The organism is Streptomyces flavovariabilis (assembly GCF_000725785.1).
GTDB lineage: Bacteria > Actinomycetota > Actinomycetes > Streptomycetales > Streptomycetaceae > Streptomyces > Streptomyces hawaiiensis.
The window spans coordinates 114,477-172,147 of record NZ_JNXD01000015.1 but is presented as its reverse complement, the minus strand read 5'-3'; the positions used below and the strand labels follow the sequence as shown (position 1 = coordinate 172,147).

Genomic DNA, 57,671 nt, shown 5'->3' with positions numbered 1-57,671 from the left:
AACGCCTTTCCTTGGAGGGAATCGGGTCACTTTCACTTACCCCATTCCTGACGTTTTGCTCGCCGCAGCGGTGGTCCGTGGCGGCCGGTCTACCAGCGATACCAGCGGCCCCTGCGGCCGCCACTGTCCGCGCTGCGCAGCACGAAGCCGAGCAGCCACAGGACCAGCACGATCACCGCGATCCACCACAGGGCCTTGAGTGCGAAGCCCGCACCGAAAAGGACCAGAGCCAGCAGCAGGACGAGAAGCAGGGGAACCATAGTTATCAACCTCCGCTCCCTCTGGTGCCCCGCGCCCAGGCGAACACACAGCCGAATCTCCATGTTTTCTTCACCTGCTCAGGGGCACCTGGAGCGCTTTTACCCGACCGCCTCAGTCCTCGCCGACGACGATCACCTCGTCCCCGGCCGTCCAGCGGCGCCGCGCGGCCTTGGGCGGGTTGATCCGCACGCCGTAGCCCGGACTCGTCGACGCGTCGTCGTGGCTCCGGTAGCCGATGGCGCACTCGCCGCGCTGACGTGCCGCGGCCACGACGGTGGCGAAGGTCGTCTCGCACCCCGGCAGCACGTAGTCGCCGGCCGGCCGCAGGCGGATGCCGGTGCCGTCGGCGGAGAACAGCTCCTCGAACACCGCCGCAAGGTGCCGGTTCTGGGAGATCTGCGCCATGAGCAGGCCGATGAGCTTGCCGCTGATGATCACGTCGGCTCCGGGGCCCAGGGGGGCCAGTGCCCGGTTGCGGTCGTCGACCAGTTCGGTGACGACGGGGAGTTCGCGCCCGGAGGCTTCCTCCAGTCGGCGCAGCAGCAGGAGCGTGACGAGCGTGCGGTTGTCGGGCTCGTCCGGCGGCTGCCCGGGAGCGGGGTCCCGGCCGAGCACGATCACGCTGTCGTAGGAGTGCACGTCCAGACCTTGCAGGGTCTCCGGACGGGTGACGTCGCCGGGGTGCAGGGTCAGTGTGAGATCGGTGCCGTGGTGCGCGCCGGCCTCGCTCACCTGCTGGGCCGTCACCTCGTCGGCGTCCGCGACCACGTCGACGGCCGATCCCGGCCGGGCGCGGCGGCGCAACTGGTCGACCATGAGCGGCGCTCGCCGGTTCCAGCCCAGCAGCAGGACCCGCTCCGGCCGTGCGGGCGTCGCCGGGCCGGACGCCATCGCCGTCTTCTCGACCGAGTCCGCGCAGTCGGCCGGCCAGACCGTGTCGTCGTCGCGGGAGATGACGACGAGCAGATCGTCCTCGACGAGGGGCGTGTGCGGCGGCGGGTTCAGCACAGGGGTGTCGCCGCGCACGATCCCGACGACGCTCGACGTCGGGTAGGACAGCAGCAGGTCGCCGAACGGGCGTCCGTCCAGGGCCGGTTCGGCGACCAGGTAGAACTCGTCGCCGGCGAAGTCGAGGAGCTCCTGGTGGACGAGGGAGAGTCCGGGGCGGCGGGCGGCCTGGACGATCAGCCGGGCGGTGACGGTGTCGCTCTCCAGGACGATGCCGCCCGGCCCTGCGGCGAGAGACGCGGCCAGACGGTAGCGGTCGTCCCGGACAGCGGCGACGACGGGCGGGCGGGCCTCCCCGGGCAGGGCCGCCCGCAGCGCCAGCAGCGTCTTGACCACCTCGGCATCGGCGTCGGGCTCGTCGCGCGGCAGGACCAGCACGACACCGGCGGTCGCCGGGCTGGTCAGGGTGAGCACCGCCGGGTCGGTGGTGGGGCCGCTGCGGCAGATCAGCCGCGTACGGCCGACGGGGCCCACCTTGGTGCTCAGGGCCTCCTCCATGGCGGTCTTGTCCCGGTCGGCCAGCACCGCCACCGCCGTGCGCCGCTGGTTGGCGTTGGCGGCCACCAGTTCGCTCACCACCGTGAAGACCTGCTCCGACCACCCCAGGACCACGACGTGTCCCTGTTCGAGCACGGTGGAACGGCCCCGCCGCAACGCGGTGAGCCGCTCCGTGAGCGCCGTCGTGATCAGGCCGACGAGCGTCGAGACGTACAGCAGAGCGACCAGGGCGAGCAGCACCGACATGGTCACGCGCAGCGGCGTACCCGTCGCGCCGCCCAGCCGCAGGGTCTCGCCGGTGAGGTGCCACACCGCCGCGAGCCGGCCCGGCAGCGACTGCGGCGCGTCGGGGTCGGTCCACACCACCACCGCGCTGGCCGGGACGACGACGGCCAGGCACAGCAGCGCCATCCAGCCGACGATCGCCGAGGCGCCGCGGGCCAGCGTGTTGTCGAACCAGTATCGGGCCCGGTCGCCCAATGGAGCGCGCCGCTGCGCCACTCTTCCCCCTCCGTCGCTCCGCCCTCTCCTGCGGCGGTCAGCGCCGCCGCGTACGCGAGGCGCCGGGTCGACGGCCGGTCGGAGAGCACGGAGATGTGCATCCGCATGGCAGTGTGCGGGCTCGATCGCGGTGGCAGGCACGGTTCCCTCCGCATTCATTCCTTCGGGTTGCGCGGAGTCGCCGACGCCGGCGGACCCGCTGTGACGTCAGGGTTTGCGGCCGCTTCGCTCCTTCGGGTCAACGCCCGGGCGAAGGACGGCGCCCGGGCCCGCGCCACCGTTACAAAGGCCGACATGACTGAAGATCATGCGCTGGTGCGCTCGGACGGCGGTTTCTCCCGGCGGAGTTTCGCGGCGGTGGCGGGCACGGCCACGGTGGCGACGGCCCTGACCGGTGGTGCCGCAACGGCTCTGCCCGCACCGGCCGCACCGGCCGCCCCGGCCGGCAGACGTGGCGCCGACCTCGACAGGTGCCTCGCCGTCGCCCGCGCACTGCTCGTCCTGGACTCCGACGACCGTCCCCTCGTACCTCGTTACCAGCGCGTCCTCAAGAAGGGGCTGCCGGCTCAGCGCCGCACACGCCCCAAGAAGGTCCTCGTCATCGGCGCCGGTCCGGCCGGGCTGGTCGCCGCCTGGCTGCTGAAGAGGGCCGGTCACCGGGTGACGGTCCTGGAGGCCAACGGAAACCGGGCGGGTGGACGCATCAAGACCTTCCGCAACGGCGGTCACGAAGACGCCGAGCAGCCCTTCGCCGACCCCCGCCAGTACGCCGAAGCGGGCGCGATGCGCCTCCCCGGCAGTCACCCCCTGGTGATGGAACTGATCGACCGGTTCGACCTCGAGAAGCGGCGCTTCCACTACGTCGACGTGGACGCCGAAGGACGCCCCGCCGGCCGCACCTGGATCCACGTCAACGGCATCCGCGTGCGGCGCACCGACTACGCCCGCGCGCCCCGGCGCGTGAACCGGTCCTTCGGCGTGCCCAAGGCCCACTGGGACACCCCGGCCGCCGCCATCCTGCGCGCCGCGCTGGACCCGGTGCGCGACGAGTTCAGCTACGTCAACGCCGACGGCAAGCGCGTCGACAAGCCGCTTCCGGAACGGCTTCGGGGCTGGGCTCGCGTGGTGCAGCGGTTCGGTGACTGGTCGATGTTCCGCTTCCTCACCGAGCACGCCGGGCTGGACGAGCGGACCATCGACCTGATCGGCACCCTGGAGAACCTCACCTCACGCCTCCCGCTCTCCTTCATCCACAGCTTCATCGGCTCCTCCCTCATCAGCCCCGACACACCGTTCTACGAGTTGGTGGGCGGCACGGCCGTACTGCCCGACGCCCTGCTGGAACGCGTGCGCGAGGACGTGCGGTTCGACCGCCGTGTCACGCGCATCGAGTACCACCACCCCGATCGCCCCGCTCCGGACGCCGGCCATGTCCGGGGCAAGGGCCCGCACGTGTGGGTGGACACCGTGTCCGAGGGCCGCGGCGGCCCGGTCGTACGCGAGCAGTTCACCGCGGACGTCGCCGTGGTCACGGTGCCGTTCTCCGGTCTGCGCCACGTACAGATCGACCCGCCCCTGTCGTACGGCAAGCGCCGCGCGGTCAGCGAACTGCACTACGACAGCGCGACCAAGGTACTGCTGGAGTTCAGCCGCCGCTGGTGGGAGTTCGACGAGGCCGACTGGAAGCGCGAGCTGAACGCCGTCGACCCGGGCCTCTACGACGCCTACCGGACCGGCCGCGCCGCCGGGGACGGCAGCCTCCTCGGCGCCCACCCCTCGGTGCCCGGCGGGCACATCACAGCGGGTCAGCGCACCCACTACGCCGCCAACCGCGCGAGCGCGCGCGACCAGCCCGAGGCGGCCGGTGTCGTGGGCGGCGGCTCGGTGTCGGACAACGCCAACCGGTTCATGTTCCATCCCTCCCATCCGGTTCCGGGCAGCGCGGGGGGTGTCGTGCTGGCCTCCTACAGCTGGGCGGACGACGCGCTGCGCTGGGACTCCCTGGACGACGAGGCGCGCTACCCGCACGCTCTGTGCGGCCTCCAGCAGGTCTACGGCCAGCGCGTCGAGGTCTTCTACACCGGAGCGGGACGCACGCAGAGCTGGCTGCGCGACCCGTACGCCTACGGCGAGGCGTCCGTGCTGCTGCCCGGGCAGCACACGGAGCTGCTCCCGGTCATCCCCGTGCGTGAGGGGCCGCTGCACTTCGCCGGTGACCACACGTCCGTCAAGCCGGCGTGGATCGAGGGAGCCCTGGAGTCCGCCGTGCGGGCCGCCCTGGAGATCCACACCTCGTAGGAGGAGGCACTGACCGCCACGCATGCGATGGCCCTGGCGCGCCGGCGCCGGGGCCATCCGTTTGTCACGGTGCGGTCGCTGCCGCGCGGTCGACCCGGTGACCGCAAAGACCAAAACCTCCGTTGGTTCCGCAAGGGAGACAGCCCGTCGGGGCCCGGGCACCATGTGGCCCACGTCACCCTCCCCCACAGGGCCGTTACCTACCCGCATCGACGTACCGACAGGTGGTGGCACTCGTGCGCCTGCGCACTCCCCTCGCCCTGCTCGGGGCCGCCGTGCTCGTGCTCGTCGGACCGCCGCTGCTGACCGCCGGCAGCGGATCCGAGACCGGCACACAGATCCCGGGCCTGCGTTTCATGGTCCCCAACACGCCCGGCGGAGGCTACGACATCACGGCCCGGACGGCCGCGAAGAACGCCGAGGACGCCGGACTCACCCACAACATAGAGGTGTTCAACCTGCCCGGCGCCGGCGGCACGGTGGGCTTGAGCCGGCTGGTGAGCGAGCACGGCAACGGCAAGCTCGCCATGTCCATGGGCCTCGGGGTCGTGGGCGCCGTCCGCTCCAACGACGCGCCGAAGACGCTCGGCGACACCACACCCATCGCCCGGCTCACCGAGGAGCAGGACGTGGTCGTCGTGGCGAAGGACTCGCCGTACAAGACGATCGACGACCTGATCGGCGCCTGGAAGGACAACCCGGGCAAGCTCCCGGTGGGCGGCGGCTCCTCCCCCGGCGGGCCCGACCACCTCGCCCCGATGCTGATGGCCCAGGCCGCCGGCATCCCGCCGAAGCAGGTCAACTACATCCCCTTCGACGGCGGCGGCGAACTGCTCGCCTCGATCCTCGGCAACAAGGTCGCCTTCGGTGTCTCCGGCGTCGGCGAGTACCTGGACCAGATCAAGGCGGGCGAGCTGCGCCTCCTCGCGGTCACCGGCCCGGAGCGCGTCGAGGGCCTGGACGCGCCCACGCTGAAGGAGGCGGGATACGACGTGGACTTCACCAACTGGCGCGGCATCGTCGCACCGCCCGGCCTGAACGACGCCGAGCGGGACAAGCTCGTGAAGCTGGTCGAGGAACTGCACGACTCGGAAGAGTGGCAGAAGTCCATGGAGCAGAACGGCTGGGACGACGCCTTCCTCACGGGTGAGGAGTTCGGCGCGTTCCTCGACACCGAGGACAAGCGCGTGGTTTCGGTGCTGAAGGAGCTGGGACTGTGACGACACAGACCGACATTCCGCCCGCCGAGACCGGCGGTGAACGGCGCTCGTGGCTGCGCGAGCACTCCGAACTCGGCGTGTGCGTGCTGCTGCTGGCACTGGGCGTGCTCGTCCTGACCGACGCGCTCACCATGGACGTCGACATCGCCCAGCGCGGCCCGGTCGGCCCGAAGACCGTGCCGGTCGTGGTCGGCGCCGGTCTGCTGGTGATCGCCGCCCTGCTCGCCGTGGACGTGCTGCGCGGTGGCCGGGGCCAGGCCGAGGGCGGTGAGGACATCGACCTGTCCGAGCCCGCCGACTGGCGCACGGTGCTGCTGCTGTCCGGGGTGTTCCTCGGGGCGGCGGTCCTGATCGAGCCGCTCGGCTTCCCCATCGCCGGCGCACTGCTGTTCTGGGGCGCGGCCTTCGCACTCGGCAGCCGCAGGATCGACCGCGACCCGCTCATCGCGGCCGGGCTCTCCCTCGTCACCTACACCGTCTTCAACAACCTGCTCGGAGTGCCCCTGCCCGGCGGTCCGCTGATGGGAGTGCTGTGACATGGATGCCTTCAACTCCCTTCTGGACGGCTTCGGTACGGCCCTCACGCCGATCAATCTCCTCTGGGCCGTCATCGGTGTGCTGCTCGGTACGGCGATCGGCGTGCTGCCGGGCATCGGCCCGGCGATGGCGGTCGCCCTGCTGCTGCCGGTGACGTACGGGCTCGACCCGACCGGCGCGTTCATCATGTTCGCGGGTATCTACTACGGCGCGATGTTCGGCGGCTCGACCACCTCCATCCTGCTCAACACACCGGGTGAGAGCGCGGCGGTGGTGGCGGCCATGGAGGGCAACCCCATGGCCAAGTCCGGGCGCGGCGCCCAGGCCCTCGCGGCGGCCGCCGTCGGGCACTTCGCGGGCGGCCTGATCGGCACGCTCCTGCTGGTGGCGCTCGCGCCGACGGTCGCCAAGCTGGCCGTGGACATCGGTGCGCCGGACTACTTCGCCATCATGGTGCTGGCGTTCATCGCGGTGACGTCGGTGCTCGGCTCGTCCCGCATCCGGGGTCTCGCCTCCCTGCTGATCGGCCTCACCCTGGGCCTGGTGGGCCTGGACCAGATGACCGGCCAGCAGCGCCTGACGTTCGGCTCGCTGCAACTGGCCGACGGCATCGACGTGGTGATCGTCGCGGTCGGGCTCTTCGCGATCGGCGAGGCGCTGTGGGTGGCGGCGCACCTGCGGCGCAGACCGCCGGAGCCGATCCCCGTCGGCCGGCCGTGGCTGGGGCGCGCGGATGTGAACCGGACCTGGAAGTCATGGCTGCGCGGCCCGTTCATCGGCTTCCCGTTCGGCGCGATCCCGGCGGGCGGCGCGGAGATCCCCACCTTCCTGTCGTACGTGACGGAGAAGCGCCTGTCCAAGCACAAGGACGAGTGGGGCAAGGGCGCCATCGAGGGTGTCGCCGGCCCGGAGTCGGCGGCGTCGGCCTCGGCGGCGGGCACGCTGGTGTCGATGCTGACCCTGGGCCTGCCGACCACGGCGGTCGCCGCCGTGATGCTGGCCGCCTTCCAGCAGTACGGCATCCAGCCCGGCCCGCTCCTCTTCGAACGTGAACCCGACCTGGTGTGGGGTCTGATCGCCTCCCTGTTCGTCGGCATGGTGCTGCTGCTCGCGCTCAACCTGCCGCTGGCGCCGGTGTGGGCGAAGCTGCTGCGCATCCCGCGGCCGTACCTGTACGCCGGGATCATGTTCTTCGCGGCGGTCGGCGCCTACGCGGTCGGCGGCGAGGTGATCGACCTGGTGATTTTGCTGATCATCGGCCTGATCGGCTTCGGCATGCGCCGCTACGGTCTGCCGGTGCTGCCCGCCGTGATCGGTGTGATCCTCGGCCCGAACGCCGAGCAGCAGTTGCGGCGCGCCCTGCAGATCAGCGACGGCAGCGTCACGGGTCTGGTCAACACGCCGTTCGCGATCACCGTGTACGCGGTGATCGTGCTGCTGCTGGCGTGGCCGCTGCTGCGGAAGGCGGTGACGCGGAGCCGCCCCGCGGCCTGACCCGGTCATCGCGGCACCCGTTCCAGGGTGCCGTCCGGGAAGCGGATCTCCACCTCGCCGGCCGCGGTGACCCGTACGCGCGTTCCTGAACCTCGCGCGTGCGGGTCGCCGTTCACGTCCGGGTCGGCGCTGAGCACGACGAGGGTCACCAGGAGGTGGGTGCCGCCCGGATGGGCGGGCAGGGTGAGGTGCGGGGTCGCCGAGTGGTGGCCGTAGGCGTTGGTGCCGACCGCGTGGGCCACCGCCGCCCCGGCGTCCCGCCACCCGTGCAGTGCCACGATCGTGCTGGTCAGCCCGTCCGCGCGGCGGGCCAGTGCCCGGCCCGGGCCGGTCCGGCCGATCGGCGGCTCGGTGTCGTCGGCGACGGCCCATCCCCCCTCGCGCACGGGCGTGCCGGGCGGCGCCTCGACGCGGTGCACGCGCACCTCCCACGGGCCGTGGACCGTGCTGACCGTCTCGATGCGATGCCCCTCGCCGCCGCCCGGCAGCACGGCCCGGTGCCAGGAGGCGGCATGAGCGCCCTCGACGGCGAGGGGGTGGATCCGGCCCCGCGGGGTGGGTGTGCCGTCGGGGGCGAGCAGGGCGATGTGGTTGTCGGGGCCGGTGTGCGGTGCCGGTGGGGTCTCGGGGGCCGTGGCGCTGGAGTAGGCGAGCCGGGCGTAGTGCGGGCTGTCGTCCGCGGTCGCCGGCGGGGGTGGCAGGCGGTCGCTGCCGTGGTTGACGAGTCGTACGATCCCGTCGGCCGCGGTGGAGTGCAGCAGCCAGCCCGGGGCGGGTAACGCGCGGCGGACGTCGCCCGTCTCGACCGGGCCGGGCTCCTCTGGCACGGTCCACACGGGGTGGCCGGCGGGCAGGAGCAGGCCGAGGAAGGCCTTGCTCGCCCAGTAGGGGGAGGCGGGGCCGGAGTACCGCTGGGTGACGGGGAGAAAGGGCCGGTACCAGCCGAGCGTCAGCAGCCCCCGCTCGTCGGGCACGCCCCGCTCGGCGAAGTGCTGGAGCGCCCCGGAGGCGAGGCGGCGGGTGCGGCCCGGCGGCAGCGGGGTGGCGTCGGCGAGCACGCCCGCCCACAGCGGCGCGGTCGTGGCGAACCGGTAGGTGAGGGAGCGGCCCTGGTGGAGCGGGGCGCCGTCGGCGCCGAAGAAGTGCTGGTGGTCGTGGAGGAGTGCGCGCAGGCGCGCACGGTGCTCCGCCACCAGCCGGGGGTCGGCGCGCGGCCCCGCGATGCGGGCCCAGAGCACCGGGTACAGGTGCAGGGCCCAGGCGTTGTAGTAGTCGAACTTGCGGCCGTCGCCGTCCGTGTACCAGCCGTCGCCCCGGTACCAGTCCTCCAGGCGTGCGAGGCCGGCGTCGATCTCGCTGCGGCTGTGCGGGGCGCCGACGGAGGCGAGGAACTCCTCGGTGATGACCTGGAAGAGCCGCCAGTTGGAATCGTTGACGACCGCTCCGACGAAGCCGCCCAGCCAGTCGGCGATCCGCTGCCGTACGCGGTCGTCGAGCCGGTCCCAGATCCAGGGGCGGGTCTCGTGCAGGGCGATGGCGACGGACGCCGCCTCGACCATGGGCTGGCCGCGGTCGGTGATGGGCGGCCAGCGGTCGGGGCGGTGCGGGTCGGTGCCGGACGCGAGCCCGGCCGCGTACCGCTCGATCAGGCCGGGCCTCTGCCGCCCGCCCGAACCGGCGATGCGGAAGGCGGCCAGCAGGAAGGAGCGGGCGAAGCCCTCGAGACCGTCCGACCAGGGCCCGGAGTGGCTGGGCGGTCCGGGGAGGCGGTACTGGGCCAGGCCCGGGGAGGCGTACGGGGTCAGGGCGTCGAGGAGGCGGTCGGCGATCGCCTCCCAGTGAGCGCGGGTCCAGCCGGTGTACGGCGAGGTCAGGGGGTCGGGCGGGGGCAGGCCGGGCAGGTTGGGGAGGTGCGTCGGGTCGGGGAGCGACACGTGCGGCGCGCTCATACGGGTGCGATTCCTCCGTTGGTCACAGGGCACGCCCGGGCGGGGGCGGGCCGGCGCTGTCGCGGACGACGATGTGGGTGCCGAGCAGGTGGTGGGCCCCGGCGGCGTGCTCGGGGTCGCGCAGGGCGATGCGCACGGCGGCCCGCCCGAGTTCCTCGGCGGGGGTGCGGACGGTGGTGAGCGGCGGGCTGAAGTCCTCGGCGAGCGGGATGTCGTTGTAGCCGACGACGGAGAGGTCACCGGGGACGCTCAACCCGGCCTCGGCGATGGCGCGCAGGACACCGGCGGCGACCATGTCGTCCCCGGCGAAGACGGCGGTGAACTCCCGTGTGTTCTCCAGCAGTTCCGTCATCGCCCGGTGGCCGGCGGCGCGGCCGAGACCGCAGTCGACGACATGTGCGGCCTCCGGAGGCAGCCCGTGCTCGGCGAGGGCGGCCCGGTAACCGGCGACGCGCGCGTCGAGGGCGGTGTTGCCGGGCAGGCCGCCGAGGAACACGATCCGGCGGTGCCCGGCGGACAGCAGATGACCGGTGACGGCGTGGGCTCCGGCCTCGTTGTCGAACTCCACGACCAGTGCGGGGATCCCGGGGCCGGGCGCGGGCCGGCCGCAGAGCACGAGCCGGGCTCCGGAGGAGTCGAGGGCGTGGGCGTAGTGGGCGACGCGCTCGCGGTAGGCGTCGTCCTCGACGACCCCGCCGACCAGGATCACCAGGCGGGCGCCCTCCTCCCGCATGAGTTGCACGAACTCCATCTCGCGCTGCGCGTCGCCGCCGGTGGCGCCGACCACGCAGAGCCAGCCGCGGTCGGCGGCCTCGGCCTCCACGCCCTCGGCGACCTGGGCGTAGAAGGGGCTGGTGACCTGGCGGACCACGACGGCGGCCATCTTGCGGCCGCCGCCGACCAGGGCGCGGGCGTGCGCGTTGGCCACGTAGTCGAGGTCGCGGGCCGCGCGCAGCACCCGGGCCCGGGTCGCGGCGGGCACCGGGTGGTTGCCGCTGAGCGCGCGGGACGCGGTGGCCGTGGACACGCCCGCCCGCTCGGCGACCTCGCGGATCGTGACCCGCCCCTTGGACCCCATGTCGCTCCCCATCCCCCGCGTCTCCTCTTCCGCCCACCACTGTTCAGGTGTTGGCCGCGTAGTCCTTCGCGTACTCGTCGGCCATTCTGTCGCCGCCCCGGCTGCGCCACTTCTTCACCGCCGCGTCCCACTCCGACAACGGCAGACGCCCGGCGATGATCCCGGTGACGGTGTCGTCGAGGAACGTCTTGAGGGTGGCGCCCTGGGAGTTGTTCGTCGCGGACTGCAGCCCGAAGGAGGCGTCGCGGATGGCGTGCGGCACGACCTTCCGCTGCCAGGTGTGCAGAGCGCGCACGGCATCGGGCATGCCGGGCACGAACAGCACCTGGGGGCCTTCGGCGAGGTACTTCAGCGGCAGGTTGGTGTTGTTCTCGACCTCGCCGAGCTTGGTGAGTTCGGGCGAGCCGTCCTTGCCGCGGGTGAAGTGGACGCCCTCGACGCCGTAGTGGACGAGTTCCCATTCCTCACTGCCGAAGGGCGCGGCGAGGTAGTCGAGGATGCGCAGGAGCAGCTGGACGCGTTCCTTCCGGGCCTTCTTCAGGACGGTGTAGCCGAAAGAGCGGCGGGCGGCGACGATGCCGCCGGGCTCGCCGCCGACGCTGTAGGGGAGGGCGGCTGCCGGGTTCATCTTGCCCTGGGATTCCCGGTACTTGGGCAGGTAGGCGCCGAACCCGTCCTGCATGGAGCCGACGGTGCCGTTGTAGTAGAGGGTCGTCAGGTCGATCTGGGAGATGGACGTGGCGTCGGGGTGGTAGGAGCCGTTCTTGCGCAGCTGTGCCTGGAAGGCGATGGACGCCTTGTAGCGTTCGTCGCCCGCCGCGGTCAGGAAGGTGCCGTCCTTCGTGACGGCCCAGCGCTGGGGCGCGTTGTGGGCGGCGGAGTGGAAGCCGTTGCCGAAGAGGGACCCGTTGGCGGCGCCGAGCATGTACGTCCTTCCGCGCGTGCCGCGCCGGGCCACCGCGGTGAAGTCCTCGGCGTTCCAGCCTTCCTTCATGCCCGAGTCGGTGAACATGTCCTGGTTGACCCACAGGGTCGAGCCGGGCAGCGGGCGTTCCAGCGGGACGCCGTAGAGGAGTCCGCCGATGCGGCCCATGTCGCGCCATGCGTGGGTGGGGATGTTGGCGAGGTTGGGGTAGTCGCTGATCGCGGCGCCGGAGAGGTACGGCGTGAGGTCCTGGGCGCGGCGCTGTACGAACTGCGCCTCCCGGGGCAGTGTGAAGCCGGTGAACATGTTGATGATGTCGGGCAGGGCGTCGGCGTCGCCGGCCATGACCGTGGCCATCTTCTTCTGGTAGTCGGCCTGGGAGATGATCGTGTACTCGATCTTCACGCCGAGGGCCTTCTCGACGGCGGCCCAGAACCGGTTGGCGGAAGCGGGCTTGGGCGGCGTGCCGAAGGAGACGGTCATGACGCGGACGGTGGACCCGTCGCCGGGGGTGCGGGGGACGGACTTGACCAGTGTGGACGGGTAGGAGGTGTATCCGGCCTGGACGCCCTCTCCGGTGGGGGCGAGGTCGGGTTTCGGCCCGGCGGCGGGGCGGTAGGCGGGCCAGGGGGCGAGTTTCTTCCCGGCGTTGGAGACGTCGCCGTCGCCGGAGCCCGACGAGCAGGCGGTCAGCAGGCCGGGGGCGGAGACGGCGGCACCGCCCACCGCCATGGAGCGCAGGAGGGTGCGTCGGGACATGCGGGGCATGGGTGAACCACCTCGTGTCAGCTCTTGACGGCGCCGGTGAGCACGCCTTTGGTGAAGTACTTCTGCAGGAACGGGTAGACCAGCAGGATCGGGACGGTGGCGATCACCAGCACCGCCATCTGCACGGTCTGCGGGGCGGTGACGGTGGCCTCACCGGTGGTCGCGTCGGTGAGCCCGGCCCCGGACACCACATAGGTGCGCAGCACCTGCTGGAGCGGCCAGTGGTCGATCTCCAGGTACAGCGAGGCGTAGAACCAGGAGTTCCAGTAGGCGACGGCGTAGAACAGGCCGACGACGGCGAGCGCGGCCTTGGACAGCGGCAGCACCACCGACACCAGCACCCGCCAGTCGCCCGCCCCGTCCAGCCGGGCCGCCTCGTACAGCTCTTCGGGGATCGACTGGAAGAAACCGCGCAGCACGACCAGGTTGAACACGTTGACCAGGACGGGCAGGACGAGCGAGGCGTAGGAGTCGAGCAGACCGAGTTCCTTGACCAGCAGGAAGCTCGGGATCATGCCGGGCGGGAAGAGGAACGTGAACAGCACCAGCAGCAGGACGGGCCTGCCGCCGAAGACGCCGGGGCGGGACAGGGCGTAGGCGAGGGTCACCGTGCAGGCGAGACTGAGCAGGGTGCCGACGATCGTGACGCCCGCGCTGACGCCGAGGGCGTGCGTGACGATGCCGCCGTCGAAGATGTCGCGGTAGGCGTCGAGCGTGGGCTCCGTGGGCCACAGCACCCAGCCGCCGTTGTCGACGACCTCCTGGGTGGAGGCCAGGGACGTCGACACGATCACCAGGAACGGCACGCACACCAACAGCACGACCGCGGTCAGGGCGAGGGCCTTGGCGGCCTGGGTGAGGGGACGGGGCTTCTCCATCCAGCCGGGCCGGGCGGACGAGCTCACCGGTATACCCCCTGTTCGCCGAGGCGGTGGGCGACCTTGTTGGCCGCGTAGACGAGGAGGGCGCCGACGAGCCCCTTGAACAGGCCCGCCGCCGCAGCGAATCCGTAGTCGCCGCCGACGATGCCCTGGTGGTAGACGAAGGTGTCGATGACCTCGGCGGCCTGGGGACCGACCGCGTCGCGTTGCAGCAGCATCTGCTCGAAGCCGACGGAGAGGATGTCGCCGAGCCGCATGATGAGCAGCAGTACGACCACCGGGCGGATGGCGGGCAGGGTGACGTGCCAGAAGCGCCGCCAGGGCCCGGCGCCGTCGATGGCGGCCGCCTCGTACTGCTGCTCGTCGACCTGGGCGAGCGCGGCGAGGAAGATGATCGTGCCCCAGCCGGCGTCCTTCCAGATGACCTGGGCGACGACGAGCGGTTTGAAGGCGTCCGGGTCGCCGATGATGTCGACGGTGTGCAGACCGGCACCGCTCAGGCCGCTGTTGAGCAGGCCGGTGTCCCCGAGCACCTGCTGGAACAGGGCGACGACGATCACCCACGAGATGAAGTGCGGCAGATACGCCACCGACTGCACGAACCGGCGCACCGAGCTCCAGGTGAGGGTGTGCAGCAGCAGGGCGAGGCCGAGCGGCACCGGGAAGTAGAAGACCAGCTGGAGGACGGCGATCCAGAGGGTGTTGAGGACCGCGTCCCAGAAGGCACCGTCCTCGACCATGCGCTGGAAGTTGCCGAACCCCACCCAGGGGCTGCCCCACAGGCCGTCGAACGGCACGTACTCCTTGAAGGCGATGACGTTGCCCGCGAGGGCGCCGTAGTGGAACAGCAGGAAGTAGGCGACGCCGGGGAGCATGAGCAGAAACAGCGTCCGGCTTCCACGGTTCTGAAAACCTTTACGCTCACGCTGTGTGCCTCCGGACGGGCGGCGACTGGAACTCACCCCCTTCGCACCTGCTCGTTCCCGTAAGCCAGTTGCCACGGTCCCCCCTCACTTCGGCGTCTCCGGTGAGGGGAAGTTAAAACGCTTTCAGTGCCCGGTCAACACCTCTGACACGGACAGCACTTCGGGCCGTTACGTTGCGGACACCCCCGCGCGTCAGGCCGAGAGCAGTCCTCTGCCCAGCCAGTCGGAGGAGTCCCGCACACCGGGCAGGGCGAAGAAGTAGCCGCCGCCGGTCGGGGAGATGTAGTCCACCAGGGGCTCGTCGATCAGCCGGGTCTGCGTGGCCTCGAACTGGCGGCGTACGTCCTGCTGGTAGCAGCAGAAGACCAGCCCCATGTCGAGGTTTCCCACGCTGTCGACGCCCCGGTCGTAGTTGTAACCCCGGCGCAGGATGCGGGCGCTGTCGGTCTTCGGGGTGCGCGGGTTGGCGAGCCTGATGTGTGCGTCGAGCGGGATCGCCGTGCCGTGCGGGTCCTTGGCGTAGTTCGGGCTGTCGGTCTCCTTGGCGCCGTCCAGCGGCGCACCGGTGTCCTTGCGGCGGCCGAACATCAGCTCCTGCTCGGTCAGCGAGACCCGGTCCCAGAACTCCACGAGCATCCGGATGATCCGGACGACCTGGTAGCTGCCGCCGGTCGCCCAGCCGGGTTCGCCCTGCCCGTCGCCGACCCACACCAGGTGGTCCATCTCGCGGGCCGACGCGACGTCCGGGTTGGCTATGCCGTCCTTGAAGCCCAGCAGGTTGCGCTGGACGCCGGTGGGCCGGGGCGCGTTCTGGAAGCCGTCGACGCGCCACCGGATCTGCAGCGCCCCCCGCGTGTGCTTGGCGATGTCGCGCAGCGCGTGCAGCACGGTGTCCTGGCGGGCCGCGCAGATCTGCAGGGACAGGTCGCCGTGACACTCGGCGGGGTTCAGGTCGTCGTTGGGGAAGGTCCGCATGGGCGTGAGCCGGCGCGGTTCGGCCCCGGCGAGTCCGTAACGGTCGTCGAAGAGGGAGGCGCCGACCCCCACGGTGACGGTGAGCGCGTCGGCCGGGACGACCGGGCCGAGGATGCCGTTGTCCGAGGGCGGGGCGCCGACGCCGAGGTCCTCGGGCGGGCCGCCGGCGGTGAGGAAGCGGGCCCGCTCGGTGAGGGTCCGCAGCAGGTCGGCCAGTTCGGCACGGCTGTCGGCGATGACGTCGAAGGAGACGAAGGTGGCGGCCGCTTGCTGGGGGGTGAGGATCCCGGCCTGGTGAGGGCCGTGGAAGGGCACGGCGGCGGGGTTCGTCTCTTCGGCCGCTCGGGCCGCGCCACTGCCGGTCTCGGCGAGCGCCACGCCTCCCCCGGCGAGGACCGCGCCCGCAGCCCCGGCGCCCAGGGCCGTCTTGACGAAGGATCGGCGGCCCGCGTGAGCGGGGCAGCCCGGCGGAGTCGGGTCAGCGGACTGCATGGGGGTGTTCCCTTCGGCGTGTTCGTTGTGTTCGTGGCGACCGGTGCTCACGCGGACTTCCTGATCTCGAGCAGGTCCGGCACGGGCGACAGATCTTCCAGGAGCTGCCCGGTGGCCCCGTCGATCCGGGCCTTCGCGGTCCGGCCGAGCCGGTCGACGGGAGTCCAGCGGCCGTCGCGGTGCCCGGCGTCGAGCAGCGCCCGGAGTCGCGCGATGTCCGCGTCGACGGTGGGCAGCAGGCGCGGGGCTCTCGTGGTGAGCAACGGCCGGAGTACGGTGAGCAGTTCGCGTGTACCGGAGAGGTTGGCGTCGGCCGTGGCCAGTCCGGTGCCGCTGCCCTGGTCGGTGTCGCCGGTCAGCTCGAACTGGAGGGTGTTCTCCAGGATCTCGTGGGCGCGCAGGGGCAGGTCGGAGGCGTCGAATTCCTGATGCGGGAAGGTCTTCCGCAACCCTGCTGTGTCGTCGGTGAGTTGATGCGCCAGGCCTTTGAGCTCACCGGCCGACTGACCGTGCCACAGCCCGTACTCGATCCGCTGGAAGCCGGTGAAGTCCTTGTCGTGCACGCCGTCCGGCAGACCGTCGGGCCGGCCGTCGATCCTCTGGTCGAAGTCCTCGAAGGTGCCGTAGGCGGCGCCGAGGGAGGCGTAGGTGCGGTGCGCGGTCAGCCAGTCGGTGCGGGCGGTGTCCAGGTGCCCGGCGCGGATGTCGTCGCCGAGCTTCCGGGTCTCTGTCACGAGGGTGGCCAGACCCCGGTTCACGTACGCCTTGTACGCCCGCAGCGGCCCGGCGAGATCCTGCTCGGAGACGGGGACGACGGCACCGGCACCGGAGGCACCGCCGACCCTGACCGCCTTGGAGGTGACGGCCTTGCCGTCGCTGGGCACACAGCGCCAGGCGTACGTGCCGCCCGCCACGGTCGCGACGAGATCCCGGGTGGTGCCGGGGGCCAGGCCCTCGATCTCGCCGTAGACGGCGTTGGAGGACGGGTCGATCAGGTACACCTCGGACGTCTGGTTCCCCGTGTTGTGCATCCGGAAGTCCTGCCGCCCCGGCTCGGGCGCGGTGAAGCCCCGGCCGCAGTCCGTCCCGGAGACGGCGACCGTCTCACCGGCGGCGGGCTCGGGGTGCGCCAAGGCCACGACGAGGCCCGCCAGGAGGGCGGGAACGGCGACCACGGAGACGGGGAGGAGCCACCGGGGGCGGGCCGGTGCGGGGCCGGCGGGCCGACCGGGTGTCGCACTCCCGGGCCGGGGCGGCGTGGCGGTGTCGCGGCTGCGCGCCCCCGGCACTCCCCGAACTCCCCTTTCCCTTCGCACTCCCCGCACTCCCCGCACTCCCCGCACGAACAGTGTCGTCACCACGGCGAGGTACCCGGCGTACCCGGCCACCTGGAGCCAGGTCATCGTCGGAGTCAGATTGAGAACGCCCTGGAGCAGCGTGCTGTACCAGGAACCGGCGTCGATGCTGCCGCTCAGGTCGAAGGCGTACGCCGCCCCGCCGGGCAGGACCGCGCCCTCCTGGAGGTCGCGCAGCCCGTAGCCGAGCACGCCCGCGGCGATGACGACGAGGACCGCGCCGGTGATGGTGAAGAAGCGGGTGAGGTCGATGTGCAGCACCCGGCGGTAGAGCCCCCAGCACAGGAGGGCCGCCACTACGAGCCCGGCAGCCGCGCCGGCCACGGGCCCGGCCGACTCGTTCGCCGCCCGGGCGGTGGTCCACAGGAACAGGGCGGTCTCCAGGCCCTCACGCCCCACCGCGAGGAAGGAGGTGAGGACCAGGACTCCTGCGCCCATGGCCAGCGCCTCGGTGACCTTCTCCTTGATCTCACTCGCGAGGGTGCGGGCGGATCGCCGCATCCAGAACACCATCGCGGTGACGAAGGCGACGGCGACGATGCTCAGGGCACCGCCGAAGGCCTCCTGCGCGGAGGTGGACAGGGAGGCGGCGGTGAAGGTCAGAACCGCACCGAAGCTCATCGACAGCGCGATCGCGGCCAGCACCCCGGTCCACACCTGCGGCAACCGCGATCTGGCCCCGGCCCGCACCAGGGTGGCGACCAGCACGGAGACGATGAGTCCGGCCTCCAGTCCCTCCCTCAGCCCGATCAGAAAGCTCGGAAACGAGTCGTCCCACATGTACCGCGGCCCTCCCGGCCCGATGCCCGTACCCACAGAAGCGAGTTAGCCAAGGCATGCCTTACCGACGCCGACCATCATGGACCGGGCTCTCTGGGCATCCGGTCATGAATGCCTCATGGCACGGCAAAAGTCCTCACGGGGCGCCGACGGCCCGCGACGGGGCCGGAGTCGGCCCGGCCGGCGGATTCGCCGAGGACTCCGCTGTCCGCTCAACCCTTCCCACCCTCACGCCCTCACACCTCTTGACGCGTCAATGACAACGATGGCTTGATGAGGTGGGAGCGCTCCCACCTCATCCATGGGAAGGGACCACCATGCACAGAACCCCCCACTCGTCCCCATATTTACGGGTCATGCCCGTTCTCGGCCTCATGGCCGCTCTGCTCCTCCTCGGCTTGACGCCGGCGCCCCGTGCGACAGCCGCGCCCGCGGCGGACCCCGTGCGCGTGATGCCGCTCGGCGACTCGATCACCGGCTCGCCGGGCTGCTGGCGGGCCGTGCTGTGGAACCGGCTGGTCGACAGTGGACACAAGGACATCGACTTCGTCGGCACCCTTCCGCCGCAGGGCTGCGGACAGGCGCACGACGGGGACAACGAGGGTCACGGCGGCGAACTGGTCACCAACGTGGCGGACCGCGACCTGCTGCCCGGCAGGCTGGCCGCCACCCGCCCGGACATCGTTGTCATGCACTTCGGCACGAACGACGTCTGGAGCAACATCGCCCCGGACCGCATCCTCGCCGCGTACACCGAGCTCGTGGCGCAGATGAGAGCCTCGAATCCGGACATGCGGATTCTCGTGGCGCAGCTCATCCCCATGAACCCGAGCAGTTGCGCGGCCTGTGCGCAGCGGGTCGCCGACTTCAACGCGACGATTCCCGGCTGGGCCCGGGCGACCGGCACCGACCGCTCCCCCGTCACCGTGGTCGACCAGTGGACCGGCTTCAGCACGGCGACCGACACCTACGACGGCGTGCACCCCAACGCCTCCGGCGACGACAAGATCGCCGCCCGCTGGTTCCCGGCCCTGGCGGCGGCCCTCGACGCCGGTGTCCCGCAGGACCCGGGTGATCCCGGTGACCCGGGCGAGGACCCCGCCGCCTGCACCGCGCGCTTCCGGGCCGTTTCCTCCTGGCAGGGCGGCTACCAGGGCGAGGTGACGGTGACGAACACATCGGCCTCCGCCATCTCGGGCTGGACCGCGACCGTCCTGCCGGCGGACGGGGCGCGTCTCACCCAGCTCTGGAACGGCAGCCTCACCACGGCCGCCGACGGCACGGCCACCGTCAGGAACGCGCCGTGGAACGGCGCCCTCGCCCCCGGCGCGAGCGCCACGTTCGGCTTCGTCGCCTCCGTCCCGGCGACGGCCGGCGCCCCGGCGGCGACCGTCACCTGCACGGGGAAGGCACCGGCCGGATGACCCCGGACACCCGGCACGACGAAGGCACCCGCCACCTGACACCCGGCGGGGGCAAAGCACCGCCCGCCTGACACCCGGCGGGGCCGAAGCAGCAACCACCTGACGCCCGACACGCGGCACCCGGCACCCGGCACCCGGCACCCGGCACCCGGCACAGCCAAAGCACCAACCACCTGACACCCGACGGGGCCAGAGCACCAACCACCACCCGACGCCCGGCCCCCGGCACGCCGCACAGGGGAGCACCCGCTCGGCGACACGCCCACCCCGGTTCCGGGCCGACGTGCACCGGCACCCAGCTCGTCATCCCGCCCGCAACCCGCACCCCGCCCGGCACATGCCCCTTCCCCGCTCCACCCCACCCCACCCCCACCTCTGGAGCCGCCATGAGACCCCACACCGGCAACGCCCCGCGTCTCGCCACCGTGGCCACGGCCCTGCTCGGCCTCCTCCTCTCCTTCCTCTCCCTCAGCACCCCCGCACAGGCCGCCCCCACCGGCTTCCGCATCCAGGACGGCCGGCTCCTCGAAGCGTCCGGGAACGACTTCGTGATGCGGGGCGTCAACCACGCGCACACCTGGTATCCGGACCGGATCAGCTCCCTCGCTCACATCAAGGCCAAGGGCGCCAACACCGTCCGCGTGGTCCTCTCCAGCGGTGACCGCTGGACACGCAACGACGCCGCCGACGTGGCGAACGTGGTCTCCCAGTGCAAGCGGAACCGGCTGATCTGCGTCCTGGAGGTGCACGACACCACGGGCTACGGCGAGCAGAGCGGAGCCGTCACGCTCTCCCGCGCCGCCGACTACTGGATCAGCGTGCAGAGCGTGCTGGCCGGTCAGGAGGACTACGTCATCGTCAACATCGGCAACGAGCCGTACGGCAACACCAACTACACGGCGTGGACGGCCGACACCAAGGCCGCGATCCAGAAGCTCCGCGATGCCGGCTTCGATCACACGATCATGGTCGACGCGCCCAACTGGGGCCAGGACTGGGCGTTCACGATGCGCGACAACGCCGCCTCGGTCTTCGCCGCAGACCCGGACGCCAACACGGTCTTCTCGATCCACATGTACGGCGTCTTCGACACCGCCGCCGAGATCACCGCCTACCTGAACCGCTTCGTCACCGCCCGGCTCCCCATCGTGGTGGGTGAGTTCGGCCACGACCACTCGGACGGCAACCCCGACGAGGACACCATCCTGGCCGTGACCCAGCAGCTCCGCCTCGGGTACCTCGGCTGGTCGTGGAGCGGCAACAGCAGCGACGTCGGATATCTGGACATGGTCGCGAACTTCGACCCCGACCAGCTCACCTCCTGGGGTCAGCGGCTCTTCAACGGAGCGAACGGCATCGCCGCCACCGCCAAGGAGGCCGCGATCTACTCGGGCAGCGGTGGTGACACCACTCCCCCGACCGCTCCCGGCACCCCGACCGCCTCCGGGGTGACCTCCTCGTCGGCCACCCTGACCTGGGCCGCCGCCTCCGACGCCACCGGCGTCACCGGCTACGACATCGTGCGGATCAGCGGTGGCACGGAGACGGCCGTCACCAGCAGCACCCGGACCACCGCCACCCTCACCGGCCTGTCCCCCGCCACCTCCCACACCTTCGCCGTCTACGCCCGCGACGCCGCCGGCAACCGCTCGCCCCGCTCGGGCACGGTGACGGTGACGACCTCTCCCGGCGGCTCGCCGTCGGCCTGCGGTGTCGGCTACCGGGTGACGGGCAGCTGGTCCGGCGGTTTCCAGGGCGAGATCGTCCTGCGCAACACCGGCCCCTCGGCGATCAACGGCTGGACGCTGCGCTGGACCTTCCCGGACAGTCAGCGCATCACCAATCTGTGGGGCGGTACGGCGACCCAGAGCGGCTCCGAGGTGAGCGTCGCGGCGGCCTCGTACACCGCGACGATTCCCGCGTCGGGCTCGGTCACCCTCGGCTTCACGGCCACCCGGTCGACCGCGAACCCCAGCCCGACGGCCTTCACCCTCAACGGCGCCGACTGCTCCGTGAGCTGACCGCGCCCCGTACGGCGGTGGCGCCGGGCTCCGGGCCCGGCGGCACCGCCGTTGCTGTGATCCGCGCTACACCCGCACCGGAAAGCGGTTTACGTCGTTCCGCAGTGGTCAGGCGGCGGGGATGTCGCACCGGCCCCCCACCGCCCTGCCCCCGGCGAGACGCGTATGCACCCGTCCGGGTTCTCCGAACTCCGCGCGGGAGGCGTGATGAGCGAGGACACCCTGCGCATGCGCGCGGTCGCGACCGGCGGGACGGAACGGAAAGCGCCGCCCGCGACGGAACCGGCCGGCCGGCGGGACGCCTTCTTCGACAACGCCAAGTACCTGGCGATCGTGCTGGTGGCGATCGGGCACTCCTGGGAGCCGTTGCGGGACGGAAGCCGGACCGTCAGCGCGCTCTACATGGTCGTGTACGCCTTCCACATGCCGGCGTTCATCGTGATCTCCGGTTACTTCTCGCGTTCCTTCGACGCGAGCCCCGGGCGGATCAGGCGCCTGGTCACCGGTCTCGCCGTGCCGTACGTCGTCTTCGAGACGGCGTACACCCTGTTCACCCGGTGGACCGACCAGGAGCCGGACCGGCCGGTGAGCCTGCTGGACCCTCTCTACCTGACCTGGTTCCTGGCCGCGCTGTTCGTCTGGCGGCTGACCACGCCGGTCTGGCAGCGCGTGCGGTGGCCGCTGCCGATCGCCCTCGTCATCGCGATGCTGGCGACGCTCTCGCCGTCCATCGGCAACGACCTCGACCTGCAGCGCGCCTTGCAGTTCCTGCCGTACTTCGTGCTCGGTCTGCTGGTGCGGCCCGAGCACTTCCACCTGGTGCGGCGCCGCGCGGCCCGGATCCTCGCCGTGCCGGTCTTCGCCGGCGCGCTCGCTGTGGCCTACTGGGCGGTGCCGCGGATGAGCGGCGCCTGGTTCTACCACCGCGACAGCGCCGAGGAGCTCGCGGCGCCCTCCTGGTACGGGCCCGTCATGACGCTGGTGACGTTCGGCTGCTCGCTGGTCCTGGCCGCCTGCTTCCTCGCCTGGGTGCCCGGCCGCCGCGCCTGGTTCACGGTACTGGGCGCGGGCACGCTCTACGGCTACCTGCTGCACGGCTTCGTCGCGCAGGGGTCCAAGTTCTGGGGCTGGTACGAGCCGGCGTGGGTGCACCGGCCTCTGGGCGCAATCCTCGTGACGGTCGTCGCCGCGGTGCTCGTGACCGCGCTGTGCACCCCGCCGGTGCGGCGGGTGTTCCGCTGGGTGATCGAACCCGACATGGCGTGGGCGTTCCGCCGGGACGCGCGCGATCAGGCGCGGGAGCGGAACGCGGTACGCGCGTGAAGGGCCCCTCTCACGACTCCGGCCCGAGCCGGATCAGCACCATCCCGGGCGTGCGCGGCACGGACACGGTCAGCTCCTCCCCTCCCCAGACGGCCCGGCCCGCCTCCGCCGACGACGGGTGCAGGACCTCCGCCCGGACGGCCCGGCCCGCCAGGTGCGGGACGGGGATGCGGAGTTCGTCCGGCCCGCCGCGCCGCCAGAGGGAGAGGTACGTCGTGCCGTCGCCGGGGGTCCGCAGCCCCAGGGCCAGCCACTCGTCCGTCCAGCCGGGCAGGCCGAGCGGCCAGAACGGCAGGGCCCGGGCGAGGTCCCCGCGGATCGACTTGTAGACGTCGACGGCAGCGCGGACGAGTGCGCGCTGGTGGTCCGACATGTGGTTCAGGTGGCCGGAGAGGTGGATGCGGCCGAGGAGTGCCCCGCCGAGGGTCCAGGCGATCAGGTCGTCGTCGTGCTCGGGCTGCGGGTAGGCCCAGACGGCGCCCTGTTCGGGTGGGACGGCGGTGGGCGCGGCGGCGGCGATGGGCGGGTAGCGCAGCGGGTCCTGCTGGTCGCTGGTCGACTGGAGCTGGGCCACGGCGAGGGTGGCGCCGTCCATCCGCATGCCGCCGGAGGCGCAGTTCTCGACGACCAGCCCCGGGTGGCGGTCCAGGACCCCGGAGAGCCAGTCGAGGTAGGCCTGGGCGTGGCCGAGCAGGCCCGCTCCCGGCGCGAGGTCGCCGGGGGCCTGGGTGCCGGGGTCGACGACGATGTTGTAGTCCAGCTTGAGGTAGCCCACTCCCCAGTCGCCGGCGATCCGGTCGACCGTCTTGTCGAGGTGGGCGCGGGCGGCCGGGTGGCGCAGGTCGAGCTGGTGGCGGCCCTGCTCGGTGAGGCGTACGCCGTCGCGCTGGAAGAACGCCTCGAGCGGCAGCTCGGCCGCGACGGGGCTGCGAACCCCGACGACCTCCGGCTCCAGCCACAGCCCGGGCACCATTCCGCGCTCCCGGATCCGGTCCAGGACGGCCTGGATGCCGCCGTCGGGGAAGCGGCGCGGCGAGGGCTGCCACGCGCCGACGCTGTCCCACCAGCCCCGGGTGTCGTCGTCGTACCAGCCGGAGTCGATGCAGAAGTACTCGGCGCCGGCGTCGGCGGCGGCGTCGATCAGCGGCAGCAGCTTGGCCGTGGTCGGGTCGCCCATGAGGGTGTTCATGTAGTCGTTGAAGACGACGGGGAGGGCGGTGTGGTCCGGGTGCGGGCGGCGGATCGCCCGGCGGTAGGAGGTGAGGGCGCCCATCGCGGTGTCGAGGTCCGGGCCGAGGGCCAGTGCGCCGGGAACCGTGGTGAACTCCTCGCCCGGTTCGAGGCGGATCCGCCACTGGTGCTCCGCGTCCGTGGGGCCGTTCAGCGCCAGGTAGCTGCCGTGGGCGCGTTCGCCGAGGTCCCAGCGCCAGCCGGCCGGGGACTCGACCTGCCACACCCAGGCCCGGCCGCCGTCCCGCTCGGTCAGCGCGCCCATGGCGAGATGGCCGTCGGTGGGCCAGCTGCCGCGTCCGGTGAGGACGAGGGCCGCCCGGCTGTCGTGTTCGTGGACGTCCGTGTTGATGTCGGCGACGGAGGCGCGCAGCGGCTCGGTGTACCAGCGGCACTCGGCGAGCCAGTCGTTGCGGGCCCGGTGGACGTCGAGGGCGTCCGGGGCGGGCAGACCGCCGAGCAGCAGGCTGCTGACGGACTGGACGACCAGGGGTTCACGGCCGTCGTTACGGAGCCGGACGCGGGAGCGCAGGACGGGCAGGCCGGTCGGTGAGGTGAGTTCGGCGAACGCCGTCAACCCGGTCGCAGGGTCGTGGAGTTCGACGGTCAGCCACTGCCAGCCGTCGCGGCTGCCGGTGCGCTGGCCGCGGTGGGCGAGCCGGGCGCCGAAGGCCGTGCCGGTGAAGCGGGGGCCGGACCAGCCGCTGCCGTGGCCGAGGGCGGTGAGCTCCACCAGCGGGAGCGCGGCGGGCGGCGGGCCGGTTCGGCGATCGTCGTCCGGGTGCGTCAGCCGGACCAGTCGTGGTGTCCCGTCGGCGTCGACCGCGAACCGGGCGTCGAGCGCCTCGTGCCCCCAAGTGAACTCGTTCTGACGCTGGTTGGAGGCCATGTGCGCCGCATCCGCCGTGCCGGTCAAGGTGCTCCCCCTCCTGGCCCCGCCCCGTTGCCGACGAGCGGAGGTCCGCGTGAATCCCTCGTTACGGTCTCTTGACGACCCAAGTGTGACCGGTCACAATCCTCGCATGAATGTGACCGGTCACACAAGGCGCCCGGCGAGCATCAGGGACGTCGCCACGGCCGCCGGGGTCTCGTACCAGACGGTCTCGCGGGTGATCAACGGCCATCCCAGCGTCCGGCCGTCCACCCGGGAGCGGGTGCTGGGCGCCATCGAGGAGCTGGGCTTCCGGCGCAACGCCACAGCCCTCGCCCTGGCCAGCGGGCGCACCCGTACCGTGACCGTGCTCACCGCGAACACGACCCACTACGGCTACGCCTCGATCCTTCAGGGCATCGAGGAGTCCGCCCGAGCCGCGTCCTACGCCGTGGGGATCGGCGTGCTGGAATCCGCCGAGGACGCGGCCGTCGCCGCCGAGGTGCAGCGCGCGACGGACGCGGGCGGCGGGATCGTCGTGATCGCCTACGATCCGGCCGGTGTCCGGGCCCTGGAGGCCGTGCCCACCGGGCTGCCGGTGGTGGGCGTGGTCGAGACCCCGGCGAGCCCGCCCGGCGGCGAGAGCCCGTGGGTGTGGACCGACGACCGCGAGGCCGCCTACCAGGCGACCCGCCATCTGCTGTCCCTGGGCCACGAGACCGTCCACTATGTCGCCATCCCGTCCAGCACCCGTCGCACCAGCGCCCGCACCAGCGGCTGGCGGCAGGCGCTGAAGGAGGCGGGCGCCCCGGAACCCCGGCCGGCACAGAGCACCTGGGGACCGGCAGGCGGCCACGCGGCCGGGCTGGAGCTGGCGCGCGACCCGTCGGTCACCGCGATCCTGTGCGGCAACGACGACCTCGCGCTCGGCGTGCTCCGCGCCCTGCACGAGTCCGGCCGGTCCGTGCCGGGCGAGGTCAGCGTGGCCGGGTTCGACGACGCCCCGCACTCCGCCTTCCTCACCCCGGCCCTGACGACCGTGCGCCTGGACTTCACCGGCCTCGGCCGGGCCGCGTTCGCCCTGCTCCACGGCGCCCTGGAGGAGTCCGCACCGGTCGCCCCGCATCCCGTGTCCGTGCCGGAACTGGTGGTGCGGGAGAGCTCGGGGCCACCTCCCGACGATGACTGAACATCCCTTGAGCGCACCGCAGTCGAGTCCCGCCTCCTGAACCGAACCGCTGCTCGGAAAGGCACGAGATGAACAGAAGAGTTCTCCCCGCCCTGGCGCTGATATGCGCCACCGGCCTGGCCGCCACCGCGTGCAGTGATCCCACCGCCGGGGACGCCGGTTCGGACGGCGCCAGGCAGACGGCGGTCGATCCGACCGCACGGCTGGACGGCGTGAAGCTGACCATGTGGACCGCGCAGAACACGGTCACCGCGCCCCAGCAGGTCATCGACGCCTTCGAGAAGGCGACCGGCGCCGAGGTGGACACCCAGGCGATCCCGGACCTCTACGAGCAGAACGTGCCGACGAAGCTGGCCTCCGGCGACCGCCCGGACCTGATGTTCTGGCAGCCGTCCATCTCCACCCTGCCGTTCGTCCAGCCGCAGAAGAACCTGCTCACCCTCGACGGCGAGCCCTGGGTCTCCAGGCTCGGTGACACGGAGAAGTCTCTCGGCGTCATCGACGGCAAGCGCTACGCGGCGATCGTCACCAGCCCGGCCATGCTCGGCGTCTACTACAACAAGGACGTCTTCGAGCAGGCCGGGCTGAGCGAGAAGGACTTCCCGAAGTCCTACGACGAGCTGCTCGCCCTCGGCCACAAGGTCGTCGACAAGACCGACTCCGCCGCCTTCTACGAGGCCGGCGGCGACAAGTGGCCGCTCCAGTGGCAGATGCAGATCCAGCTCACCGACCTCGACCGGCAGTGGTGGGCCGATCTGAACACGGGCAAGAAGAAGTGGACCGACCCGGTCGTCGTCGGCGCGATCAAGAAGTACAAGGAGAAGCTGCTCGACGCCGGGCTCGCCCAGAAGAACTACCGGACGGGCACGTTCACCGGGCAGGCCGACGCGCTGTGGAAGGGCGAGGCCGGCATGGTCCTCAACGTCACCTCCTTCCAGAGCCAGTTGCAGGCCAAGCACTCCACCGCCGAGATCGACGACAAGATCGGCTGGTTCCCGGTCGCCAACTCCTCGGCCACCGGCCTGTACTCCCCCGACCAGACCAACGGGGTCGTCGCCTTCAGGACCGGTGACGACAAGCGGCAGAACGCGGCCCGGCAGTTCCTCGCCTTCTGGCTCGGCCCGGACTACCCGGACTACATCAAGGCGATGAAGATCCCGTCGGTGCAGCCCTCCGTGCCCACCCCCGACGGACTGCCCGAGACGTCCAAGGCGCAGGTGGCGGCCTTGCCGAAGGCCATCGGCGTGTTCCAGGCCAAGGCCATCGTCGCACCCGACACGCATCTCTACCTGGCCGACATGATCTTCGGCAAGAAGAGCCCGCAGCAGGTCGCGCAGGCGATCCAGGACCAGTTCGCGCAGGTGGCCAAGGCCCAGGGCGCCCCCGGGTTCTGACGATGGCGGACACGGTCGTACGTACGCGCAAGCAGCCGGCTGCACAAGGCGCACCGAAGAGCGTGGGACGACTCCCGCGCGCCGCCGTGCACCACCCCTGGTGGTTCGCGCTCCCCGCGATCGTCGTCTTCGCGGGCTTCTTCCTGGTGCCCAACCTGCTGAACTTCTATTACCCGTTCACCAACTGGTCCTCGTACCACGCGGACATCGCCTTCACGGGCCTGGACAACTTCCGGACCATCGCCGACGACGGTTCGCTGCTGCGCGCGATCCGCACGACACTGGTGTACGCGCTGCTGGCGGCGGTGTTCCAGAACGGTTTCGGGCTCGTGCTGGCGCTGCTGCTGGAGGACGACAGCCGCTTCAACCGGTTCTTCCGTGCCGTCTTCTTCCTGCCGGTGCTGATCTCGGCACTGGCGACCGGGTACGTCTTCCAGGCGCTCCTCGACCAGGACGGAGCCGTCAACTCCGTCCTGGGAACGGACGTCCCGTGGCTGGGCTCGACGACCTGGACGCTGGTGATCGTCACGCTCATCCACGGGTGGAAGTGGATGGGCCTGTCCATGCTGATCTATCTGGCGGGCCTGAAGGGCATCCCCGGCGACATGCTGGAAGCCGCCCGGATCGACGGCGCCGGGCCCTGGCGGACGTTCTGGTCGGTGCGCTGGCCGATGCTCGCGCCGGCCGTCACCTTCAACGTCACCACGGCGCTGATCGGCTCGATGAACACCTTCGACATCGTGCAGGCCACGACCGGCGGCGGACCCGCGGCCTCCACCGAGGTCTTCAACATCTACATGTTCCGGATCTTCGGACAGGGTCTGTACGCCCAGGCCTCCGCCATGAGCCTCGTCCTCTTCCTGGTCGTGGTCGCCGTGGCGATTCCGCTGGTCGTGGGGCTCCGGCGAAGGGAGCAGATGCTATGACCCCGGTGTGGCGCTACGGCCGGCCCGCCCTGGTCCTGCTGCTGGCGGGGCTGGCCGTGGGCGTGCCGCTGTGGCTGGTCGCCGTCACCTCGGCCAAGCCGCAGGCGGAGGCCATCAATCCGAACCTGGACCTGCCCGGGCGGTGGCAGCCCGCGAGCAACTACGCGGACGCCGTCAGCCAGGGCGAGATGCTGCGCGGCTTCCTCAACTCGCTGCTCGTCGTGGTGCCTTCGGTGGTCCTGGTACTGATCCTGGGTGCGGGCGCCGCCTGGGTCTTCGCGCGCCGCAAGTCGAAGCTGGTGTCGGCGGCGTACGCCCTGTGCATCAGCGGGCTGCTGCTGCCGCCCGCCGTCATCACCATCGTGATGGAGCTGCGGCAACTGGGGCTGTCCAACACCCGCCCCGGCATGATCGCCGTCTACACCGGCATGTACCTCTCGACGTCCGTCTTCTTCATGACCGGCTTCATCCGCGCCATCCCGCTGGAGCTGGAGGAGGCGGCCCGGATGGACGGAGCGAGCCCGTCACGCATCTTCTGGCGGATCGTCCTGCCCCTGCTCCGGCCGGTCATCGCCACCGCGACGATCATGGTGATGCTCTACGCCTGGAGCGACGTCTTCTACGCGTTCTTCGTCCTCGGCGGCGGAGACCGGGCGACCCTGCCGCTCAACCTCTACCAGGTCGCCAGTGCCCAGCTCTACCTCAACAACTGGCATCTCGTCTTCGCGTACGTCGTGGTGATGAGCCTGCCCATGGTCGCCGTGTTCCTCGTCGGCCAGCGAAAGATCGTCTCCGGAATCACCAGTGGAGCCGTCAAGTGACTGGAGGTCCAGCAGCGTGATCACCCCCACCCGCATGAGATCCCGTACCAGAACCGCTCTGTTCGCAGCACTACTTGGAGCAGCCGCCATGGCAGCCACCCTCCCCGCCGCAGGATCCGCGGCCGCGGCCGCGGATCCGCAGCGCCTGACCGTCGACCTCAACTCCTCCGAGGGCCCGGTGATGCTCGGCGCCAACGGCTCCCTCTACGGGCTCAGCGACGACGGTGTGCCCAGCGACGCCGTGATGGAACCCCTGAAGATCACCAGCATCTCGCAGAAGCCGGAGGGCGGCGCCCAGCACCCCAACGGCGACGCGCTCACGGTCTCCAAGTCGTTCTTCCGCACCGGCGGCGGCGAGATCAACGTGATGATGCAGGACATCTACGCCAAGTGGCCCTACGAGGACCTGGGCATCGACGACTACCTCCCCAAGGTCGACAAGATCGTCAAGGAGGTGTCGGCCGACCCGAACAGCGACCGCTTCGTCTACATCCCGTTCAACGAGCCCGACCAGATCTGGTACAAGCTCGACGTCGCCGACCAGGCCCAGTACGAGAAGAACCGCGACCGGTTCTTCGAGGACTGGAAGACGGTGTACCAGCGGATCCGCGCGATCGACCCGGACGCGAGGATCGCCGGACCCAACGAAGCCGCCTACCACACCCGTCTGCTGAAGGACTTCCTCGCCTTCGCCAAGCGGGAGAACGTACTTCCCCAGGTGATGACCTGGCACGAGCTCGGCTCCGGCTCCCTGCGCGACTTCCAGGCGCACTACGACGACTACCGCCGGCTGGAGCGCACGGCGGGCGTCGCCCCGCTGAAGATCAACATCGACGAGTACGCCAACCGCCGCGACCTGTCCGTGCCCGGGCAGCTCGTGCAGTGGGTGTCGATGTTCGAGCGCAACAAGGTGTACGCCAACATGGCCTACTGGGACGCCGCCGGCAATCTCAGCGGCCATGTGGTGCGCTCCAACATCCCCAACGGCGGCTGGTGGCTGTTCCGCTGGTACGCGGGCCTGACCGGGAACACCGTGAAGGTGACGCCGCCGCAGCCGAACACTGTCGACACCCTCCAGGGGCTCGCCTCCCTGGACCCCTCCCGCCGCCAGGCGCAGGTGGTGCTCGGAGGCTCGGACGGCGACTCGGACGTGGTCGTGAAGAACGTCCCCCGCTCCGTGTTCGGCCGCACGGTCACCGCGACGGTCGCCGAGGCCGCCTGGTCCGGATACGAGGGGCAGCACGCGGCTCCGCGGGTCCTCGCGCGCACCAAGGTGAAGGTCGCGGAGGACGGTTCGGTGACCGTCCCGCTGCGCGGCCTGCACAGGATGTCGGCGTACCGGATCGTCCTCACCCCCGGCGGCTCCGGCACCCCGTCCGCCGCCGCCGTCCCGTGGTCGGCGTCGTACGAGGCCGAGGACGCGGCCCTCACCGACGGCAAGGTCTACACGCAGGGCACGGTCCAGAACGCGAACGGCTACGCGGCTTCCGGCACCAAGGACGTCGGTTCCCTCAACCAGCCCGGCAGCAAGGTCGCGTTCACGGTGAACGTGCCGAAGGACGGCACGTACGACCTGTCGATCCTCTACGGCAACCAGTCCGGCGGCCCTGCCACGCAGAAGCTGATCGTCGACGGCGCCGACCCGGTGACGGTCACCTACCCCTCCACCGAGAACTGGACCTACCGCGCCAAGAAGGACGTCGGTGTCCGGCTGAAGGCAGGGACACACCAGTTGGTCCTGTCCAAGGGTGACGCCGAGGTCACGCTCGACCGGATCGACCTGACGCCCCGCACCGGCGCGGCCTCCGCGTCGTACGAGGCCACCCTGGCGGACATCAGCGGCAAGCCGTCGTACGACTACTCGTCCTCGGCCGGCGTGGGCACGGGCGCCCTGGTGCTGCGCTCGGGCGACAAGGCCGTCTTCGACGTCTACGCCCCGCGTGACGGCTACTACACGGTGACCCCGCGGACTTCGGCGGCGGTGAAGCTCGCGCTGCACGGCGAGACGGTCACGGCGGCGCCCGGCCGCCCGCTGCGGCTGTACCTCGTCGCGGGCAACAACCGGGTCGCGATGACGTCGGGCCACGCCGCCGTCCGCTCCCTCGACGTCTCCGGCGACGGCTCGGCTTCGGGCGCCCTCTCCTACGAGGGGGCCTCGGCCACGCTCGCGGGTGGCGCGAAGCTCGTCGACTCCCCGCACGCGTCCGCCGGCTCGTACATCGGTCAGTTGGGCAACAGCCCCTCCAGCACCGCCGAGTTCACGGTGACCGCACCGAGGTCCGGCCGCTACGTCCTGGTCGTCCACTACGCCCACAACGACCGCCGGGACAACGGCCACGCCTACAACACGGACATCATGTCCCGTACGGCGGACATCAAGGTCGGAGGCGCCGCAGCGCAGAAGGTCACCTTCAAGAACACCTGGAGCTGGGACGACTACTGGACGGTCGGCGTCCCGGTCGAGCTGGCGAAGGGCACGAACCAGGTGACGTTCGGCAATGCCGGCGCCTGGGCCCCGAACATCGACCGGATCGAGCTGGGCCGGGTCGTGGGCTGAGCCGTGCGGTGACGGGTGCGGTCGCGCATGAGTGAGGCGTCTCCCTCCGCGCGCAGCCCGGTGACATGAGGTCAGCGCGCCCTGGTGCCGCAGCCCGCCGTCCAGGCGGGCTGCGGCACTGTCGCGTCGGGGTCGCCGACGGCATGGTCGTGAACGACATCGCCGAGACGGCCGCCCCACGGCGGCGCCCCACGCCGCCGGTCCGGCCGCGGTGAACGCCGGCGGCCGGGGGCGCACGGCGGGGGGCCGGGGGCGCGCGGCGGGAGCCGGGCCGAGCAGCGCCGCGGCGCTGAGGCTTCAGTCCTCCCCTTCGCTCCGGGCCTGATCCAGCAGGTCGCGCAGCAGCCGCTCCTCGTCCGGACCGAGGCCGGTGACGAAGCTGGCCAGCACGGCCCCGCGGTCGCTCTCGGCGTCCAGTACCTTGCGCATCTTGCGCGCGGCCAGGCCCGCCTGGTCCGAGGCCGGTGTCCAGGCGAAGGACCGGCCGGCCCGCTCCCGGGTGACCGCGCCCTTGTCCAGCAGCCGGGTCAGGATCGTGATCACCGTCGTGTACGCCAGGTCAGCGCCGAGGCGCTCCTGCACCCAGCCGGCCGTGACCGGGCCGTCCGCCTCCCGCAGCACCGACAGCACCAGCGCCTCCAGCTCACCCTGTCCCCGCCGGGGACGCTGCCCGGGATCCGTCACCGCCCTGCCTCACTCTCGCCGTGCGCTGCCTCGCGGACATCGTATAGATCCACAGGCCCGACCCTGTCGGCTTCTACATTGCTGTAGATTTCAGGGTGGCATCCGCACCGCACCCGTCAAGCGCTCAAGAAGGAGCACCCCGTGGGAGTTTCCCTGTCCAAGGGCGGCAACGTCTCGCTCAGCAAGGAGGCGCCCGGTCTCACCGCCGTCCTCGTCGGCCTGGGCTGGGACGTGCGCACGACCACCGGCACCGACTACGACCTCGACGCCTCCGCCCTGCTCCTCGAGGCCTCCGGCAAGGTCCCCTCGGACCAGCACTTCGTCTTCTACAACAACCTCACGAGTCCCGACGGTTCGGTCGAGCACACCGGCGACAACCTTACCGGTGAGGGAGAGGGCGACGACGAGTCCGTCAAGGTGAACCTCGCTGCCGTGCCCGCCGGCATCGACAAGATCGTGTTCCCGGTGTCCATCCACGACGCGGAGAACCGTGGCCAGAGCTTCGGGCAGGTCCGCAACGCCTTCATCCGGGTCGTGAACCAAGCGGGCGGCCAGGAGATCGCCCGCTACGACCTGTCCGAGGACGCCTCGAGCGAGACCGCGACGGTCTTCGGTGAGCTCTACCGGCACGGCGCCGAATGGAAGTTCCGTGCCGTCGGCCAGGGCTACGCCTCGGGTCTGGCCGGTATCGCCTCCGACTTCGGCGTCAACGTCTGACACGTACCGACCTCGCCGCCGGCCCGCACGCGTGCGGGCCGGCGGCCGTACCAGCAACCGACCGGGAGACCCTGTGGCCGACCTGTCCCGACTCCGCCCGGACGACCGCGCGGACTTCGAAGCCGTACTGCACCACGCGCTGGGCACCGCGGACATCCGGGGCGCCCTGGGCGCCGACCCGACCGGCCGGGCGGCAGCGCACCTGCGCGCTCACGCGCTCGCCCGCGCCGACGACATCGCGGCGGCGGCCGACGAGCCGTACCGCTCCTACCTCGCCGTGCGCAGGGCCGCCCGGCACGAGGCGCGGGGTCCGCTCGGCGCGGGCAGTCTGCTGCCGGCCCTCGCGGTGCTCACACCGCTCGTGGCGGGCACCTCCGCCGCGGCGCTGCTCCTGACCGGCGGTCTGCTGCACGTCGCCGGCACTCTCGGCCCGCTGCCCGGATCGCTCGTCGCGGCCGGCTGGACCCTGGCGCTCGTGGCGGCCGTGACCGGCCTCGTCACCCTGGCCGCCCTGCTGCACACGGCCCTGCGCCGGCGCGGCGCGCCCCCGGCCGCCGACCAGGTGGAGCACGCCCGGCTGGTCTGGCGGCAGGAGCTGCTCGACCGCGGGATGCTGCCGCACCTGCGCCGGCACCTGATGCCGCATCCCGAGACGGCGATCACGCCGTGCTCCCCGCCCGATACGCTCGCGCCGTGCCCGGCCCGGGCGAGAGAGGACAGGACACCATGTTCGGACTGAGCGAGCTCGCGATCATTCTCATCGTCGTCATAGCCGTCATCGGGGTGAAGAAACTCCCCGAGCTGACCCGCTCGGCCGGCAAGGCGGCCCGCATCCTCAAGGCCGAGGCCCGCGCGGCGCAGGACGAGGAGGCCGGGACGGCCCCCGCGCCGCGGGTGGTCCAGGGCGAGATCGTCCCGCCGGGCACCGGCACGATCCCGCCCGGCGCCCGCGCGGCGGGCGCCCCGGACCACCGCTGATCCGTCCCCGTGACTACAGCGTGCGCTCCAGACGGTCGGCCACGAGCCTGACGAAGCGCGCCGGGTCCTTGGGCTGGCCGCCCTCGGCGAGCACCGCCAGGGTGTGGAGCAGGTCGGCGGACTCGGCGAGCTCGGTACGGTCCTCGCTCGCCTGGTACGCCTGGTGCAGGCCCTTCACCAGCGGGTGGCCGGGGTTGAGCTCCAGGATCCGCTTGGTGCGGGGCACCTCCTGGCCCATGGCCCGGTACATGTTCTCCAGGGCCGGGGTCAGGTCGTGCGCGTCCGAGACGATGCAGGCCGGGGAGACCGTGAGCCGCGTGGAGAGACGGACCTCCTTGATGTCCTCGTCGAGCTGCTCCCGCATCCAGCCGAGCAGCCCGGCGTACTCCTCGGCCTGCTTCTCCCGCTCCTCGCCGGCCTTCTCCTCGCCCTCGCCGTCGAGGTCGATCTCGCCCTTGGCGACGGACCGCAGCTTCTTGCCCTCGTACTCGCCGACGGCGTCGACCCAGACCTCGTCGACGGCGTCGGTGAGCAGCAGGACCTCGATGCCCTTGTCCCGGAACGCCTCCATGTGCGGGGAGTTCTCGATGCTCTGCCGGGACTCGCCGGTGATGAACCAGATGTCGTCCTGGCCGTCCTTCATCCGCTCCACGTACTGGGCGAGGGTGGTCGGCTCGTCGTCGGAGTGCGTGGTCGCGAACGAGGAGACGGCGAGGATGGCGTCGCGGTTCTCTGAGTCGGTGACCAGGCCCTCCTTGAGGGCGGTGCCGAACTCACGCCAGAACGTGGCGTAGCGGTCGGCGTCCTTGGTCATGAACTCCTTGACGGTGGACAGCACCTTCTTGGTCAGCCGGCGCTGCATCATCCGGATGTGGCGGTCCTGCTGCAGGATCTCGCGGGAGACGTTGAGCGAGAGGTCCTGCGCGTCGACGACGCCCTTGACGAAGCGGAGGTAGGGCGGCAGCAGCGCCTCGCAGTCGTCCATGATGAAGACGCGCTTCACATACAGCTGGACGCCGCGCTTGAAGTCCCGCGTGAACAGGTCGTGCGGGGCGTGCGAGGGGACGAAGAGCAGGGCCTGGTACTCGAAGGTGCCCTCGGCCTGGAGCCGGATCGTCTCCAGGGGCTCGCGCCAGTCGTGGCTGATGTGCTTGTACAGCTCGTGGTACTCGTCGTCGGACACCTCGTCGCGCGAGCGTGCCCACAGGGCCTTCATGGAGTTCAGTGTCTCGGGCTCGGGCGTGCCCTCCCCGTCACCCGCCTCCGGGACCAGCCGGATCGGCCAGGTGATGAAGTCCGAGTAGCGCTTGACGATCTCCCGGATCGTCCACTCGGAGGTGTAGTCGTGCAGCTGGTTCTCGGGGTCGGCGGGCTTGAGGTGGAGCGTGACGGACGTGCCCTGCGGCGCGTCGTCGACCCTCTCCAGGGTGTATGTGGCCTCACCGCGCGACGTCCAGCGCGTCCCCTGGCTCTCCCCGGCGCGCCGGGTCACCAGCGTCACCTCGTCCGCCGCCATGAAGCCGGAGTAGAAGCCGACACCGAACTGCCCGATGAGTCCGTCCGCCCCGGCCGCGTCCTTGGCCTCCCGCAGTTCCTCCAGGAACGCGGCCGTACCCGAGTTGGCGATGGTGCCGATGAGCTGCCCGACCTCGTCGTACGACATCCCGATGCCGTTGTCCCGCACCGTGAGGGTGCGGGCCTCCTTGTCGATGTCGAGCTCGATGTGCAGGTCCGACACGTCGGCGTCGAGCGAGTCGTCCCGCAGCTTCTCCAGACGCAGCTTGTCGAGCGCGTCGGAAGCGTTGGAGACGAGTTCCCGCAGGAAGACATCCTTGTTCGAGTAGACCGAGTGGATCATCAGCTGGAGCAGCTGACGTGCCTCTACCTGGAACTCAAACGTTTCGGTCGTCATGGTTCGCGAATCCCTCACAGGTCCCACAGTCGCCTGAACTGGTGGCTGTCACTGTAAAACACCAAGTCAGGCCGGGGCACCGGAAGTCAGACGAGGTGGGCGAAGACGACCAGGTTCTCGGTGTAGTCGCGGGCCTGCCGGTCGTAGGAACCCGCGCAGGTGATGAGCCGGACCTGGGCGTCCGGTGTGTCGCCGTACACGCGGTCGCTGGGGAAGGCGTCCTTCGCGAAGGACTCCGTGGCGTCGACGACGAAGGTCGCCTTGCTGCCGTCGGCCCGCGCCACCTGGAACCGGTCACCCTTCGTCAGCTCGCCGAGCCCGGCGAAGACGGCCGGGGAGGTCACGGTGTCCACGTGCCCGGCGATGATCGCGGTACCTGCCTCTCCCGGTGTGTGGCCCTTGGCGTACCAGCCGACGAGGTTGGTGTCGTTCGGCGGCGGGGGCTCCAGTTGCCCCGAACGGCCGATGGCGAGGTCGGTGAAGGGCGCGTCGACCGAGATCTTGGGGATGAGCAGGCGGACCGGCCGGGACCGCGGCAGGTGCGGGCCCACCCCGGACGCAGCGGACCGGTGCGGCGCGGCGGAGGTGGGCGGCGTGTCGGGCAGGCCGGGGGCGGCCGAGGAGGCGGCCACGGCCGGCGGCGCGTGCGGTGGGCCGGCGGCGTCGGACGACCCGTCGCGGCCTCCGGCCAGGTTCACGGTCAGGACGAGGACGGCCACCGCCCAGAGCACCGTCACGACGGTGCGCAGCCGCCGCTTCGACGGTTCGGGGCGGGGATCGGGAAGAGCGGGGGGAACGGCTGCCATCAAGGACCACCTCATTCGGGCACGGCAGCGGGGCACGGCAGTGGGACGACGAGCCGGGCCGCCGCGACGCGAGGGGCACGTGCGGCGGCCACGGCGGCTGTGCGGTCAGGAATCGGTCACGCGGCGCCCCGCGAGGCCTTCTGGCGTCGCAGCGCGTACAGGCCGGTGCCGGCCACGGCCAGCGCCGCCAGCCCGCCGGCGGTCACGCCCGGCGCGGAGGCGAGCCCGCCGCCACCGGTGTGCATGCCGCCGCGCGGCTTGTCGTGCTTGTCGTGCCTGCCCTCCCAGGAGCCCTTCTCGTGCCCGTCGTGCTCATCGTGCTTGCCGTGCTCCTCGTACTTGCCGTGCTCCTCGTACTTGCCCTCTTCGTCGCGCTTGTCGCCGTAGCCGTCCTCTTCCTGCTTGCCGCCCCAGTCGTCCTCGCCGCGCTCGCCGTCCTTGTACGTGTCCGGGTCGTGCTTGGGGTTGTCCCAGTCGTCGTCCGCGGTCACCGCGGCCAGCGCTCCGCCACCCGTGTGTACGCCGCCGCGCGGCTTGTCGTGCTTGCCGTCCTTGTGGTGCTTGTCGTGCTTGCCCTCCCAGGAATCCTTCTCGTGCCCGTCGTCCTTGCCGTGCTCCTCGTGCTTGCCCTCTTCGTGGCGCTTGTCGCCGTGCGCGTCCTTGTCGTGCTCGGAGCTGTCCCAGTCGTCCGCGGTCACCGCGGCCAGCGCTCCGCCACCCGTGTGTACGCCGCCGCGCGGCTTGTCGTGCTTGCCGTCCTTGTGGTGCTCCTTGCTGTAGGAAGTGGTGTCGTGGTCCTGGTCGCCCATCGCCTCGGCGTATGCGGGCGCGGCGATCGCGAGGGCCGCCGTGGCAGTGGCCGTCGCGAGCAGCATGCGGGCAGAGCGCATCGGTGAGTCCTTCCGTCGCGAGCCGGGCAGCTGACGCCTTGCCAGCTCACGAGACCCGGCCTCGACGTCAACCACCGTCGGTCACGCCGGGCCGTCCCACCATCCAGGGCGTTCACACGGGTTACGACGGCACTCTGACGGCGGCACACCCCGGAGGCCCGGCCGTCGCCGCGGGAATCGCGAGGTCCGTCCCCCTCAGCGCCGCCCGAACCCCCGGTGCGTCATGCGGGCCGGGTCCGGATCGGCCAGCTGGGCGGCCATGCCGCCGAGGACCAGCCCGCCCGCGATGAGCAGCCCCTGGGACAGGGCGATGCCGCAGCCCAGCACGGCGACGCCGAGTGCCAGCCCCCACCAGGCACCGGTACGCCGGTACTCCCGGGGCCGGACGGGGCGGCCGGACCTCATGGCCCGGGTGAAGCGGGGGTCCTCCCGCTCGAGTCGTGCTTCGAGATCGACCAGACGGTGGTCTTCGGACTGGGGCACGGCTTCTCCTTCCCGGAACCCGAGCGCTTCGCGGCAGGGCACGGCCGAGGCCATGACAAGTCCTGGGGTGTCGGGTCCTGTGACGCTGCGGAGGGAGACGGGCCGCCGATGCGGCGGTGCGGCCGGACGCGGCTGTCTCACCAGGGCTTCAGCTTCTCCCTCCTCCAGCGGCTTCCGCCATCAGGTCCCACCCCCATCCTTCCCGGTGGCCGCCCCCCATGAACGCCCAGCCGACAGACCGGTGTTCGGTCCGGGGATGGGTGCTGTCACGGATGGCGGCGCGGCCGGGCAGCGCACACGCCGGGTGAGGAAGGTACCGGTCGGCCCCTCTCGAAAAGGGCGGGACACGAGCAGCAAGCCCGTGTGCTGGCCGACTCCGCCACCCGCATCCTGCTCGCCGACGACCACGCCCCGGTGCGGCGCGGCGTCCGGCCCCGACCTGGCCGTAGCGGCACCGCGCCGACCTGATCCGGAAGCTCGGCCTGAAGGACCGTCTCGGGCTGAAGGACCGTCTCGGGCTGATCGAGCCCCGAGCGCGTCCGCCATGGGCCTCGGGACTGCGGCCCCCTAGCGCTCGGCCTCGGCTAGCGCTCGGCCTCGGCGTGCTGAGAGGCGGAGGGCGTGCCGGCGCTCCCGGGCTCGTCGTCGTACGCCGGGGCCGGGGGGCGGGGCAGGAGGCCCTGTCCCGTCCGGAGCGCGCGGGCGAGCAGGGGGGCGTGTCCGGCGGCGATGGGGCCGGCGACCGCGAGGACGAGGACGTACCCGGCGATGAACGGGGCGAGCCGGGCGTCGAGTCCGGCGCTGGCGGCCATGGCGGCCAGGATCAGCGCGAACTCCCCGCGGGCCACGAGGGTCGCGGCGATCTCGGCGGCTGGCTCGATGCCGTAGCGGTACACACGGGCGACGAGGAGACCCGCGAGGACGTTCATGACGAGGGTCAGTGCGGCCGCCGCGGCGACCGGTCCGACGACGGAGACGATGTCGCCGGGGTCGATGGACAGTCCGAAGGCGAAGAAGAAGATGGCCGCGAAGGCGTCGCGCAGCGGGTGCACCAGGTCCCGTATGCGCGGGCCGGAGGGGGTGCCGGCCAGGATCAGGCCGACCATGAACGCGCCGATGGCGTCGGCGACTCCGAGGACCTCGGCGACTCCCGCCACCAGGACGGCCGCGCCGAGGAAGCTGATGACGAGCAGTTCGTTGTCGCGGGTCGCGATGAGCCGCCCGACGAGTTTCGTGCCGTAGCGGGCCGCGGCGGCCAGCAGCAGCAGGAAGCCGAAGGCCTTGGCGCCCTGCAGGACCATGTCGCCGGAGCCCTGGGCGCCGCTGATGACCGGCTGGAGGGCGGCCAGGTACAGGGCGAGGAAGATGTCCTCGACCACGATGACGCCCAGGATGAGGCGCGTCTCCGGGCGGCCGATGCGACCCAGGTCGATGAGGATCTTGGTGACGATCGCGGACGAGGAAATCCCGAGGACACCGGCGAGGACCAGCGCCTCCCGGACGCCCCAGCCCAGGGCGAAGCCGAATCCCAGCCCCGCGCCGACGTTGAGCAGCAGATAGATCCCGCCCGCCGTCAGCAGGCGCCGGCCACCGCTCTTGAGATCGTCGAGATGGAACTCCAGGCCCAGGTAGAACAGCAGCAGCACCAGTCCGAGCGCGGAGAGCATCTCGAAGTCGTGCGCGTCCTCGACGATGACGAGGCCGGGGGTGTGGGGGCCGAGCAGGATGCCCGCGAGCATGAACAGCGGGATCATCGGGAGTCCGATTCTGCCGCCGAGGCGGGCGAGGAAGGCGGCGGCCAGGAAGGCTCCGCCCATGGCGAGAAGGCTGTCAGCGTGTCCCACGGATCACCACCTTCGTGGACGCGCAGGCGGATCGCTTCACCGATCGTGGATGGATAGGGGCTCCTCCTTCAAGGGGCTTTTGACGGCAGCGTCGTGCGCCTCTCGGCGGCACGGCCGGGGCCGTGCGGTCGGTGCGCATCCCGAGGCCGCGGCCGTGACGGACAGCGCGGCGGCCTGGGCGGTGCTGCCAGCGTCACACGGTCCCCGGGCCCGTGGCCATCGGTGCCGGGACCCACATCCGGGCGGTGGCGACACCCATCCTCGACGAGACGCCGCCCGTCAGACCTGCCGGTGGTCGATGCCCAGGAGGCTCGCGGCCGCCCGGAAACCGGCTCCGTGGTGGCCGACCGCGAGGGACCAGTGGTGGCCGACGCCCGTGGCGCTCCAGGCGTCGACCCACTCGCCGGGGTCGCGGCCGAAGTCGACGCGGCTGGTGGTGTTGCCGATCTCCAGCAGCGGTCCGGGTACGACGGTGCCCTCGGAAGTGACGAAGGACAGGCTGCCATCGGCGTCCTGGCCGAGGCCGAGCAGGGTGACGGGCCCGTGCCGGACGTCGAACTCCACGCTCACGCCCCAGCCGCGTTTGCCGTGGTAGACGCCGAGGCCGCGCAGCAGCGGATCGCGGGCGCCGACGGCGAGGTGGGCGGGTCCGTCGTGGCCCATCTCCACCACGCCGTCCTCGAAGTTGAGCGCCTGGATCTCGGTGAAGGAGCCTCCGGCGCCGACGCTCTGGGTGGCAAGCTGGGCGACGGACGTGCGCAGTTCGTACTCGCCGGCCGCGGGCACGCCCCGGGCGGTCAGCAGGGAGGCGCCGAGGATCATGCCGGCACCCAGCCGCTCGTGCAGTTCCCCGTCGAGGCCGCGGTGGTAGTAGGCGAGGCTGTCGAGTTCGAAGTCGGCGACCAGCCGGTCCAGGGCGACGGACACGGTCGCGCCCCAGGCGAAGTCCTCCTCCACCACGCTCTCGTCGAGGGTGAAGATCTGCCGGGCGAGGGCCATCCGCTCCCGGGTCTCCGCCTCGGTCACCCGCTCCACGCGGTGTCGCAGGTCGTCGAACTCCAGGACCTCCACATGCGAGCCGAACGTCGTGGCCAGCAGCGTCGGATCGGTCTGCACGTCGAGCATGCCGGGATACACGTGCCCCATGAGTCCGTGCCGGGCGTGCCGGAGCGCGGCACGGACGTGTGCGGCCCTGATCCACTGCTCGATGCGCCGCCAGGCGGACTCCTGGCGCAGCCAGCCCGACACCGACCGGAAGGGGATGCCGGCGCGCCGGAAGACGTTGCCCACCTCGGGGACGGGGCACTGTCCGCAGTAGGCCAGCCAGGCCCCGGTGTCGAAGGAGGCGTGGTCCATCTTCTCGGACGGCTGGAGGTCGATCACCAGGACCGGCGTGTGCGAGCGCTGCGCGATCGGCAGCACCATCGACGAGGTGAGGTACGTCGTCAGGAACAGCACGATCAGATCGCAGTCGGCCCGTCGCAGCTCCTCCGCGGCGCGGGCGCCTTCCCGGGCGTCGGACACGAACCCGGCGTCGGTCACCTCGGCGTCCATCTCCCGCAGACGAGCGGCGACATGGGCGGCCGACTCCTTCAGCTGCGGGAGGAGGCCGGGGAACTGCGGCCAGTAGGTGCCGAGTCCGCCGGCGACCAGTCCGATCCGGGTGCGGCGCCGGGTCACCGGCGGGAGCAGGTCGTGCAGGGCGGCGGCCCGAACGGCCGTGTGGTTCGCGGTCGTTGCCATGGTCAGTGCTCCTTGTCGGAGAGGCCGGCGGGCCAGGTGCTGGGGACGCGCGGGTCCGCTCCGTCCCGTACGGCGCTCGCGGAACGCGGGACCAGGACGCGGATGATGAACACGCCCGCGAACGCCGCCGCCGTCATGCAGGCGGTGATCGTCCAGAGCAGTACGGACGGGCTGTGGTCGGCGAGGGCCGGGGTGAAGAACGCGGCGACCGCGAAGACGCCCCGGGAGAGGGCGTAGGTGAGTCCCTGGGTGGTGCCGCGGGTGTCCGCGGGCAGCGTGAGCTGCGACCACACCTTGTAGTTGGCCTCTCCGGCGAAGGGGTTGGAGAGCTGGTAGAGCACGAAGAAGACGAGCATGCCGGCGAGTGCGCCTGCGGTCAGGGACGCGATGACGAAGGCGAGGATCTGCACCACCGCGGCCACGTGGAACAGCCGGTCCCGCCAGGGGCTGTCGGCGACCCGTACGAAGGCGAACGTGAGCAGTACCCCGATGGGGATGAAAGCCAGGTTGATGCCGGTGGCCAGACTCTGCGAGGCGTCGCTGACGGTGACGAGCAGATAGGTGCCGAACTGGCCGAAGGTGTTGGCCCCGAGGCCCCAGGTCACGTAGAAGACGAACGTCGCGGCCATCGGCAGCAGGGCCGCTCGCGTCCATACACCCTTCAGGGAGATCGCTTCCGGGGCGGCCTCGGTATCCGCCTCCGGCGGCTCGTCGGACAGTTTCAGCCGGGACCGGAGAGCCCAGGTGACGAGTGCCGCGACGGCCAGTTGCCCGGTGATCAGCCGGGCCCCGGTCATGCCCGTGGTGGACAGGACGAAGCCGAGGAAGATGGCGACGGCGATGCCCAGCATCCACATGACCTGTGTGAACGCCACCAGTCTGCCCCGGGCCCAGGGAGGCGCCGCGTCCGAGACCACGGCCAGGGACGTCGGCAGGTCGGCGCCGGCCGCGAGCCCGGCGATCAGGACGCCGATCAGCAGGGTGACGTCGTCCGGCGCGAGCGTGATGACGAGTGCGCCGATCGCGAAGCAGAAGATGTCCCAGTTGTAGACGCGGCGGCGGCCGAAGAGGTCGGCGAGCCGTCCGCCGACGAGGGATCCCACGGCGATGCAGCCGGTGACGATCGCGCTGATCGCCCCGGCCATCCACACGCCCATGTCGTAACTGTCGCGGTAGATGGCCAGGTTGACGGAGATGCTCACGATCAGCCCGGCGTCGAGATAGGAGGCCATGCCCGACAGGGCGGCGGCCTTCCAGAGCGGTGGGGGGATGGGGCGGGTACCGGCCATGATGCGACTCCGTCGTCCGGTGACAGCGCGGTTCCGGGGGCCTGGTCGCAGTGAATATAGGGCGAGAAAAACGTTGCAACAAGGCATCGTGCACGTATGGGTGACATGACGTCGGCCTCTTCGGCTCCGGGTGGAGGCATGGCGTGGCCGCTCCAGCTCGCCTACGGTGAGGAAGGCCTAAAAACGTTTTAGGGGAAGGACCGTGCCCGTGATCTCCCCCGAGCTCCGGCGACTGTTCGACGACCCGCCCCGCGACTTCGGCCCCACCCCCCTGTGGTGGTGGTCGGGTGCGAAGGTCACGCGTGAGCGACTCGCCTGGCAGCTGCGGGCGTTCGCGGAGGGCGGGGTCCACAATCTCGTCGTCATCAATCTGGCCCCGGCCGGCCCGACGTTCGGGGCCCGGGCCGACGATCCGGCGTGGTTCGGCGAGGAGTGGTGGGCACGCTTCACCGACGCCTGCGAGATCGCAGCGGAGCTGGGCACACGACTGTGGTTCTACGACCAGATCGGGTTCTCCGGGGCCAATGTGCAGGGCGGTGTGACACGGCGTCACCCGGAGGCGGCCGGACTCGCGCTGCGCTGCCGTGACGTGTGCGTCCGGCGGGGCGCCGTCGCCCTGACGGAGGCCGGGACGCCGCTGGCCGCGTACTCCCGGCGGGGCCGGCGGCTCGAGCTCGCCCCGAGCGGGGACATCGCCGCCCCTGACGGAACCGAGGTGCGGCTCGTCACCACCGTCCCCACCGCGTTCGACTACCTGGACCCGCATGCCGTGGGCCTGCTGATGGACGCGGTCCACCACGAGTACGACCGCCGCGTACCGGAGTACCTGGGTACCGTCATCGCGGGCAGCTTCCAGGACGAACTGCCCGGCACCAACGCCTGGAGCCGCCGGTTCGCCGACGAGTTCCGCACCCGGCGCGGCTATGACCTGCTCGACCACCTGCCGGCCCTGTTCGGCACGGACGCGGGCGTGCCGGAGGGGAAGATCCGCGCCGACTACTACGGGGTCCGCGCGGAGCTGACCGAGGAGGCCCTGTTCCGGCCGCTCGCCGCCTGGCACCGTGAGCGCGGTCTGCTGCTGGGCAGCGACCAGAGCCACCCCGCCCGCGCCGGCTACCCGGCCCAGTCCACGCAGATCTACACCGACTACTTCCGCACCCACCGGTGGTACGGCGCGGCCGGCAGCGACCATCACGGCGACGCCAAGGTGCACTCCTCCATGGCCCACCTCTACGGCCACGAGCGCGTCTGGATCGAGGCGTTCCACTCCTCCGGCTGGGGTGGCACGCTGGAGGACACCTACGACTGGCTGCTGCCGTTCCTGCGCAGCGGCGCCAACCTCTACAATCCGCACGCCAGTTACTTCGGCACGGCGGGCGGCTGGTTCGAGTGGGCGCCACCGTCCACCGACTGGCGCCAGCCCTACTGGAAGCAGTACCCGGCGTTCTCCCGGGCCGTGGCCCGGATCTGCTCGATCATGTCGTGGGGCGGTTACGCGGCCGAGGTGGCGGTGCTGCACCCCACCGCGACCATGCAGGCGCTCGTCCCGCTGGACGCGCCGGTCCGGCACTTCGGCGACGGCCGGCTGGGCGACGGCCACGCCCGCGCCGACGAGACACAGCGGCACTACCTGGACCTGTGCGGCACGAACAACTGGCTCGGGCCGCACGCCGGTGCCCTGGACCGGCGCGGGATCTCCTTCGACGTCGTCGACGACGACTCGGTACAGCGCGCCGAGGCCACCGACGGCACCCTGCGGATCAGGGACCTGGCGTACAGCACGGTCCTGCTGCCTTCGACGAGCGTGCTGGAGGAGGAGACGGCACGCCGGCTGTCCGAACTGCTCGACACGGGCGGGCGGGTGGTGGTCGTGGGCCGCCCGCCCGGGTCGGCCGCTGGCCGGTCCGGTGACGACGCCGTCGTGGCGGCCCTGCTCGCCCACCCCCGGCTGGAGCGCGTGCGCGACCCCGAGGCCGCCGCCGAGGCGGCGGTCGATGCGGCCGGGCACGCGACGGGCGAAGTGCCGCTGCTCGTCCGGCGGAGGGGGAACGAGGCGGTGGCACTGGTCACGGCCGCCTTCCCGGAGATCGGCGCGCATCCGCTGCGACCGCCCGGCTCCGCACCCGGGCCCGCCCGCGCCTCGTCCGTCACCGTCCGGGCGGGCGTCGCGGAGGCCGAGGTCTGGAACCCGGCGACCGGCTCCCGCAGCCCGGCCCGCGTCACGGTCTGCGACGACGGTGCCTCCTCGACCATCCAGGTGCCGCTGGACGGTGCCCCGGCGGCCCTGGTGGTCTGGCGTGAGGGCCGTCCCGCGCCGACGCCCTCCGCGGGCTGCACGGCTGTCCGGATGCTCGACGTCTCGGCCGGCTGGCACGGCCGGCTGGTCCCCACGATGGACAACACCTGGGGTGATCTGGCGCTGCCCCCGGGAGCGTCCGTGACGGAGCCGCAGATCTGGACCATGGAGTGGACCGAGGGGGCGGTCTGGGAGCGGACCCGGGTCACCTACGGCAACCGGGTCCGGATCCTGCCCCCGGTGCCGCTCGATCGGGCTCCCGAGCCGCTGGACACGGCGTGCGCGGAGCGAGTCCTGGCCGGTGAACTGCCCCTCGTGCCGCAGGACTCGGACTGGGAGAGCGGGGTCTACTCGGCGAGCCGTGGCATCCCCGGCCAGGGCGGGTTGCTGGGCACCAAGGGGCTGGTGAACGAGGAGTTCGTACGCGTCCCCGTGCCGGTCGGGGGAACGGCCGCCCGGGTCCGGGCGATCGTGGAGACCGGCCGTCGGGGGCCCGCCGAGCTGCACGTCGGCGCGGAGTCGGTCAAGCGGGTGTGGTGGAACGGGGAACCGCTGGGCTTGTGCCGCGGCTACCTGGCCTCCGCCCCGGTCACCGTGGCAGACCGCAACGTGCTCGAGTACGAGCTGTCGGACGCCCAGGACCGGTCCTCGACGATCTCGGCCGCCGCCGGCTCGCCCCTCGGGAGCTTCTTCTGTCTCTCCGAGCCGGGCGGACTCGGGCCGCGCCCGCGGTTCATGCGCCCGCCCGACGGGGTCCGTCCCGACGGCCGGGTCGCCTACCGAGCACGGCTCCGGGCGCCGGTCGGCGGTGCGCGGGCGGTGCTCGTCGTGGGAGCCGTCTCGGCGGTGACGGTGCTGCTCGACGGGGAGGTGGTGGCGCGGCAGGAGAAGGTGGAGTACTACGAGGCCGACTGGGGCGCGGTGCCGATGTTCTTCCGTCACGAGCCGGAGCTCGGGGCGGGTGAGCACACACTGGAGGTCGTGGCCGACACCGCCGATGTCCGGGACGCGGTGTTCGTCGACCTGGTGGCGGGTGCGGGGTCCGAGGTGACGGCCCTGGTCAGCGGCGCCGGCTGGGAAGCCGAGACGGGCGCGTGGCGGGGCCTGACCGTGGAGGACGCGCGCAGGCGGGGCGAGTTGCAGCACTGCCACGCCGCCGTACGGCCGCACCCGCTGCCGGACACCGCGTGGCTGGGCGGCCCTCCGGTGCTCGGCGGTGGCGTATGGCCGTCGCGCTCCACCGATGACGTCCGGGCGTCGCCGCAGCGCTTCCGGTTCGTCGTTCCGCCGGGAACGGCGTCGCTGGAGCTGCCGTTGGCGCTGCGGGCACGGGTGCGGGTCGGGGACGGGGAAGAACGGGACGTGGCGGGTGACCGGCTGACGCTCCGTGAGCCGCTCTCGGCGCCTGCCCCGGTCGAGGTGGTCACCGAGCCCACGGCCGTCCTGCGGGGCGGCTCGGCCTGGCACGGGCCGGTTCGGGTACGGACCGTGCCGGCACCGCTGGCCCTGGGCGACTGGCGCGAGCAGGGGCTGGGCGGTTGGAGCGGGGGCGTGGCGTATGCGCGGACGGTGGAGGTGCCGCCCGGGCGCGATCCCGAGCTGGATCTGGGGCGGGTCCGGGGCAGTGTGGAGGTGTCGGTCGACGGTGAGTTCGCCGGTGAGGCGTTCTGTGCGCCGTACCGCTTCCCGCTGCGCGGTACCGCGGGGCGGACCGTCCGGCTGGAGGTGACGGTGCGGGGGACTCTGGCGCCGTACCTCGCGGAGGCCACACCCACCGCCTGGGCGTTCCCCTCCCAGCTGCCGTCGGGGCTGTGGGGGCCGGTGACGCTGCGGATCCCGAAGGTGGGCCAGCCCTAGGAGGGCGGTCGGGTGGAGTCGCGCAGGACCAGGCCGGGGGCGAAGACGCGGGTCTCGTGGAGGTGGTCCGCCCGGGCCTCGATCTCGTCGAGCAGCATCTCCACGGCGGCCCGGCCGAGGTCCTCCACGGGCTGCCGCACCGTCGTCAGGGTCGTCGCCCCGAAGGTCGCGACGTCGAGGTCGCCGTAGCCGACGACCTGCACGTCCTCGGGGATGCGCACGCCGCGTTCGGTCAGGCCCCGGCAGAGGCCGGCGGCGAGGAAGTCGTTGGTGCAGAACACCCCGTCGGGCAGGTCCTTCAGCCCGCGGGCGGTCTCCGTGCCGTACGCGACGGTCATCCGCTCGGTGACGACCTGGTCGAGCCGGGCCTCCCGGCGGCTGCGCACGGCCTGCCGGGCGCCCTGGTAGCGGTCGGCGCACTGGCGTATGCCGCGCTCGCCGTTGACGACGAGGATGTCGCGGGCCCCGCGGTCGAGGAGGTGCTGTACGGCGATGCGGCCGCCGGCGATGTCGTCGACGGAGGCCGAGCAGCCCTCCCGGCCGGGCATCGCGCGGTCGGCCAGGACGAGGGGGATGCCCCGCTCGCGCAGCCGGGCCAGCCGGCCCGGGTCGGCACCGAGCGGCACGACGACGACTCCGACGGCCCGCTGCTCGACGAGCATGCTGAAGTAGCCCTGCTCCCGTTCGGGGGCGTCCCCGCTGTGGCAGAGGACGAGGGAGTAGCCGTGGTCGTAGGCCGCGTCGGCGGCGCCTCGCGCGATGCGGGCGTAGAAGGAGTTGGTGACGTCGGGCAGGACCAGCCCGATCGCGGAGGAGTGACCGGTGCGCAGACCCGCGGCTCCCGGGTGGGGAACATAGTCGAGCGCGGCGACGGCGATGCGGACGCGCTCGGCGGTCTGGGCGGTGACCCGTTCGGGCCGGTTGAGCACGTTCGAGACCGTGGACACCGAGACACCGGCGGCTGCGGCGACGTCCTGGATGCGGGCCGGGCGTGAGGGAACGGCGTCCACCCCCTCGCAGTTGCAGCCGCGCGACCAGGCACGACGATGGCCTTCATGGGCGCCCCAAAGTATAACGTGACCGGGTGTGGAACGTTTTTCCCCACCCGGTCGCCGTCGGCCGCCGGTCAGGCGGAGGGCGCGCCGCTGAGGACCTCCACACGGCCGGTGTCGAGCGAGTAGTAGGCACTGATGACGGCCAGGTCGCCCTTCTTCACCAGTGGCGCGAGGTCCTTGTTGGTCCGCAGGTCGGCGGCGGTCCGCTTGGTATGGATCCGGACCATCGCGTCGACGGGGTCGGTGTGCCGCCGCTCGACGGTCTCCCGGTAGGCCGGCCGCAGGGCTTCGGCGATCGACTGGAGGTTGCCGGGCAGTGGTTCGTCGTCCTTCAGCGCCGTGTACGCCGCCTTGACGGCGCCGCATCGCTGGTGGCCGAGGACCACGATGAGCGGGGTGCCGGACGTCATCGGCCCGTACTCCACGGAGCCGACCACGACCGGTCCGACGACCTGCCCGCCGGTGCGCATCACGAACAGGTCGCCGAGGCCCGTGTCGAAGACGAGCTCCGGAGGCACGCGCGAGTCGATGCAGGAGAGGATCACGCCGTAAGGGTCCTGCGCCTCGGCGACGAACTCGCGCCGCTTCGGATCGCGGTCGGGGTGCTGCAACGTGCCGTCCACCCAGCGCTTGTTGCCGTCCATCAGCCGCGCGAACGCCGACCGGGGCGAGTCCGGTCGCGCGGCCGCCGCGGGAGAGGGCGAGGGCGAGGGCGGGCCCGCTGTTGCCGCGGCCTTGCCCGTGCCGGCGGTGTCCTTCGACGAGCAGGCGGTGAGCAGCGCTGCGCCGGCAGCCAGCCCACCGGTCAGTATGGCCCTGCGCTGCGGTCGTTCGGCGGTACCCATGTGGCCGTCCCCTTTCGGTCGCCGCCGTCCCTGGCGGGAGGCGGTGATGCCACTCTTGCGGGAGGCCGGCCAGCGCCCGTACAGCGCTCGTGCAGCGCAGGAGAAGCACTGATCCAAAACGCGGCCGCGTCCGGACTCTTGGTGACCGGGCCCAGGTGGGACGTCTTCGTCGGCAGGTCGCCGTCCGGGCGGCGGTTTCCGGCGGGCGCGAGGGCGGGGTGACGGGGGCGCGGGCGGGGACGCGGTCGACGCGAGCGTGCCGGGAAGGCGAGGGCGCGGGGTGACGACCGCGGTGACGACACCGCGACCGGCGACGCCGTGCCGCAGTGGCCGCACGGCTTCCCGTCTTCAGCCGGCGTGCCACCTGCCTTGCGGCCGGTGACGGCGGCCGGTATCCGCCGTTAGGTCAGGACGGCACCGTGCCGGTCGCGGCACCGCTCGGTGCCGCCGCTCCGTCGCCGCCGAAGCGGACCCCCTTGGCCTCCTTGCCGACTGCGCTGAGCACGATGACCACGGCCAGGGTGGGCACGATGGTCCATGCCATCGCCGACGGGTAGCCGTGGCGCTCCGCCAGGGCCTCCTGGATCGGCAGGTTGAGCGCGGCGATCAGGTTGCCGAGCTGGTAGGTGACCCCGGGGTAGAAGCCCCGGACGGCGTCCGGGCTCATCTCGGTCAGATGTGCCGGGATGACGCCCCACGCGCCCTGCACGCACACCTGCATCAGGAAGGACGACAGCATCAGCCAGCCGACGGTGGTGGACAGCACGAAGAACGGCACCACGACCAGCCCCGCGGCCGCCGCGATCATGATGGTCCGGCGGCGTCCCAGCCGCTCGGAGTACGCTCCGAGCAGCACCCCGCCGATCATGGCGCCGATGTTGTAGACCACGGCGATCGCGATCGCCGTGTTCGCCGACAGGTCGAGGCCCTTCTTCACGAAGGTCGGGTAGATGTCCTGGGTGCCGTGCGACATCCAGTTGAAGGCGGTCATCAGCGCGACCAGGTAGACAAAGCGCCGCAGCACCGCCGGGTTCCTGAACACCTGGTGTGCGGGGGTGCGGTTGAGCCGGACGCTCTTCTCCCACACCTCGCTCTCCTCCACCTTGCTGCGCACCCACAGCGCGACCAGGGCGGGCAGCAGGCTGAAGGCGAACAGGCCGCGCCAGCCGAAGACGGGCTCGATGAGGAAGAACGCCACGGCGGCCAGGAGATACCCCAGCGAGTAGCCGCTCTGCAGCAGGCCCGACCAGAATCCGCGCCGTTCGGCGGGGATCTTCTCCATGGCCAGGGCCGCGCCCAGACCCCATTCGCCGCCCATGCCGATGCCGTAGAGCAGGCGCAGCACCAGCAGCACGGTGTAGTCGGGTGCGAAGGCGCAGGCGAAGCCGACGATCGAGTAGAAGACGACGTCGACCATGAGGGGGAGGCGGCGGCCCCGGCGGTCCGCCCACATGCCGAAGAGCAGCGCGCCGACCGGCCGCATCACCAGGGTCGCGGTGGTGAGGAAGGCCATGTCGGTGAGGGAGACATGGAAGTCGTCGGCTATCTCGCTGTAGACGAGCACGACCAGGAAGTAGTCGAACGCGTCCATCGCCCAGCCGAGATAGGCGGCCACGAAGGCGTTGCGCTGGTCTTTGGTCAGACCCGCTGCCTGCCCTGTCACGGTTTTCAGCACTGCGGCCTCCCGGAGTTCGCAGCCGAGGCTAGGCACGCGGCGGCGGGAATCGGGCAAAGCGGGGGCAAGTTCTGGACCAAGAGCGCCGATGGTCCGTCAACGGCGTTCGGGGAGCCGCCGTCCCGGTACCGCGACACCGCCGGATGCCGCCGCCTCGATCAGGCGGCGGAAGGTGGGGCACTGAAGATGGCTGGGTGCTGGGCAGGCGGCGGCATGCCGCAGGGAGTCCCGCAGGGCGCCCAGTTCGCGGATCCTGTGGTCCAGTTCGTCCGCCTTGTCCGACAGCATTCGCCGGTCGATCCGCGGCTGCCCGTCGGGCGCGAACATGTGCGCGATCTGGTCGAGCGAGAACCCGGCCGTCCGCCCGAGCGCGATCAGCGCCAGCCGCTCCAGCACGCCGGGGTCGTACTGCCGCCGCAGCCCGCGCCGGCCGGTCGAGGCGATCAGCCCCTTCTCCTCGTAGAACCGCAGCGTCGAGGCGGGCACGCCGGCGCGGTGCGCCACTTCGGCGATGTCCAGGTCTGTCATTGTCTTGACCTCAAGTCGACTTGAAGTAGAACGCTGTCATCCCGTCCCGACGAAGGCAAGCAGAGGGAGAGACCACGATGGACGCCTCACGCAGGTCAGAAGACGAGCAGGCCGCCCGCTGGAACGGGCCCTCCGGCCATGCCTGGGTGGATCTCCAGGATGTGCTGAACGGGATGTTCAGGCCTTTCGAGGAGCTGCTCGTCGACGCGGTGGCCGCCGAGCACGCGGGGAGTGTGCTCGATGTCGGCTGCGGTACGGGCGGCGTCACTCGGGCCGTCGCCCGCAGGGTCGGTCACTGCGTCGGTGTCGACATCTCCGGGCCGATGATCGAGACCGCCCGGGCGCGCGCCGAGCGGGAGGGCGTGCCGGCGTCCTTCATCCAGGCCGACGCGCAGGAGTACGCGTTCGGACCGGCCGCGTTCGACGCCGTCGTCTCGCGCTTCGGCGTCATGTTCTTCAACGACCCCGTGCGGGCCTTCGCCAATCTCCGCGGCACGGTGAGGGACGGGGCGGGGCTGCGGTGCGTCGTGTGGCGGGGTCCCGAGGAGAACCCGTTCATGACGACGGCCGAGCGCGCCGCGGCCCCGTTCGTGCCGGAGCTGCCGGCCCGCCGGGCGGACCAGCCCGGTCAGTTCGCCTTCGCGGATCCGGAGCGGGTCCACCGCATCCTGGCGGAGAGCGGCTGGGCCGGGATCGACATCCAGCCGGTCGACGCGGTCTGCGCACTGCCCGAGAAGGAACTCGTCACTTATTTCACCCGGCTCGGCCCGCTCGGCACGGTCCTGCCGGGGGCGGACGAGCGGACCCGGGCGGAGATCGTCGAGGCGGTCCGGCCCGCTTTCGACCCGTTCGTGCAGGGCACGGAGGTCCGCTACACCGCGGCCTGCTGGACGGTCTCGGCGCGGGCCGCCGGTGCGAAACTTTCGTGAGGTCCGGCCCTCTTCTCCGGGCGCGGGCGACCGGCGCATAGTGAGATCACGATGACGCAGAAAAGAGCCCTGGTGGTCCGAGGCGGCTGGGAGGGGCATCAGCCGGTCGAGGCCACGGAACTGTTCCTGCCCTTCCTCCGGAGCAACGGATACGCCGTCCGGGTCGAGGAGTCGACGGAGATCTACGCGGATGCCGCCGAGATGGCCGGCACGGACCTGGTCGTGCAGTGCGTGACGATGTCGGAGATCACGCGCGAGCAGCTGGCCGGGCTGATCTCCGCGGTCGCGGCCGGCACCGGCTTCACCGGCTGGCACGGCGGCATCGCCGACTCGTTCCGCGCCTCCTCGGACTATCTCCACCTGGTGGGCGGCCAGTTCGCCACGCACCCCGGCAAGAAACCGTGCGAGCGCCGGGGTGCGGCGGACGACAACTTCCTGCCGCACACCATCACGCTCACCGAAGCCGGCCGCGCGCACCCGATCACCGCGGGCATCGAGGACTTCGCGCTGGACACCGAGCAGTACTGGGTGCTCCACGACGACCTCATCGACGTCCTGGCCACCACCACGCATCCCGTCCGGCCGTGGGAGCCCTGGCACCGGCCGGTCACCTCACCGGCGGTCTGGACCCGCCGGTGGGGTGCCGGGCGGATCGTGGTGACGACGCCGGGGCACAGCGTCGACGTGCTGGAGAACCCCCACGTCCGCACCATCATCGAGAGGGGCATGCTGTGGGCGACGCGCACCGCGTCGGGGTCGTAGGGCTCGGCGTCATCTCCCGCGCGTACCTGGACACGCTCGTCGGCCATCCCGGTGTGCGCGTCACCGCGGTCGCCGACCTCGACGCCTCCCGGTCGGCCGCGGCCGCCGCCGAACTGCCCGGTGCCCGGGCGCTGACGGTCCAGGAGCTGCTGAGCAGCCCGGACGTGGACACGGTGCTGAACCTGACGACGCCGGCAGCCCACGCCGAGATAGCGCTCGGGGCGATCGGCCACGGCAAGAACGTCTACGGGGAGAAGCCTCTGGCGGCGACCCTGGAGGACGCCCGGGCCGTCCTGGAGGCCGCCGGGAGGGCGGGCACCGGTGTGGGCTGCGCCCCGGACACCGTCCTGGGCACGGGAGTTCAGACCGCGCGGGCCGCCGTGGCGGCGGGGAGCATCGGACGTCCCCAGTTCGCCTCGGCCGTGATGGTCACCCCGGGTCACGAACGCTGGCACCCTCACCCGGACTTCTACTACACGGCCGGCGGCGGCCCGCTGCTGGACATGGGGCCGTACTACCTTTCGTCCCTGGTCCATCTGCTGGGGCCGGTGCGTGCCGTGACCGGAGCGGCCGGGCGGCTGCGCGCCGAGCGCGTCATCGGATCCGGTCCGCGCGTGGGCGAGCGCATACCGGTCGAGGTGGACAGCCATGTCTCCGGAGTGCTGGAGCACGTGAACGGGACGCTGACGACGCTCACGACGAGCTTCGACGGCGTGGCCACCACGGCCGCGCCGATCGAGGTGCACGGCGACAGCGGCAGCCTCGCGGTCCCCGACCCGAACCGCTTCGACGGCGAGGTGCGCCTCCACGCCCTCGGCGACACCCGGTGGCGCGCCCTTCCGGTGTCGGCGGGTTACGCGGACGGCGCACGCGGCGTCGGACTGCTCGACTTCGTCACCGCCGACGGTGAGCGGGTGCCGCGGGCGAGCGGTGAACTCGCCCTGCACGTGCTGGAGACGATGACCGCTCTGCTGCGTTCGGCTGCCGAGGGGCGGCGGATCGAGCTGACGACGTCGGCACCGGTGCCCGCGCCCGTGCCCCTGACGGCCGCCGCGCAGTGGCACGGCCGGCCCGCCTGAGGTCAGTCCACGGGCCAGGTGTGCACGGGTGCGTTCATGTGCATGTAGTCCATGTACGTCCGGGTCATCTGCCGCAGTGCCTCCCGCCGGTCGGAGATGCCCGCCTTCTCCAGGTGGTGCACCATCTCGGCCTGCCACAGGGCCCCGTTGCGGGCGGTGACGCAGCGCTGCTCGATGATGCCCAGCAGGGGTTCGCGCCACGCGGCGTCCATGCCGGTCAGCTCCAGGCCCTTGTGGGCCAGGGGCAGCAGACGCCGCAACACCAGTTCCGTGACGGGCACTTCGCCCACGCCGGGCCAGTACAGGCGGGCGTCGATGCCGTCGCGGGCCGCGGTGTGCAGGTTCTCCTCGGCGACCGAGAAGGACATCCGCGACCACACCGGCCGGTCCTCGTCGACCAGGGCGCGGGTCAGGCCGTAGTAGAAGGCGCCGTTGGCGATGATGTCGGCCACGGTGGGCCCGGCGGGCAGCACCCGGTTCTCGATGCGCAGATGCGGGCCGCTGTCGGTGACCGCGTAGATGGGGCGGTTCCAGCGGTAGATCGTGCCGTTGTGCAGGGTCAGTTCGCCCAGCTGGGGGACGCCGCCGCTGTCGAGTTCCCGCTGGGGGTCCTCGTCCTCGCACAGCGGCAGCAGGGCCGGGAAGTAGCGCACGTTCTCCTCGAAGAGGTCGAAGACGCTGGTGATCCAGCGCTCCCCGAACCACACCCGGGGCCGTACGCCCTGGGCCTTGATCTCCTCGGGGCGGGTGTCGGTGGCCTGCTCGAACAGGGGGATGCGGGTCTCGCGCCAGAGCTCCTTGCCGAACAGGAACGGCGAGTTGGCCGCGAGGGCGATCTGCACGCCCGCGATGGCCTGGGCCGCGTTCCAGTAGTGCGGGAACTCCTTCGGGTCGACCTGGAGATGGAACTGTGTGCTGGTGCAGGCGGCCTCGGGAGTGATCGTGTCGGCGTACGTCGACAGGCGCTCCACTCCGTCCACCTTGATCCGCAGGTCCTCGCCGCGGGCCGCGAAGATCTGCTCGTTGAGCAGCCGGTACCGCGGGTCGCCGGACAGCGCGGACTCGCTGACGTCCGACTCGCCCAGGGTGGGCAGGATGCCGACCATGATCAGGTGCGCGCCCACCGCCGCGGCGCCGTCCTCGGCGTGGTTGAGGGCGTCCCGGATCGCCTGCTCCCAGGAGCCCGGCCCGCCGGCCGTGAGCTGCCGGGGCGGAATGTTGATCTCCAGGTTGAAACGGCCGAGCTCGCTCGACCAGGCGGGGTCGGCGATCGCCTGGAGCACGTCGGTGTTGCGCATCGCGGGCAGTCCGGCGTCGTCCACCAGGTTGAGCTCGATCTCCAGTCCGACCTGAGGGCGCTCGCTCTCGAACCCCGACTCGTGGAGCATCCGGGCCAGCACCTCGAGGTCAGTGTGCATCTTCTCCCGGTACCGACGGCGGTCCTCCCGTGTGAACACCAGGGCCGGCACGTCACGTCCCATGTGCCCTCCTGCGCTCCTTCGGCGGATACGTCCGCTCCCAGCGGATGGGTCTCGTCCCAGAGTCGCACCTTGTCCTCGCCCCCGCACCCACCTAGCCTGAGTTTGTGCCGCAAATAAACAAATGCCGTACGCACAGTGACGTGCCCGGCAACAGCAGCTCCCTGACCCGGCTACGGATCGCCCTCACCGTCTTCTTCGCCCTCGACGGCTTCATTTTCGCCGGCTGGGTCGTGCGCATCCCCGCCATCAAGGCGCAGACCGGCGCCTCCGCCAGTGCCCTCGGCCTCGCCCTCCTGGGCGTCTCCGCCGGGGCCGTCATCACCATGACCCTCACGGGACGCCTGTGCCGCCGCTACGGGAACCACCAGGTCACCGTCGTCTGCGCCGTCCTGCTCTCCCTCAGCGTCGCCCTGCCCCCACTGACCCACTCGGCGCTCACGCTGGGCCTTGTCCTGCTGCTCTTCGGAGCCGCGTACGGCGGGATCAACGTCGCCTTCAACAGCGCGGCCGTCGAACTGGTGGCCGCGCTGCGGCGGCCGGTCATGCCGAGCTTCCACGCCGCGTTCAGCCTGGGCGGCATGGTCGGAGCAGGGCTGGGCGGGCTGGTCGCCGGGGTCCTCTCCCCCACGCGGCACCTGCTCCTGCTCACGCTCGTCGGCCTGCTCGTCACCGCCGCGGCGGGCCCCGCCCTCCTGCGGCACGAGCCGCCGGCGCCCCCGGAGCGGGAGGTCCCCGCCGAGGGCGCCCCGCGCCGCCTGGACGGCCGCACCCGGGCGCTGGTGATCGTCTTCGGGCTCATCGCGGGGTGCACCGCGTACGGCGAGGGGGCGCTGGCCGACTGGGGCGCCCTGCACCTCGAACAGGATCTGCACGCCTCCGCGGGCGCCGCGGCAGCGGGCTACTCCTGCTTCGCGCTGGCCATGACGGTGGGGCGGCTGTCCGGCACGGCGCTCCTGGAACGCCTGGGGCGGACCCGGACCGTCGTCGCCGGCGGCACCACCGCGGCGGCCGGGATGCTGCTCGGCTCCCTCGCCCCCTCCTTCTGGGCGGCCCTCCTCGGATACGCGATCACGGGTATCGGCCTCGCGAACCTCTTCCCCGTGGCGGTGGAACGCGCGGGCGCCCTCGCCGGCCCGAGCGGCGTCGCCACGGCCTCCACGCTGGGCTACGGGGGGATGCTCCTCGGCCCACCCGCGATCGGCTTCATGGCGGACTGGTTCACCCTGCCCGCCGCACTGACCAGCGTGGCGGTGCTGGCGGCGGTGGCGGCGGTCGTGGGGGCGCTGGTGGGGACGGCTGCGCGACGGGCGGCCGGGGGCTGAACGGAGCACGCTGCCAGGAGGGATGCCGGTGATCCTGGGTACTCGTGGCCGGGCCCGTGGTGATCACCGGGCCTTACGCCGTGCACAAGGAGGCAGACCCGTGACCGAACAGCAGCACCCAGGAGAGCAGCACCCGACCCCGGAGTTTCCCTCCCAGGACCAGCCGCACCCGGGCTGGACGGGGCCGATGGACCCGCCGCCGGACCACGGCGAGGAGTCCTACCGGGGCAGTGGCCGTCTGGCCGACCGCAAGGCCGTGATCACCGGCGGCGACTCCGGGATCGGCCGCGCGGTCGCCCTGGCGTTCGCCCGTGAGGGTGCCGACGTGCTCTTCACCCATCTGGAGGACGAGAAGGACGACGCCGCCGAGACGGCCCGGCTGATCGAGGAGGCCGGCCGGCGTGCCGTGCCCGTCTCGTGCGACGTGCGCGAGGAGGAGAACTGCCGGGCGCTGATCGACCGTGCCGTCGACGAGTTCGGCCGGATCGACGTCCTCGTGAACAACGCGGCGTACCAGATGTCCCAGCCCGACGGCATCGAGGCGATCACCACCGAGCAGTTCGACCGGGTGCTGCGCACCAACCTGTACGGCATGTTCTGGCTGTGCAAGCTGGCCCTGCCGCACATCCCGGAGGGCGGCAGCATCATCAACTCCACGTCGGTGCAGGCGTACAAGCCCAGTCCGCATCTGCTGGACTACGCCACCACGAAGGGCGCGATCGTCACGTTCACGCAGGGGCTGGCGCAGATGCTGATCGAGAAGGGCATCCGCGTCAACGCGGTGGCACCGGGCC

44 protein-coding genes (1 of these 44 only partly in view) are annotated in these 57,671 nt (G+C 71.7%); 21 read left to right on the top strand and 23 right to left on the bottom strand.

The window, feature by feature from the left end; genetic code table 11:
• Positions 1–89: 89 nt before the first annotated feature.
• On the bottom strand, positions 90–260 hold the full coding sequence (locus tag IO24_RS0125830) for a DUF5670 family protein (RefSeq protein WP_031139394.1): 171 nt from the start codon (positions 258–260) through the stop codon (positions 90–92).
• 112 nt (positions 261–372) lie between these two features.
• A complete protein-coding gene (locus tag IO24_RS0125825; RefSeq protein ID WP_031139392.1) occupies positions 373–2,268 on the bottom strand; it encodes a CASTOR/POLLUX-related putative ion channel in 1,896 nt (631 codons plus the stop codon).
• Positions 2,269–2,562: 294 nt separating this feature from the next.
• Here IO24_RS0125825 and IO24_RS0125820 point away from each other — a divergent pair, with 294 nt between their 5' ends.
• The 4 genes from IO24_RS0125820 (at position 2,563) to IO24_RS0125805 (ending at position 7,817) form a co-directional block, all read left to right on the top strand.
• Positions 2,563–4,566: a flavin monoamine oxidase family protein gene (locus tag IO24_RS0125820; protein WP_031139390.1), complete on the top strand. Its 2,004-nt coding sequence runs from the start codon at positions 2,563–2,565 to the stop codon at positions 4,564–4,566.
• Positions 4,567–4,802: 236 nt separating this feature from the next.
• A complete protein-coding gene (locus tag IO24_RS0125815) occupies positions 4,803–5,786 on the top strand; it encodes a Bug family tripartite tricarboxylate transporter substrate binding protein (protein WP_031139388.1) in 984 nt (327 codons plus the stop codon).
• Positions 5,783–6,322, top strand: coding sequence for a tripartite tricarboxylate transporter TctB family protein (locus tag IO24_RS0125810; RefSeq protein WP_031139386.1), 540 nt, complete (start codon positions 5,783–5,785; stop codon positions 6,320–6,322). Before IO24_RS0125815 ends, IO24_RS0125810 begins: the two co-directional genes overlap by 4 nt.
• A gap of 1 nt (position 6,323) precedes the next feature.
• Positions 6,324–7,817 (top strand): tripartite tricarboxylate transporter permease, encoded by a 1,494-nt coding sequence (locus tag IO24_RS0125805; RefSeq protein ID WP_031139384.1) that lies wholly within the window; start codon positions 6,324–6,326, stop codon positions 7,815–7,817.
• A 5-nt stretch (positions 7,818–7,822) separates the two neighbouring features.
• Here IO24_RS0125805 and IO24_RS0125800 read toward each other — a convergent pair whose 3' ends face one another.
• The 7 genes from IO24_RS0125800 to efeU all read right to left on the bottom strand — a co-directional run bounded on the left by IO24_RS0125800 (position 7,823) and on the right by efeU (position 17,946).
• Positions 7,823–9,766 carry a DUF2264 domain-containing protein gene (locus IO24_RS0125800; RefSeq protein WP_031139382.1) on the bottom strand — a complete coding sequence of 648 codons (1,944 nt, stop codon included), beginning with the start codon at positions 9,764–9,766 and terminating at the stop codon, positions 7,823–7,825.
• A 22-nt stretch (positions 9,767–9,788) separates the two neighbouring features.
• Positions 9,789–10,844 (bottom strand): LacI family DNA-binding transcriptional regulator, encoded by a 1,056-nt coding sequence (locus IO24_RS0125795; protein WP_037668439.1) that lies wholly within the window; start codon positions 10,842–10,844, stop codon positions 9,789–9,791.
• A 43-nt stretch (positions 10,845–10,887) separates the two neighbouring features.
• Positions 10,888–12,537 (bottom strand): extracellular solute-binding protein, encoded by a 1,650-nt coding sequence (locus tag IO24_RS0125790; RefSeq protein WP_031139378.1) that lies wholly within the window; start codon positions 12,535–12,537, stop codon positions 10,888–10,890.
• Between the two features lie 17 nt (positions 12,538–12,554).
• Positions 12,555–13,442 (bottom strand): carbohydrate ABC transporter permease, encoded by an 888-nt coding sequence (locus IO24_RS0125785; RefSeq protein WP_031139376.1) that lies wholly within the window; start codon positions 13,440–13,442, stop codon positions 12,555–12,557.
• Positions 13,439–14,293: an ABC transporter permease gene (locus tag IO24_RS0125780; protein ID WP_031139374.1), complete on the bottom strand. Its 855-nt coding sequence runs from the start codon at positions 14,291–14,293 to the stop codon at positions 13,439–13,441. Before IO24_RS0125780 ends, IO24_RS0125785 begins: the two co-directional genes overlap by 4 nt.
• 243 nt (positions 14,294–14,536) lie before the next feature.
• Positions 14,537–15,811, bottom strand: a complete 1,275-nt coding sequence (efeB, locus tag IO24_RS0125775) for an iron uptake transporter deferrochelatase/peroxidase subunit (protein WP_031139372.1) — start codon at positions 15,809–15,811, stop codon at positions 14,537–14,539.
• Positions 15,812–15,858: 47 nt separating this feature from the next.
• Positions 15,859–17,946, bottom strand: a complete 2,088-nt coding sequence (efeU, locus tag IO24_RS0125770) for an iron uptake transporter permease EfeU (protein WP_031139370.1) — start codon at positions 17,944–17,946, stop codon at positions 15,859–15,861.
• Positions 17,947–18,263: 317 nt separating this feature from the next.
• Between efeU and IO24_RS0125765 the strand changes: the two genes are divergently transcribed.
• The 3 genes from IO24_RS0125765 to IO24_RS0125755 all read left to right on the top strand — a co-directional run bounded on the left by IO24_RS0125765 (position 18,264) and on the right by IO24_RS0125755 (position 22,714).
• Positions 18,264–19,370: a GDSL-type esterase/lipase family protein gene (locus IO24_RS0125765; protein WP_031139368.1), complete on the top strand. Its 1,107-nt coding sequence runs from the start codon at positions 18,264–18,266 to the stop codon at positions 19,368–19,370.
• A 386-nt stretch (positions 19,371–19,756) separates the two neighbouring features.
• Positions 19,757–21,391 (top strand): cellulase family glycosylhydrolase, encoded by a 1,635-nt coding sequence (locus tag IO24_RS0125760; protein WP_031139366.1) that lies wholly within the window; start codon positions 19,757–19,759, stop codon positions 21,389–21,391.
• Between the two features lie 207 nt (positions 21,392–21,598).
• The gene (locus IO24_RS0125755; protein ID WP_031139364.1) at positions 21,599–22,714 is read left to right on the top strand and encodes an acyltransferase family protein; all 1,116 of its coding nucleotides are present in this window, start codon (positions 21,599–21,601) and stop codon (positions 22,712–22,714) included.
• Positions 22,715–22,724: 10 nt separating this feature from the next.
• Here IO24_RS0125755 and IO24_RS0125750 read toward each other — a convergent pair whose 3' ends face one another.
• Positions 22,725–24,860 carry an alpha-galactosidase gene (locus IO24_RS0125750; protein WP_420823222.1) on the bottom strand — a complete coding sequence of 712 codons (2,136 nt, stop codon included), beginning with the start codon at positions 24,858–24,860 and terminating at the stop codon, positions 22,725–22,727.
• A gap of 106 nt (positions 24,861–24,966) precedes the next feature.
• On the opposite strand from IO24_RS0125750, the gene IO24_RS0125740 reads away from it, so the two are divergent.
• The 5 genes from IO24_RS0125740 (at position 24,967) to IO24_RS0125720 (ending at position 31,702) form a co-directional block, all read left to right on the top strand.
• Complete coding sequence (locus tag IO24_RS0125740) at positions 24,967–26,004, top strand: LacI family DNA-binding transcriptional regulator (protein ID WP_045296525.1); 1,038 nt, start codon at positions 24,967–24,969, stop codon at positions 26,002–26,004.
• 68 nt (positions 26,005–26,072) lie between these two features.
• The gene (locus IO24_RS0125735) at positions 26,073–27,398 is read left to right on the top strand and encodes an ABC transporter substrate-binding protein (RefSeq protein ID WP_031139357.1); all 1,326 of its coding nucleotides are present in this window, start codon (positions 26,073–26,075) and stop codon (positions 27,396–27,398) included.
• Positions 27,399–27,400: 2 nt separating this feature from the next.
• Positions 27,401–28,324: a carbohydrate ABC transporter permease gene (locus IO24_RS0125730; protein WP_031139355.1), complete on the top strand. Its 924-nt coding sequence runs from the start codon at positions 27,401–27,403 to the stop codon at positions 28,322–28,324.
• Positions 28,321–29,145 (top strand): carbohydrate ABC transporter permease, encoded by an 825-nt coding sequence (locus IO24_RS0125725; protein ID WP_031139353.1) that lies wholly within the window; start codon positions 28,321–28,323, stop codon positions 29,143–29,145. Before IO24_RS0125730 ends, IO24_RS0125725 begins: the two co-directional genes overlap by 4 nt.
• Before the next feature lie 88 nt (positions 29,146–29,233).
• Positions 29,234–31,702 (top strand): CBM35 domain-containing protein, encoded by a 2,469-nt coding sequence (locus IO24_RS0125720; RefSeq protein WP_031139351.1) that lies wholly within the window; start codon positions 29,234–29,236, stop codon positions 31,700–31,702.
• A 297-nt stretch (positions 31,703–31,999) separates the two neighbouring features.
• On the opposite strand, the gene IO24_RS0125715 is transcribed toward IO24_RS0125720, so the two are convergent.
• On the bottom strand, positions 32,000–32,386 hold the full coding sequence (locus tag IO24_RS0125715; protein ID WP_031139349.1) for a BlaI/MecI/CopY family transcriptional regulator: 387 nt from the start codon (positions 32,384–32,386) through the stop codon (positions 32,000–32,002).
• Between the two features lie 141 nt (positions 32,387–32,527).
• Between IO24_RS0125715 and IO24_RS0125710 the strand changes: the two genes are divergently transcribed.
• From IO24_RS0125710 to IO24_RS0125700, 3 genes are all read left to right on the top strand, one after another.
• Positions 32,528–33,103: a TerD family protein gene (locus IO24_RS0125710; protein ID WP_031139345.1), complete on the top strand. Its 576-nt coding sequence runs from the start codon at positions 32,528–32,530 to the stop codon at positions 33,101–33,103.
• Positions 33,104–33,176: 73 nt separating this feature from the next.
• Positions 33,177–33,842, top strand: coding sequence for a hypothetical protein (locus IO24_RS0125705; protein ID WP_031139343.1), 666 nt, complete (start codon positions 33,177–33,179; stop codon positions 33,840–33,842).
• A complete protein-coding gene (locus IO24_RS0125700) occupies positions 33,830–34,081 on the top strand; it encodes a twin-arginine translocase TatA/TatE family subunit (protein WP_031139340.1) in 252 nt (83 codons plus the stop codon). The genes IO24_RS0125705 and IO24_RS0125700 overlap by 13 nt, the downstream gene beginning before the upstream one ends.
• Before the next feature lie 13 nt (positions 34,082–34,094).
• Here IO24_RS0125700 and htpG read toward each other — a convergent pair whose 3' ends face one another.
• The 7 genes from htpG to IO24_RS0125660 all read right to left on the bottom strand — a co-directional run bounded on the left by htpG (position 34,095) and on the right by IO24_RS0125660 (position 43,048).
• Positions 34,095–35,993, bottom strand: a complete 1,899-nt coding sequence (gene htpG / locus IO24_RS0125695; protein WP_031139338.1) for a molecular chaperone HtpG — start codon at positions 35,991–35,993, stop codon at positions 34,095–34,097.
• Positions 35,994–36,079: 86 nt separating this feature from the next.
• Positions 36,080–36,799 carry a class F sortase gene (locus IO24_RS0125690; RefSeq protein ID WP_078899381.1) on the bottom strand — a complete coding sequence of 240 codons (720 nt, stop codon included), beginning with the start codon at positions 36,797–36,799 and terminating at the stop codon, positions 36,080–36,082.
• 116 nt (positions 36,800–36,915) lie between these two features.
• Positions 36,916–37,689, bottom strand: a complete 774-nt coding sequence (locus IO24_RS0125685; protein WP_031139332.1) for a hypothetical protein — start codon at positions 37,687–37,689, stop codon at positions 36,916–36,918.
• A 195-nt stretch (positions 37,690–37,884) separates the two neighbouring features.
• Positions 37,885–38,172, bottom strand: coding sequence for a DUF3040 domain-containing protein (locus IO24_RS0125680; RefSeq protein ID WP_031139330.1), 288 nt, complete (start codon positions 38,170–38,172; stop codon positions 37,885–37,887).
• Between the two features lie 584 nt (positions 38,173–38,756).
• Complete coding sequence (locus IO24_RS0125670; protein ID WP_031139328.1) at positions 38,757–40,016, bottom strand: cation:proton antiporter; 1,260 nt, start codon at positions 40,014–40,016, stop codon at positions 38,757–38,759.
• 279 nt (positions 40,017–40,295) lie between these two features.
• Positions 40,296–41,759: an L-fucose/L-arabinose isomerase family protein gene (locus IO24_RS0125665; RefSeq protein WP_031139326.1), complete on the bottom strand. Its 1,464-nt coding sequence runs from the start codon at positions 41,757–41,759 to the stop codon at positions 40,296–40,298.
• Between the two features lie 2 nt (positions 41,760–41,761).
• Complete coding sequence (locus IO24_RS0125660) at positions 41,762–43,048, bottom strand: MFS transporter (RefSeq protein WP_031139324.1); 1,287 nt, start codon at positions 43,046–43,048, stop codon at positions 41,762–41,764.
• Between the two features lie 208 nt (positions 43,049–43,256).
• On the opposite strand from IO24_RS0125660, the gene IO24_RS0125655 reads away from it, so the two are divergent.
• The gene (locus IO24_RS0125655; RefSeq protein WP_031139322.1) at positions 43,257–47,201 is read left to right on the top strand and encodes a glycosyl hydrolase; all 3,945 of its coding nucleotides are present in this window, start codon (positions 43,257–43,259) and stop codon (positions 47,199–47,201) included.
• Here the strand turns inward: IO24_RS0125655 and IO24_RS0125650 are convergent.
• From IO24_RS0125650 to IO24_RS0125635, 4 genes are all read right to left on the bottom strand, one after another.
• The gene (locus IO24_RS0125650; RefSeq protein ID WP_031139321.1) at positions 47,198–48,211 is read right to left on the bottom strand and encodes a LacI family DNA-binding transcriptional regulator; all 1,014 of its coding nucleotides are present in this window, start codon (positions 48,209–48,211) and stop codon (positions 47,198–47,200) included. The genes IO24_RS0125655 and IO24_RS0125650 overlap by 4 nt on opposite strands.
• A 116-nt stretch (positions 48,212–48,327) precedes the next feature.
• Positions 48,328–49,101 carry a carbonic anhydrase gene (locus IO24_RS40995; protein ID WP_031139319.1) on the bottom strand — a complete coding sequence of 258 codons (774 nt, stop codon included), beginning with the start codon at positions 49,099–49,101 and terminating at the stop codon, positions 48,328–48,330.
• Between the two features lie 406 nt (positions 49,102–49,507).
• A complete protein-coding gene (locus IO24_RS0125640; protein WP_031139317.1) occupies positions 49,508–50,776 on the bottom strand; it encodes an MFS transporter in 1,269 nt (422 codons plus the stop codon).
• A 96-nt stretch (positions 50,777–50,872) separates the two neighbouring features.
• Complete coding sequence (locus tag IO24_RS0125635) at positions 50,873–51,304, bottom strand: helix-turn-helix domain-containing protein (RefSeq protein WP_031139315.1); 432 nt, start codon at positions 51,302–51,304, stop codon at positions 50,873–50,875.
• 77 nt (positions 51,305–51,381) lie between these two features.
• On the opposite strand from IO24_RS0125635, the gene IO24_RS0125630 reads away from it, so the two are divergent.
• From IO24_RS0125630 to IO24_RS0125620, 3 genes are read left to right on the top strand one after another with little or no spacing between them, the layout of a single operon-like run.
• A complete protein-coding gene (locus IO24_RS0125630; RefSeq protein ID WP_031139313.1) occupies positions 51,382–52,233 on the top strand; it encodes a class I SAM-dependent methyltransferase in 852 nt (283 codons plus the stop codon).
• Between the two features lie 51 nt (positions 52,234–52,284).
• Positions 52,285–52,995 (top strand): ThuA domain-containing protein, encoded by a 711-nt coding sequence (locus IO24_RS0125625; protein WP_031139311.1) that lies wholly within the window; start codon positions 52,285–52,287, stop codon positions 52,993–52,995.
• The gene (locus IO24_RS0125620) at positions 52,965–54,074 is read left to right on the top strand and encodes a Gfo/Idh/MocA family protein (protein ID WP_031139310.1); all 1,110 of its coding nucleotides are present in this window, start codon (positions 52,965–52,967) and stop codon (positions 54,072–54,074) included. Before IO24_RS0125625 ends, IO24_RS0125620 begins: the two co-directional genes overlap by 31 nt.
• A gap of 2 nt (positions 54,075–54,076) precedes the next feature.
• Here IO24_RS0125620 and IO24_RS0125615 read toward each other — a convergent pair whose 3' ends face one another.
• Complete coding sequence (locus IO24_RS0125615) at positions 54,077–55,555, bottom strand: glutamate-cysteine ligase family protein (protein WP_031139308.1); 1,479 nt, start codon at positions 55,553–55,555, stop codon at positions 54,077–54,079.
• A 140-nt stretch (positions 55,556–55,695) separates the two neighbouring features.
• Here IO24_RS0125615 and IO24_RS0125610 point away from each other — a divergent pair, with 140 nt between their 5' ends.
• Positions 55,696–56,877 (top strand): MFS transporter, encoded by a 1,182-nt coding sequence (locus IO24_RS0125610; protein ID WP_031139306.1) that lies wholly within the window; start codon positions 55,696–55,698, stop codon positions 56,875–56,877.
• A 100-nt stretch (positions 56,878–56,977) separates the two neighbouring features.
• Positions 56,978–57,671: the 5' portion of an SDR family oxidoreductase gene (locus IO24_RS0125605; RefSeq protein ID WP_031139304.1), read on the top strand. It continues 185 nt past the right edge of the window; the window shows 694 of its 879 coding nt (coding positions 1–694); its start codon is at positions 56,978–56,980; the stop codon falls past the right edge of the window.

Coding starts and splice junctions, on each gene's coding strand:
- IO24_RS0125830 (WP_031139394.1), bottom strand. CDS start 260: ATGGTTCCCCTGCTTCTCGTCCTGCTGCTGGCTCTGGTCCTTTTCGGT.
- IO24_RS0125820 (WP_031139390.1), top strand. CDS start 2,563: ATGACTGAAGATCATGCGCTGGTGCGCTCGGACGGCGGTTTCTCCCGG.
- IO24_RS0125805 (WP_031139384.1), top strand. CDS start 6,324: ATGGATGCCTTCAACTCCCTTCTGGACGGCTTCGGTACGGCCCTCACG.
- IO24_RS0125800 (WP_031139382.1), bottom strand. CDS start 9,766: ATGAGCGCGCCGCACGTGTCGCTCCCCGACCCGACGCACCTCCCCAAC.
- IO24_RS0125795 (WP_037668439.1), bottom strand. CDS start 10,844: ATGGGGTCCAAGGGGCGGGTCACGATCCGCGAGGTCGCCGAGCGGGCG.
- IO24_RS0125790 (WP_031139378.1), bottom strand. CDS start 12,537: ATGCCCCGCATGTCCCGACGCACCCTCCTGCGCTCCATGGCGGTGGGC.
- IO24_RS0125780 (WP_031139374.1), bottom strand. CDS start 14,293: ATGCTCCCCGGCGTCGCCTACTTCCTGCTGTTCCACTACGGCGCCCTC.
- efeB (WP_031139372.1), bottom strand. CDS start 15,811: ATGCAGTCCGCTGACCCGACTCCGCCGGGCTGCCCCGCTCACGCGGGC.
- efeU (WP_031139370.1), bottom strand. CDS start 17,946: ATGTGGGACGACTCGTTTCCGAGCTTTCTGATCGGGCTGAGGGAGGGA.
- IO24_RS0125765 (WP_031139368.1), top strand. CDS start 18,264: ATGCACAGAACCCCCCACTCGTCCCCATATTTACGGGTCATGCCCGTT.
- IO24_RS0125760 (WP_031139366.1), top strand. CDS start 19,757: ATGAGACCCCACACCGGCAACGCCCCGCGTCTCGCCACCGTGGCCACG.
- IO24_RS0125755 (WP_031139364.1), top strand. CDS start 21,599: ATGAGCGAGGACACCCTGCGCATGCGCGCGGTCGCGACCGGCGGGACG.
- IO24_RS0125740 (WP_045296525.1), top strand. CDS start 24,967: ATGAATGTGACCGGTCACACAAGGCGCCCGGCGAGCATCAGGGACGTC.
- IO24_RS0125735 (WP_031139357.1), top strand. CDS start 26,073: ATGAACAGAAGAGTTCTCCCCGCCCTGGCGCTGATATGCGCCACCGGC.
- IO24_RS0125730 (WP_031139355.1), top strand. CDS start 27,401: ATGGCGGACACGGTCGTACGTACGCGCAAGCAGCCGGCTGCACAAGGC.
- IO24_RS0125725 (WP_031139353.1), top strand. CDS start 28,321: ATGACCCCGGTGTGGCGCTACGGCCGGCCCGCCCTGGTCCTGCTGCTG.
- IO24_RS0125720 (WP_031139351.1), top strand. CDS start 29,234: ATGGCAGCCACCCTCCCCGCCGCAGGATCCGCGGCCGCGGCCGCGGAT.
- IO24_RS0125700 (WP_031139340.1), top strand. CDS start 33,830: ATGTTCGGACTGAGCGAGCTCGCGATCATTCTCATCGTCGTCATAGCC.
- htpG (WP_031139338.1), bottom strand. CDS start 35,993: ATGACGACCGAAACGTTTGAGTTCCAGGTAGAGGCACGTCAGCTGCTC.
- IO24_RS0125690 (WP_078899381.1), bottom strand. CDS start 36,799: ATGGCAGCCGTTCCCCCCGCTCTTCCCGATCCCCGCCCCGAACCGTCG.
- IO24_RS0125685 (WP_031139332.1), bottom strand. CDS start 37,689: ATGCGCTCTGCCCGCATGCTGCTCGCGACGGCCACTGCCACGGCGGCC.
- IO24_RS0125665 (WP_031139326.1), bottom strand. CDS start 41,759: ATGGCAACGACCGCGAACCACACGGCCGTTCGGGCCGCCGCCCTGCAC.
- IO24_RS0125660 (WP_031139324.1), bottom strand. CDS start 43,048: ATGGCCGGTACCCGCCCCATCCCCCCACCGCTCTGGAAGGCCGCCGCC.
- IO24_RS40995 (WP_031139319.1), bottom strand. CDS start 49,101: ATGGGTACCGCCGAACGACCGCAGCGCAGGGCCATACTGACCGGTGGG.
- IO24_RS0125635 (WP_031139315.1), bottom strand. CDS start 51,304: ATGACAGACCTGGACATCGCCGAAGTGGCGCACCGCGCCGGCGTGCCC.
- IO24_RS0125630 (WP_031139313.1), top strand. CDS start 51,382: ATGGACGCCTCACGCAGGTCAGAAGACGAGCAGGCCGCCCGCTGGAAC.
- IO24_RS0125625 (WP_031139311.1), top strand. CDS start 52,285: ATGACGCAGAAAAGAGCCCTGGTGGTCCGAGGCGGCTGGGAGGGGCAT.
- IO24_RS0125615 (WP_031139308.1), bottom strand. CDS start 55,555: ATGGGACGTGACGTGCCGGCCCTGGTGTTCACACGGGAGGACCGCCGT.